Origin of the sequence: Paraburkholderia ginsengisoli NBRC 100965 (genome assembly GCF_000739735.1) — a bacterium.
In the GTDB taxonomy this organism is placed as follows: domain Bacteria; phylum Pseudomonadota; class Gammaproteobacteria; order Burkholderiales; family Burkholderiaceae; genus Paraburkholderia; species Paraburkholderia ginsengisoli.
Genome location: NZ_BBJF01000010.1, coordinates 1 through 57,671, shown reverse-complemented (window position 1 = coordinate 57,671; position 57,671 = coordinate 1). Strand labels below are relative to the sequence as shown.

The 57,671-nt window shown below is 61.3% G+C and carries 43 protein-coding genes and 1 tRNA gene (1 of these 44 running past the window's edge); 21 read left to right on the top strand and 23 right to left on the bottom strand.

Features of this window, described 5'->3' with window-relative positions; translation table 11 throughout:
* Positions 1-351 carry the 3' portion of an Lrp/AsnC family transcriptional regulator gene (locus BGI01S_RS18500; protein ID WP_042327429.1) on the top strand. It extends 123 nt beyond the left edge of the window, so only the last 351 of its 474 coding nucleotides appear in the window; its start codon lies off the left edge, out of view; it ends in the stop codon at positions 349-351.
* Between the two features lie 62 nt (positions 352-413).
* Here BGI01S_RS18500 and BGI01S_RS18495 read toward each other — a convergent pair whose 3' ends face one another.
* Complete coding sequence (locus BGI01S_RS18495) at positions 414-1,304, bottom strand: alpha/beta fold hydrolase (protein ID WP_042327428.1); 891 nt, start codon at positions 1,302-1,304, stop codon at positions 414-416.
* Between the two features lie 326 nt (positions 1,305-1,630).
* Between BGI01S_RS18495 and BGI01S_RS18490 the strand changes: the two genes are divergently transcribed.
* On the top strand, positions 1,631-2,590 hold the full coding sequence (locus BGI01S_RS18490; protein WP_042327427.1) for an NAD(P)H-dependent flavin oxidoreductase: 960 nt from the start codon (positions 1,631-1,633) through the stop codon (positions 2,588-2,590).
* A gap of 112 nt (positions 2,591-2,702) precedes the next feature.
* Here BGI01S_RS18490 and BGI01S_RS18485 read toward each other — a convergent pair whose 3' ends face one another.
* The 4 genes from BGI01S_RS18485 to BGI01S_RS31150 all read right to left on the bottom strand — a co-directional run bounded on the left by BGI01S_RS18485 (position 2,703) and on the right by BGI01S_RS31150 (position 9,905).
* Entirely contained in the window at positions 2,703-6,368 is a 3,666-nt protein-coding gene (locus BGI01S_RS18485) for a methylmalonyl-CoA mutase family protein (protein ID WP_042327426.1), read from the bottom strand.
* A gap of 122 nt (positions 6,369-6,490) precedes the next feature.
* The gene (locus tag BGI01S_RS18480) at positions 6,491-7,423 is read right to left on the bottom strand and encodes a LysR family transcriptional regulator (RefSeq protein WP_042327425.1); all 933 of its coding nucleotides are present in this window, start codon (positions 7,421-7,423) and stop codon (positions 6,491-6,493) included.
* Positions 7,424-7,722: 299 nt separating this feature from the next.
* Complete coding sequence (locus BGI01S_RS18475) at positions 7,723-8,808, bottom strand: porin (protein ID WP_042327424.1); 1,086 nt, start codon at positions 8,806-8,808, stop codon at positions 7,723-7,725.
* Between the two features lie 680 nt (positions 8,809-9,488).
* A complete protein-coding gene (locus tag BGI01S_RS31150) occupies positions 9,489-9,905 on the bottom strand; it encodes a hypothetical protein (protein WP_232624318.1) in 417 nt (138 codons plus the stop codon).
* Between the two features lie 696 nt (positions 9,906-10,601).
* Here BGI01S_RS31150 and BGI01S_RS18465 point away from each other — a divergent pair.
* From BGI01S_RS18465 to BGI01S_RS18430, 8 genes are all read left to right on the top strand, one after another.
* Positions 10,602-11,630: a bile acid:sodium symporter family protein gene (locus BGI01S_RS18465; protein WP_042327421.1), complete on the top strand. Its 1,029-nt coding sequence runs from the start codon at positions 10,602-10,604 to the stop codon at positions 11,628-11,630.
* Between the two features lie 488 nt (positions 11,631-12,118).
* Positions 12,119-13,105 carry a LacI family DNA-binding transcriptional regulator gene (locus BGI01S_RS18460; protein WP_042327420.1) on the top strand — a complete coding sequence of 329 codons (987 nt, stop codon included), beginning with the start codon at positions 12,119-12,121 and terminating at the stop codon, positions 13,103-13,105.
* Positions 13,102-14,403, top strand: coding sequence for an AGE family epimerase/isomerase (locus BGI01S_RS18455; protein ID WP_042327419.1), 1,302 nt, complete (start codon positions 13,102-13,104; stop codon positions 14,401-14,403). Before BGI01S_RS18460 ends, BGI01S_RS18455 begins: the two co-directional genes overlap by 4 nt.
* The gene (locus BGI01S_RS18450; RefSeq protein ID WP_042327418.1) at positions 14,400-15,317 is read left to right on the top strand and encodes a carbohydrate kinase family protein; all 918 of its coding nucleotides are present in this window, start codon (positions 14,400-14,402) and stop codon (positions 15,315-15,317) included. Before BGI01S_RS18455 ends, BGI01S_RS18450 begins: the two co-directional genes overlap by 4 nt.
* Positions 15,318-15,442: 125 nt before the next feature.
* Positions 15,443-15,673, top strand: a complete 231-nt coding sequence (locus BGI01S_RS18445) for a hypothetical protein (protein ID WP_042327417.1) — start codon at positions 15,443-15,445, stop codon at positions 15,671-15,673.
* A 59-nt stretch (positions 15,674-15,732) separates the two neighbouring features.
* Positions 15,733-15,978 carry a hypothetical protein gene (locus BGI01S_RS18440; protein WP_042327416.1) on the top strand — a complete coding sequence of 82 codons (246 nt, stop codon included), beginning with the start codon at positions 15,733-15,735 and terminating at the stop codon, positions 15,976-15,978.
* Between the two features lie 344 nt (positions 15,979-16,322).
* On the top strand, positions 16,323-17,249 hold the full coding sequence (locus BGI01S_RS18435) for an ion channel (protein WP_042327415.1): 927 nt from the start codon (positions 16,323-16,325) through the stop codon (positions 17,247-17,249).
* Positions 17,250-17,574: 325 nt separating this feature from the next.
* Complete coding sequence (locus BGI01S_RS18430; RefSeq protein ID WP_042327414.1) at positions 17,575-21,162, top strand: indolepyruvate ferredoxin oxidoreductase family protein; 3,588 nt, start codon at positions 17,575-17,577, stop codon at positions 21,160-21,162.
* 152 nt (positions 21,163-21,314) lie between these two features.
* Here BGI01S_RS18430 and BGI01S_RS18425 read toward each other — a convergent pair whose 3' ends face one another.
* A complete protein-coding gene (locus tag BGI01S_RS18425) occupies positions 21,315-22,046 on the bottom strand; it encodes a copper homeostasis protein CutC (RefSeq protein ID WP_042327413.1) in 732 nt (243 codons plus the stop codon).
* A 33-nt stretch (positions 22,047-22,079) separates the two neighbouring features.
* The gene (locus BGI01S_RS18420) at positions 22,080-23,357 is read right to left on the bottom strand and encodes an EAL domain-containing protein (RefSeq protein WP_042327411.1); all 1,278 of its coding nucleotides are present in this window, start codon (positions 23,355-23,357) and stop codon (positions 22,080-22,082) included.
* Positions 23,358-23,722: 365 nt separating this feature from the next.
* On the opposite strand from BGI01S_RS18420, the gene BGI01S_RS18415 reads away from it, so the two are divergent.
* Positions 23,723-25,378: a Na+/H+ antiporter gene (locus tag BGI01S_RS18415; protein WP_042327409.1), complete on the top strand. Its 1,656-nt coding sequence runs from the start codon at positions 23,723-23,725 to the stop codon at positions 25,376-25,378.
* A 114-nt stretch (positions 25,379-25,492) separates the two neighbouring features.
* Here BGI01S_RS18415 and BGI01S_RS18410 read toward each other — a convergent pair whose 3' ends face one another.
* A complete protein-coding gene (locus BGI01S_RS18410) occupies positions 25,493-26,800 on the bottom strand; it encodes a solute carrier family 23 protein (protein ID WP_042327408.1) in 1,308 nt (435 codons plus the stop codon).
* A gap of 463 nt (positions 26,801-27,263) precedes the next feature.
* Entirely contained in the window at positions 27,264-27,965 is a 702-nt protein-coding gene (locus BGI01S_RS18405; RefSeq protein ID WP_042327407.1) for an NAD(P)H-binding protein, read from the bottom strand.
* Positions 27,966-28,416: 451 nt separating this feature from the next.
* Between BGI01S_RS18405 and BGI01S_RS18400 the strand changes: the two genes are divergently transcribed.
* Complete coding sequence (locus tag BGI01S_RS18400) at positions 28,417-30,150, top strand: methyl-accepting chemotaxis protein (protein WP_232624319.1); 1,734 nt, start codon at positions 28,417-28,419, stop codon at positions 30,148-30,150.
* A 450-nt stretch (positions 30,151-30,600) separates the two neighbouring features.
* Here BGI01S_RS18400 and BGI01S_RS31410 read toward each other — a convergent pair whose 3' ends face one another.
* The 4 genes from BGI01S_RS31410 to BGI01S_RS30290 all read right to left on the bottom strand — a co-directional run bounded on the left by BGI01S_RS31410 (position 30,601) and on the right by BGI01S_RS30290 (position 35,410).
* Positions 30,601-31,134 (bottom strand): AlpA family phage regulatory protein, encoded by a 534-nt coding sequence (locus BGI01S_RS31410; RefSeq protein ID WP_157004227.1) that lies wholly within the window; start codon positions 31,132-31,134, stop codon positions 30,601-30,603.
* A 204-nt stretch (positions 31,135-31,338) separates the two neighbouring features.
* Positions 31,339-32,463: an NYN domain-containing protein gene (locus tag BGI01S_RS18390; RefSeq protein WP_042327405.1), complete on the bottom strand. Its 1,125-nt coding sequence runs from the start codon at positions 32,461-32,463 to the stop codon at positions 31,339-31,341.
* Positions 32,464-33,614: 1,151 nt separating this feature from the next.
* A complete protein-coding gene (locus BGI01S_RS31140; RefSeq protein WP_052400496.1) occupies positions 33,615-34,883 on the bottom strand; it encodes an HNH endonuclease in 1,269 nt (422 codons plus the stop codon).
* 155 nt (positions 34,884-35,038) lie between these two features.
* A complete protein-coding gene (locus BGI01S_RS30290; protein WP_167335663.1) occupies positions 35,039-35,410 on the bottom strand; it encodes a GIY-YIG nuclease family protein in 372 nt (123 codons plus the stop codon).
* Positions 35,411-35,642: 232 nt separating this feature from the next.
* Here BGI01S_RS30290 and BGI01S_RS18365 point away from each other — a divergent pair, with 232 nt between their 5' ends.
* The 7 genes from BGI01S_RS18365 to BGI01S_RS18335 all read left to right on the top strand — a co-directional run bounded on the left by BGI01S_RS18365 (position 35,643) and on the right by BGI01S_RS18335 (position 46,699).
* A complete protein-coding gene (locus BGI01S_RS18365; RefSeq protein ID WP_042327401.1) occupies positions 35,643-36,482 on the top strand; it encodes a hypothetical protein in 840 nt (279 codons plus the stop codon).
* A 12-nt stretch (positions 36,483-36,494) separates the two neighbouring features.
* The gene (locus BGI01S_RS18360; RefSeq protein WP_042327400.1) at positions 36,495-37,289 is read left to right on the top strand and encodes a hypothetical protein; all 795 of its coding nucleotides are present in this window, start codon (positions 36,495-36,497) and stop codon (positions 37,287-37,289) included.
* 307 nt (positions 37,290-37,596) lie between these two features.
* Positions 37,597-39,615, top strand: a complete 2,019-nt coding sequence (locus BGI01S_RS18355) for a site-specific DNA-methyltransferase (RefSeq protein WP_042327399.1) — start codon at positions 37,597-37,599, stop codon at positions 39,613-39,615.
* Positions 39,608-41,977, top strand: coding sequence for a DEAD/DEAH box helicase family protein (locus tag BGI01S_RS18350; protein ID WP_042327398.1), 2,370 nt, complete (start codon positions 39,608-39,610; stop codon positions 41,975-41,977). The genes BGI01S_RS18355 and BGI01S_RS18350 overlap by 8 nt, the downstream gene beginning before the upstream one ends.
* Positions 41,978-43,013: 1,036 nt before the next feature.
* Positions 43,014-43,607 carry a hypothetical protein gene (locus BGI01S_RS30285; protein ID WP_157004225.1) on the top strand — a complete coding sequence of 198 codons (594 nt, stop codon included), beginning with the start codon at positions 43,014-43,016 and terminating at the stop codon, positions 43,605-43,607.
* Positions 43,608-45,072: 1,465 nt separating this feature from the next.
* A complete protein-coding gene (locus BGI01S_RS18340; RefSeq protein WP_232624320.1) occupies positions 45,073-45,549 on the top strand; it encodes a hypothetical protein in 477 nt (158 codons plus the stop codon).
* Positions 45,550-45,679: 130 nt separating this feature from the next.
* Positions 45,680-46,699, top strand: coding sequence for a hypothetical protein (locus BGI01S_RS18335; RefSeq protein ID WP_157004224.1), 1,020 nt, complete (start codon positions 45,680-45,682; stop codon positions 46,697-46,699).
* A 453-nt stretch (positions 46,700-47,152) separates the two neighbouring features.
* Here BGI01S_RS18335 and BGI01S_RS18330 read toward each other — a convergent pair whose 3' ends face one another.
* Together BGI01S_RS18330 and BGI01S_RS18325 are read right to left on the bottom strand one after the other, a co-directional pair.
* Positions 47,153-47,803: a hypothetical protein gene (locus tag BGI01S_RS18330; protein ID WP_157004223.1), complete on the bottom strand. Its 651-nt coding sequence runs from the start codon at positions 47,801-47,803 to the stop codon at positions 47,153-47,155.
* A gap of 19 nt (positions 47,804-47,822) precedes the next feature.
* Entirely contained in the window at positions 47,823-48,062 is a 240-nt protein-coding gene (locus BGI01S_RS18325; RefSeq protein WP_042327394.1) for a hypothetical protein, read from the bottom strand.
* An 843-nt stretch (positions 48,063-48,905) separates the two neighbouring features.
* Here BGI01S_RS18325 and BGI01S_RS18320 point away from each other — a divergent pair.
* Positions 48,906-49,175, top strand: a complete 270-nt coding sequence (locus BGI01S_RS18320; protein WP_157004222.1) for an AbrB/MazE/SpoVT family DNA-binding domain-containing protein — start codon at positions 48,906-48,908, stop codon at positions 49,173-49,175.
* Positions 49,176-49,447: 272 nt separating this feature from the next.
* Here BGI01S_RS18320 and BGI01S_RS18310 read toward each other — a convergent pair whose 3' ends face one another.
* From BGI01S_RS18310 to BGI01S_RS18280, 7 genes are all read right to left on the bottom strand, one after another.
* Positions 49,448-51,559, bottom strand: coding sequence for a P-loop ATPase, Sll1717 family (locus BGI01S_RS18310; protein ID WP_042327391.1), 2,112 nt, complete (start codon positions 51,557-51,559; stop codon positions 49,448-49,450).
* A 318-nt stretch (positions 51,560-51,877) separates the two neighbouring features.
* Complete coding sequence (locus BGI01S_RS29010; RefSeq protein ID WP_052400495.1) at positions 51,878-53,356, bottom strand: site-specific integrase; 1,479 nt, start codon at positions 53,354-53,356, stop codon at positions 51,878-51,880.
* Between the two features lie 98 nt (positions 53,357-53,454).
* A tRNA-Ala gene (locus BGI01S_RS18300) sits at positions 53,455-53,530 on the bottom strand.
* 84 nt (positions 53,531-53,614) lie between these two features.
* Positions 53,615-53,974: a c-type cytochrome gene (locus tag BGI01S_RS18295; protein ID WP_042327390.1), complete on the bottom strand. Its 360-nt coding sequence runs from the start codon at positions 53,972-53,974 to the stop codon at positions 53,615-53,617.
* Positions 53,971-54,762, bottom strand: coding sequence for a BON domain-containing protein (locus tag BGI01S_RS18290; RefSeq protein ID WP_042327389.1), 792 nt, complete (start codon positions 54,760-54,762; stop codon positions 53,971-53,973). Before BGI01S_RS18290 ends, BGI01S_RS18295 begins: the two co-directional genes overlap by 4 nt.
* A gap of 26 nt (positions 54,763-54,788) precedes the next feature.
* Positions 54,789-55,376 carry a phosphoheptose isomerase gene (locus BGI01S_RS18285; RefSeq protein ID WP_042327388.1) on the bottom strand — a complete coding sequence of 196 codons (588 nt, stop codon included), beginning with the start codon at positions 55,374-55,376 and terminating at the stop codon, positions 54,789-54,791.
* Between the two features lie 218 nt (positions 55,377-55,594).
* Positions 55,595-56,146, bottom strand: a complete 552-nt coding sequence (locus tag BGI01S_RS18280) for a YraN family protein (protein WP_408638592.1) — start codon at positions 56,144-56,146, stop codon at positions 55,595-55,597.
* Positions 56,147-56,183: 37 nt separating this feature from the next.
* On the opposite strand from BGI01S_RS18280, the gene rsmI reads away from it, so the two are divergent.
* Positions 56,184-57,062, top strand: a complete 879-nt coding sequence (gene rsmI / locus BGI01S_RS18275; RefSeq protein WP_042327387.1) for a 16S rRNA (cytidine(1402)-2'-O)-methyltransferase — start codon at positions 56,184-56,186, stop codon at positions 57,060-57,062.
* A gap of 142 nt (positions 57,063-57,204) precedes the next feature.
* On the opposite strand, the gene BGI01S_RS18270 is transcribed toward rsmI, so the two are convergent.
* A partial coding sequence (locus tag BGI01S_RS18270) for a septal ring lytic transglycosylase RlpA family protein (protein WP_042327449.1) occupies positions 57,205-57,671 on the bottom strand: 467 nt, incomplete at its 5' end.

The window sequence follows — 57,671 nt, the reverse complement described above, 5'->3', positions numbered from 1 at the left end:
CTGTCGGCGCCGAGCACCGCGGAGCGCATCCGGCGGCTCGAAGCGCAAGGCGTGATCGAGCGCTTCACGGTGCAGATCGATCCGCGCGCGCTCGGCTTTACGCTGCAGGCGATCGTGCGCGTGAAGCCCTTGCCGGGTCAGTTGCATCTGGTGGAGGACGTGATCCGGCGCATTCCGGAGTTCGTCGAATGCGACAAGGTGACGGGCGACGATTGCTTCATCTGCCGCCTCGTGCTGCATTCGATCGAGCAGCTCGACGAGATTCTGTCGAAGGTCACCGAGCGCGCGGAGACCAGCACCGCAATCGTCAAGTCGACACCGGTCGCGCGCCGCCTGCCGCCGCTCGGTTAGGCATCAATGCGCGCGGCCGGGCTCGCCACGACGCCGGCGCCAGCTTCCTTTGATGCTGGCGACTACCGTTCAACGGCTTCGAAGAACGACAGCATCTCGGCGACCAGTTCGTCCGGCGCCTCTTCGGGGATGTAATGCCCGCACGACAGCGTGCGGCCGCTCACGTCGCGCGCCACGTGACGCCATTCGGCGAGCGCGTCGAAGCACTTCTCGATCACGCCCTTGTCGCCCCACAACACGCGCAGCGGACAGCCGATCTTGTTGCCCCGCTCGATGTCCGCACGATCATGTTCGAGGTCGATGCTCGCCGACGCGCGATAGTCCTCGCACATCGCGTGCACCGCGCCCGGTTGCGCGAGCGCCGCGCGGTACGCATCGAGCGCGGCGGGCTCGAACGGCGCAAGACCCGCGTGACGGCCACCCATCACCGCATCGACATAGGCGGCCGGGTTCGCGCCGATCAGCGTCTCCGGCAACGGCTCCGGCTGGATCAGGAAGAACCAGTGGAAGTAGTGCGTCGCGAACGTGCGGTCGGTGGCTTCGTACATCGCGAGCGTCGGCGCGATGTCGAGGAGCATCAGACGCTCGACCGCATCGGGATGATCGAGCGCCATCCGATGAGCGACGCGCGCGCCGCGATCGTGTGCGCACACGAGGAATTTTTCGAAGCCGAAGTGACGCATTACTGCGACCTGGTCGGCGGCCATCGTGCGTTTGGAATACGGCGTGTGCGTCGCGTCGCTCGGCGGTTTGCCCGACGCGCCGTAACCCCGCAGATCGGTCGCGATGACGGTGAAGTGTTCGGCGAGTTGCGTGGCGCAGCGCTGCCAGATCAGATGTGACTGCGGATGGCCGTGAAGCAGCAGCAGAGGCGGACCTGCTCCGCCCTTCACTCCGAAAATATCGACATCGCCCACGGCGACGCGAAAGGGCGTGAAACTCTCGAAGGCCATGGCGTCTCTCTCTTTTATCATTTGTGAGTGACTGCATTGTAGAAGGCCAATGTGTCCGCGAGGGGTGGGATAAACCACGCAAACATAAAACCTGAATACTCCTTCCAACCGTTCCAAACGAAGCACCGGCCGTGCGTAACCTGCTTCGCCTATAATCGAACGACCGTTCTTAAATAGTCGTACGGCCTGGGCCGATGGAGGTCGTCATCGGCACTGCGGCATGACGTGAGCCTGCTTCGATGCGCCGCCCGCCATGTGCCGCTAAACTCATCAAACGCCGGGCGCTTCACGCTGCACCGGTCCGTCCAAATCAGGAGACTCGCACTATGGCATTGCCCGCCGTCCTGCAAAACCTTGCTCTGCCCGTCGTCGCTTCGCCGATGTTCATCGTCAGCTATCCCGAACTCGTGCTGGCCCAATGCAAGGCCGGCATCGTCGGCTCGTTCCCGGCGCTCAACGCGCGGCCCGCCGAATTGCTCGACGAATGGCTCACGCAGATTCAGGCGCAACTCGCCGAACACAAGGCGGCCAACCCCGATGCGATCATCGGGCCGATCGCCGTCAATCAGATCGTCCATCAATCGAATACGCGGCTCGAACACGACGTGCGCGTGTGCGTCGAACACAAGGTGCCGATCTTCATCACGAGCCTGCGTGCGCCCGCGCGTGAGATCGTCGACGCCGTGCACAGCTATGGCGGCATCGTGCTGCACGACGTGATCAATCTGCGCCACGCGCAGAAGGCGCTGGAAGCGGGCGTCGACGGCCTGATCCTGGTGGCATCGGGCGCGGGCGGCCATGCAGGCACGACCTCGCCGTTCGCGCTGGTCGGCGAAGTGCGGCGCATCTTCGACGGCCCGATCGTGCTGTCGGGTTCGATCGCCAACGGCGGCTCGATTCTCGCGGCCCAGGCGATGGGTGCGGACCTCGCCTACATGGGCACGCGCTTCATCGCGACCAAAGAGGCGCACGCGGTCGACAGCTACAAGCAGGCGATCGTCAACTCCACGGCCTCGGACATCATCTACACGAACCTGTTTACTGGCGTGCACGGCAATTACATCCGCGAAAGCATCCAGAACGCGGGGCTCGACCCGGACGCGCTGCCGGAATCGGACAAAACGAAGATGAACTTCGGCAGCGACAAGGCGAAGGCGTGGAAAGACATCTGGGGTGCGGGCCAGGGCGTCGGCCTGATGGACGATGTGCCAAGCGTCGGTGAACTGGTGCAGCGTTTGTCGCGGGAATATGACGACGCGAAGGCACGCCTGGGGATCGGGCGATGAGTTTCGCGGTAACGCATTCGCTTCAGCCGTTGGACTGAAGCGCCGCGTAAGAAGGTTGTGCTGCGGCTCGCTTCAAGCGGAGCCGCAGCCCGCGCGTCGCCTGCGTACTCGCCTACATATTCCTCCGATACTGCCCACCCACCTCGAACAGCGCGTGCGTGATCTGCCCGAGCGAACACACACGCACCACGTCCATCAGCACCGCGAACACATTTTCATCATCGATCACCGCGCGCTTCAGACGTTCGAGCGCCGCCGGTGCCGCTTCGCGATGGCGCGCCTGGAATGCGCGCAGACGCGTTAGCTGACTCTGCTTTTCGTCGTCGGTGGAACGGGCCAGCACGATCGGCTGCGGCGCTTCATGCGGATGCGCGCTCAGGAACGTGTTCACGCCGACGATCGGATACGAGCCGTCATGCTTGCGATGCTCGTACAGCATCGACTCGTCCTGAATGCGCCCGCGCTGATAGCCCGTTTCCATCGCGCCGAGCACCCCACCGCGCTCGGTCAGCCGGTCGAATTCGGCGAGCACCGCCGCCTCCACGAGATCGGTCAGTTCCTCGATCACGAAGCTGCCTTGATTCGGATTCTGATTCTTCGCGAGCCCCCATTCACGGTTGATGATCAATTGGATCGCCACGGCGCGGCGCACCGAATCCTCGGTCGGCGTGGTGATCGCTTCGTCGAAAGCGTTCGTGTGCAGCGAGTTGCAGTTGTCATAGATCGCGATCAGCGCCTGCAGCGTGGTGCGGATATCGTTGAAGTCGATCTCCTGCGCGTGCAGGCTGCGGCCCGACGTCTGCACGTGATACTTGAGTTTCTGGCTGCGTTCGTTCGCGCCGTAGCGCTCGCGCATCGCGATCGCCCAGATGCGCCGCGCGACGCGGCCCAGCACCGTGTACTCGGGGTCCATCCCATTCGAAAAGAAGAACGACAGATTCGGCGCGAAGTCGTCGATCGACATGCCGCGCGCCAGATAGGCCTCGACGTAGGTGAAGCCGTTCGCCAGCGTGTAGGCAAGTTGCGAAATCGGATTCGCGCCGGCCTCGGCGATATGGTAGCCGGAGATCGACACCGAGTAGAAATTGCGCACGCCGTGCTCGACGAAATACGCCTGAATATCGCCCATCACCTTCAGGCTGAACTCGGTCGAGAAGATGCAGGTGTTCTGGCCTTGGTCTTCCTTCAGGATGTCGGCCTGCACGGTACCGCGCACATTTTCCAACGCCGTGCAGCGCGTGGCGGCGAGTTCGTCGTCGGTCAGCGGGCGGCCTCGTTGCTGTTCGACGCGCGCGATCTGCTGATCGATCGCGACGTTGAAGAACATCGCGAGGATAGTCGGCGCGGGGCCGTTGATCGTCATCGACACCGACGTTTGCGGCGCGCACAGATCGAAGCCGTCGTACAGCGTTTTCATGTCGTCGAGCGTCGCGACCGACACGCCCGAATTACCTACCTTGCCGTAAATGTCCGGGCGTTCGTGCGGTTCTTCGCCGTATAGCGTGACCGAATCGAACGCGGTCGACAGACGCTTGGCCGGCATGCCCTCGGAGAGCAGTTTGAAGCGACGGTTGGTGCGCTGCGGATCGCCTTCGCCCGCGAACATGCGGGTCGGGTCCTCGTTCTCGCGGCGGAACGGAAACACGCCGGCGGTGAACGGGAAGTAGCCGGGCAAGTTGTCGAGCATCAGCCAGCGGAGAATTTCGCCGTGGTCGACGAATTTCGGCAGCGCAACTTTGCGGACCTCGGAGCCGGAGAGCGTCGTCACGGTGAGCGCGGTGCGGATCTCGCGCTCGCGAATGCGGACGATGTGCTCGGCGCCGGCATAAGCGGCGACGGTTTGCGGCCATGTGTCGAGGAGGTGGCGTTCGCGTTCGCCGAGGGCGGCGGTGCGTTGGCTGATCAGGCTGTCGAGGGCGGTGGGCGTGGAGTTGTTTGGGGTCGTGCGCGGCCTGGTTTCTTGTGCGCCAGTGTTGGTAGCCCTGCTCGCAAATGCGCCAGCGGTGGTGTGTGCGGAGGCGTTTGTATCGACTTGTGCGGCCGCGCTAGAGGCTATGCCATAGCCTGCAGCCGCATCTGCTTCCGCTTGGGCATCCGCGCCTGAACTTGTTCCCACTCCCTCACTCGACTCACCCAGCAACCGACGCGCTTCGATCAGTTGCCAACGTTCACGCGCGATTCGCGCCTGCTCGTCGGCTCGCGCGCGGTACGCGTGGACCGTCTGCGCAATCTCGGCGAGATAGCGCACTCGCGCCGGCGGCACGATCGCATTGCGGCCGCTCGAAAAGCGCAGACCGTCGGGCGTCACGAGGCGCCCCCCGCCCGGGCGCAAACCATGCCCGCGCAGCGCAGCGGCGACATCGCGGTACAACGCGGTCACGCCGTCGTCGTTGAAGCGCGAGGCGATCGTGCCGAACACCGGCATCGCGTCGGGCGCCTTCGCGAAGTCGGCGCGATTGCGCTGCACCTGCTTCGCGACGTCGCGCAACGCGTCGGCCGAGCCTTTGCGGTCGAACTTGTTGATCGCGACGAAGCCGGCGAAGTCGAGCATGTCGATCTTCTCCAACTGGCTCGCCGCGCCGAACTCCGGCGTCATCACGTACAGCGATTCGTCGACGAACGGCACGATCGCTGCGTCACCCTGCCCGATCCCGGACGTCTCGACGACGATCAGATCGAAGCCTGCCGCCTTGCACAGCATCAGCGCGTCGGGCAACGCGTCGGAGATTTCGCTCGATGCTTCACGCGTCGCCATCGAGCGCATGTAGACGCGCGCGCCGCCGCCCCAATCGCCGATCGCATTCATGCGGATTCGGTCACCGAGGAGCGCGCCGCCGGACTTGCGGCGCGACGGATCGATGGCGAGCACGGCGATGGTGATTGCGTCGCCGTAGTCGAGCCGGAAGCGGCGGATCAACTCGTCGGTGAGCGATGACTTGCCGGCGCCGCCCGTGCCGGTGATGCCGAGTACGGGGACCGTGGCCGCTTTCGCGCGGGCCGAGAGTTGTCCGCGCGTCGTGGCGTCGATGTTGCCGGTTTCGAAGGCGCTGATCAGTTGCGCGAGCCGGCGGAAGATGAGGGAGTCGGGATTGGCGGTGTTGGCCGCATGCGCTGCGCGCGCGCCATGGCTCGTATCAGCCACCGCCTCTACCTGAGTCGCATTGCCGGATGAATCGCGCGCACCGTCTGCATGAGCATGACCGGCGTTGCTGCGAGCATCGGCTCGCTGCAAACCCCAACCCGATAGCGCCCGCGCCGACAGATCGGCGACCCATTCGCCAATCGGTGGCTGCCCTGCCGCCATCGCCACGCGCGCCCCTTCGGCACAACGCGCGATCATGTCGTCGATCATCCCTTGCAGGCCGAGCCGTTGCCCGTCCTGCGGCGAATAGATTTTCTCGACGCCGTAGCGTTCGAGCTCGACGATCTCTTCAGGGACGATCACGCCGCCGCCACCGCCGAACACCTTGATGCGCTCGCCGCCGCGAGCGCGCAGCAGATCGACCAGATAGCGGAAGTATTCGTTGTGGCCGCCCTGGTAGCTGGACACGGCGACGCCGTCGGCGTCTTCGTGCAGCGCGGCGGTGGCGACTTCATCGACGGAACGGTTGTGGCCGAGGTGGATCACCTCGACGCCGCTCGCCTGCAGAATGCGTCGCATGATGTTGATCGACGCATCGTGGCCGTCGAACAACGCAGCAGCGGTGACGAAGCGCAGGCGCCGGCCCGCGGGCAGCTTGTGGCTGCTGCCGCGCTGCGGCGTGGACAGATCGGTCATGTCTCCCCCAGATCGTTACGCGTATGGGTGCTGGCAACCAGTATAGCGAAATGGGTTCGGGCGGCTGGGCCGCTGCGGCGGCGTTCTGGGACGCGGTGGAGTCACCCGACGCGCAAGGTCCGCTACCGCACCGCCAGCGCCTTGATCTGTTCAAGCGACGGCCACAGCGACTCGTTCGCGAACCGCTCCGCCAGAAAATCGACGAACGAGCGCACCTTCGCCGACAAATGCCGGCGGCTCGCATAGACCACGTTGATAGGCAGCTCACGCGGCGGCACATCGTCGACGAGCAGGGGCACGAGGCGGCCCGCCGCCAGGTCGTCGCCGATCACTTCCGTGCCGAGCATCGCGATGCCCGCGCCTTGCAGGACGATCACGCGCTGCGCTTCCAGATGATTGACGATCAGGTTGCCCGACAGACGCACGCGGGGCGACGCATCGCCGGTCGCGAGTTCGAGCGCCGACACGCCCGCGTACTGCAGGTAGTTGTGGTTCGCGAGTTCGGCGATGGTCTTCGGCGCGCCATGCCGCCGCAAATACGCAGGCGATGCGCACAGCACCAGATGAGCGGTCGCGATCTGCCGCGCGATCAGCGACGACGACTTCATGCCGCCCGGCGAAGCGCGGATCGCGACGTCGAAACCTTCGTCGATCAATTCGACCACGCGGTCGGACAAGGTGATGTCGACGGTGACCTGCGGATACTGCGCAGCATAGTCCGCGACTGCGGCCATCACGTGGCTCAAGCCGAACGCCGACAGCGACGACACCCGCAAGCGCCCCTGCGGCACGACGCTCGCCGCGCCAACGACCTGCTCGGCTTCCTCCAGCTCCGTCAGCACCTGGCTCAGGCGCTCGTAGTATTCGCGCCCCGCCTCGGTCGGCGCCACGCGTCGCGTGGTGCGGTTCAACAGGCGTGCGCCGAGCTGCTGCTCGAGATGCATCACATGCTTGCTCGCCATCGCCGCCGACATCTCCATCCGCTCGGCCGCGCCGACGAAACTGCCGACTTCGACCACGTGGCGGAACACTTTCATGCTGACGAGGGTATCCATCTCAATCGCTCGCTGGAGGAATCAATCGACGCCATTCTGCCGGGTTTATCAAAAGATGGTCGGCAAAGCCGCGCGATGCCAATCGGCGGAGCGTCGCGTGACGAACGGCGGGCGGCGCCGAAGCTTTATACGGGCAAGGGGCGAACGCCAGATGCGACAAAGCCCGCCTTCCGATGGAAGGCGGGCTTTGCTATTTCTGCCTGTTTCTGCCTGTGGCTGTCTTGGAACGGCGGCAACGACGCGGCAACCACGCCACTGCTCTGTACGAGCCGGAGCGTCTCGCCGGCCCCCTCCGGCGCTTAGAACTTCGCGCGCAGGCCCGCGCCGTAGGTGTTGCCGCTCGACTGGCCAGTGATATGGTCGTACAGGTACGCCGCGTAAACGTCCGTACGCTTGGACAACGGATAGTCGTAGCCGACCGCCGCCGTTTGACGGGTCTGGTTCGAGCCACCGCCGTTGCGCGAATACGCGTACGACGCCATCACCGAGCCCGGACCGAACGGCACCGTGACGCCCCCTTGTCCCGTGTTCACGTGCCAGCTCGTGACCTGCTGGTTGTTGTACGTGTACATGTACTGGCCGTAGAGCTTGACGAACTTCAGGTCGTACGAGACGCCGGCTTGCGCGACGCTCTGGCTGCGCAGGCCCGGAACCCCCGAGGTCTCGAAGCTGCCGAGGTCACCGGGGACATTGTTGAAGTTCACGTACTGGTACACGGCCGTCGCCGCGAACGGACCGTGGAAGTACAGCACCTGGCCGCTCCACTTCTTCGCGCCGGTCTGCGTCGTGTTGCCGAGCGCGTACATCGCCGTCGCCGACAGGCCGTTGAAGTTCGGCGACGAGTACGACACCGCGTTGCTCCAGCCCGAATCGCCGGTCACGCCCTGATCGGTGTCGTAGGTCGGGAACGTGCCGAGGCCGAGGTACGTGTGGTACACCATCGGCGAGAACACGTACGAGTCGACGAACGGGTTGAACAGAATGGTCGACACGAACAGCGGCGTTGTCAGGCGGCCAGCCGTCACCGTACCGTACGGCGATTCGATACCGACGTAGGCGTTACGCGAGAACATCGTGTCGCCCGTGAAGCGGCCGTACTGCCCGTTCTGCGCGAGGAAGAAGCCTTCCAGCGCGAAGATCGCCTTGTAGCCGTTGCCCAGATCCTCAGCCCCCTTCATGCCCCAGTACGACGTCGACATACCGCCGCCGGACACCACTACCGCGGTCTTGCCCCCCGGGAATTTCTGCGAGCCGACCCATTCGTCGACCTGGCCGTAAAGCTGCACGCTCGATTGCGCAAAAGCAGACGATGCACTGGCCAGCAGAGCGGCACACGCGGTTGCCTTGAGGGTGGTCTTCAGCGCACTGCTGATGCTTGTTTTCATGAGTTCTCCAAGTCTTTGTCAAAAGGGGTGGCCGTGCGAAAGGGGGCGCTCGCGCGAACCATTGTTGTTGTCCGTTCGATCATCGAGCCAATCTGGGCGGAGATCATCTTTGCGGACCATTTTTATGAACAAAAATATCGCTGGTTATTGCGGGTATATCGGTCTGATTAGTTTTGTCGCTTATCGGCCTGATACGGCCCGGCTAAGACGGCGTCGCCGGACCGCCGCATGCATCGGCTCATCACGCGAAGCGGCCCGGGCAGAGCACCGGACCCGCCAATAACGCCTCAAATAGCGGCGGATGACGCGGCGCAGTGGAATCGTCCCGAATTTGACGACGAGAGCGGGTTGCCTGCCGAGTGTTTTCAAAAAAAGTGTGGCGTCGAAACGTCAGATTGAGAGGCGGCGCAGGGGATGAGGCGGAGGGCGGGGTGGACGCGCGTGCGTGGGTAGGACGGCAAACCGCGGATGGAAGATACGGGTGTGCTGCGGATGCGGGTGCGGGTGCGGGTGCGGGTGCGGGTGCGGGTGCGGGTGCGGGTGCGGCGGGACGATATCAGCCAGGAAAGATCGGGGCGGCGTTGCACCATCTTCGGCCCGAGCGCGATGCCCGCACTGCGACTCTCATGACTGTCCGCTGCTTTCGGAAAACCTATCCGGAAGCGGGCAATCGCCAGTCCTCAATTGCGATACGGCGAACCTTCCTGCTGACGCGGATCGTCGGACTGACGCTGCATCGCGCGCGCGGACCCGCGCTCCTCGTTGTAGCGGGCGACGTCGGCGCGAATCGAACCGCTGCGCACCGGCCCGTTGGGCGGCGGCCGCGGCCCCGAGCGCGACTCGGCGCTTACCGGCGTAATGGCACCGGCGTACTGCATGCGCCCACGGCCGTCGCCGGCATAGCCCGACGGACCGGTCACGCGGCGCATATCAGGGCGATAGACGCCGAAGCTGTCCGGGTAATTGCCGTCCGCGAAATTCGAGTTACGTTGGGGCATGCGCGGGTTGCGGTAGCTCGCCGAGGCCATCGAGTTACGGCCGGCACCCGCTGCGGCGACACCGTGGTAGCGGCTGCTGTTGCGTGCATCTCCACGCATGGCGTGATCTACGCCGGCATGCGAGTGAAAAGAGCCGCCCCCGTGCGGCATGGCCGGCGCTTTCGCGTAGACGAACGAACACAGCGCAGCGATGACCGCGCCCAACGCCCAGTGCCTCGTTCTCGACAACCCGTCCACCTTGGTGACTCACATGCCCGAAGACTTGCCTGAAGACCACCGTTCGAGCTGCGATGGACTTGTTCTGGGACTGGCGAAAACGCCGCGATGCCGTCGCGGCGTCGGGCATCCCGACGGCCTTTGAACCGTAATTTATGGGTGTGTGCAAAGGGTGTCGAGCCAAAAAGTGTTAGGCCTGATCGGTGGATGTAACACCTTGTTACTGCGACGTTTTTCTACGACATTCGCCTTGCGCGAAAGTGTTGAAACCGCTTGCTCCCATCGTTTGCACGGCTCAACGAACGCGCTTTCCGATGACGAATTGTCGCCTCGTTGTCGGCTTATCTTTCACGACCGGATGGACCAATCACTCGTCCTCGCCAATACTGGTGACCAGGCGCCTGCACTGACCCACCACATAGCGAACCCTTTTGATGCGCAACGATCATTAATCGATTCGGTAAATGAATTTGCTTTTTCAATCGATTTTCAACAACAATAGCCGTTTCCCATAGCCGGAGGCGGCGCCTTCACGCGCATGTTCCGTGCTATTCCGCACCACCGAATCGAGATTCCGACATGGCTCGCCCGAAACTGCTTCCCGACAACTTCACTCTGTGCCTCGTCGGCACCGTGATTCTTGCCAGCCTCCTGCCGGTTCACGGTCAGGCCGCCGTCGGGTTCAACTGGGTGACGAACGTGGCGGTCGGCCTGTTGTTCTTCCTGCACGGCGCCAAGCTGTCACGCGAAGCGATCATTGCGGGCGCGACGCATTGGCGTCTTCATCTGGTAGTACTTCTCAGCACGTTCGCGCTCTTCCCGCTCCTCGGCCTCGCGCTTAAGCCGATCCTTTCGCCACTTGTCACGCCGGCGCTCTATGCGGGGGTCCTCTTCCTCTGCACGTTGCCATCGACGGTTCAGTCGTCGATCGCATTCACGTCCATCGCCAAAGGCAATGTACCGGCTGCGGTGTGCAGCGCGTCGGCCTCGAGCCTGCTCGGCATCTTCATCACCCCGGCGCTCGTCAGTCTCGTCGTCACAAATCAGGCGGCGGGCAGTGGCGCGTCGCCGTGGCATACGGTAGGCAACATCGTGCTGCAGCTGCTCGTGCCGTTCGTCGCCGGGCAGTTGCTGCGCCCGCTGATCGGCAAGTGGATCGAACGCAATCGCGGCGTGCTGAAGTTCGTCGACCAGGGCTCGATCCTGCTGGTGGTGTATGGCGCGTTCAGCGAAGCGGTCACCGAAGGACTGTGGCACCAGATCCCGTTGTCCGCGCTCGGCGGCCTGCTGCTCGTGAGTGTCGTGTTGCTCGCGCTCGCGCTGGCCGTGACGATCTTCGTCAGTAAGCGGCTCGGCTTTAACCGCGCGGACCAGATCACGATCATCTTCTGCGGGTCGAAGAAAAGCCTCGCGGCCGGCGTGCCGATGGCCAAGGTCATTTTCGCCTCGCATGCGGTGGGCGCCGTGGTCTTGCCGCTGATGCTGTTCCACCAGATCCAGTTGATGGTGTGCGCCGCCCTCGCGCAACGCTGGGGCGCGCGCGACACCAGCGGCGAGACCCCGGCCGCCTTGCGCGAGCGGCCCGCTGCCGCCGTCGCGCGCCGGTGAAACCGCGCGCAATGCAAACTGGACATTCATAAGCGCCCTCCCTGAGCGTCGTTCTGAAAAAGCCGCCTCGTGCGGCTTTTTTGTTATTTCACGCTCAAATGCGGACGCTGTCGCCTCGGCCTGATGGCATAGGAAGATTCCTGGGGAGCGGCGCGGGCCGGGAGCCGGTGACGAGATGCACGCGCGCCACGCGTCGCCGAAATCCGGTTAGTTCGCAGGCTCATGCGCCGAAGCGTCGACATCAATCTCTGCGCCTACCGCCGTAACGGTCCACACCGGCCAAAGCCAGCGCTTTGCCGCGCGACGCCCGCACAAATCAGGGACTGTTTAGCTAATTTTACTAAACAGCACATTCCGGGCCAACATCAAGACCTACGGGTATCCCCCGGTTTCGACCAGGCGCACACCTGCCATTTTTTGCGGCGTTTTACTATACAATCGCCCGAACCCAAACACCGTGCGGCCGCCGCCCGCGACCGCCTGATTCGATGGCCACAACCATCCGCGATATCGCCCGCGCGGCGAGCGTGTCGATCGGCACCGTCTCGCGCGCATTGAAGAACCAGCCGGGTCTGTCCGAGGCCACCCGCGAGCGCGTCGTCGCGGCGGCGCGGCAGCTCGGTTATGACGCCGCCCAGTTGCGTCCGCGCATCCGTCGCCTGACCTTCCTGCTGCATCGCCAGCACAACAACTTCGCTGTCAGCCCGTTCTTTTCGCACGTGCTGCACGGCGTCGAAGACGCGTGCCGCGAACGCGGCATCGTGCCGTCCGTGCTGACCGCCGGTCCCACCGAAGACGTGATCCAGCAGATGCGGCTGCACGCGCCGGACGCCGTCGCGGTGGCCGGCTTCGTCGAGCCGGAAACGCTCAGCACGCTGGTGGCGATGCAACGCCCGCTCGTGCTGATCGATCTGTGGTCGCCCGGTCTGCGCTCGGTGAATCTCGACAACGTCGCCGGCGCCACGTTAGCGATGCGGCATCTGTTCAGGCAGGGACGCAAGCGTGTCGCGTTCATCGGCGGCTCGCTCGCGCACTTCAGCATCGCGCAGCGCGCGCTCGGCTACCGGCAGGCGTTTTTCGAAGCGGGGCTGCTGTTCGACCCGTCGCTGGAAGCGACCATCGACGCCGGCCTCGACCCCGACCGCGGCGCCGCGCTCGCGATGCAGCGGCTGCTCGACGCGCCGGGCCCGCGCCCCGACGCCGTCTTCGCCTACAACGACGCCGCCGCGCTCGCCGCGCTGCGCGCGTGCCTCGCGCGCGGCCTGCGCGTGCCCGAGGACATCGCGATCATCGGTTTCGACGACATCCCCGCCGCCGCTCACGCCACGCCGCCGCTGTCGACCATTTCGGTCGACAAGGAGGCGCTCGGCCGGCGCGGCGTCGAGCTGCTGCTTGAAGACACACCTGCCGAGCTGGAAGTCCGCTTGCCCGTTCAACTCATTGCCCGCGCCAGTACTCTGGTGAAAACGCCATGACGCAATCCGACCCGCTTCACCCCGCCAACGACGCCGCCGCCGTCCCGCCCGTCGAGAGTTTCCGCAGCCGCGAGTTCCTGCTCGCGCACGTCGAGGACACGCTGCGCTTTTATGCGCCGAACGTGTTCGATCCGAGCGGCGGCTTCTTTCACTTCTTCCGCGACGACGGTTCCGTCTACGACACGACCACGCGGCATCTGGTGAGCAGTTGCCGCTACGTCTTCAACTACGCGATGGCGTATCGCCAGTTCGGCGATCCCAAGCATCTGGAATACGCACGCCACGGTCTGCGTTTTCTGCGCGAAGCGCATTGGGACGCGCAGCACGAAGGCTACGACTGGGAGCTCGAATGGAGCGACGGCCGCAAGCGCACGCTCGATGCGACGCGCCACTGCTACGGTCTCGCGTTCGTGCTGCTCGCGTATTCGCACGCGGCGATGGCCGGCATCGAAGAAGCGAAGCCGATGATCGGTGCGACCTTCGAACTGATGGAGCACCGCTTCTGGGACGCCGCCGCGGGTCTCTACGCCGACGAGGCGTCGCCCGACTGGCGGGTGAGTTCGTATCGCGGGCAGAACGCGAACATGCACACCACCGAGGCGCTGCTGGCCGCGCATGAAGCGACCGGCCACCTCGTCTACCTGGATCGCGCCGAGCGCGTCGCGTCCAACATCACGCTGCGCCAGGCGAAGCTGTCGCAAGGCCTCGTGTGGGAGCACTTTCACGCGGACTGGTCGGTCGACTGGCATTACAACGAGGAAGACAGCTCGAACATCTTCCGTCCGTGGGGCTTCCAGCCGGGGCATCAGACCGAGTGGGCGAAGCTGCTGCTGATTCTGGAGCGCTTCCGTCCGCTGCCGTGGCTGCTGCCACGCGCGATCGAACTGTTCGACGCCGCGATGACGCACGCCTGGGACGAGGACCACGGCGGCCTCTACTACGGCTTCGGCCCGGACGGCACCGTCTGCGATCACGACAAGTATTTCTGGGTCCAGGCCGAAACCTTCGCGACTGCCGCGTTGCTCGGCAAGCGCACCGGCAACGAGCGTTTCTGGGACTGGTACGACGAGATCTGGCGCTATAGCTGGGCGCATTTCGTCGATCACAAATACGGCGCGTGGTATCGCATCCTCACCTGCGACAACCGCAAGTACAGCGACGAGAAAAGCCCGGCCGGCAAGACCGACTATCACACGATGGGCGCGTGCTACGAAGTGCTGGCGCATGCGCTGCCCAACGGCGCCGATGCTACGCACACCACGAGCGCCGCGTCCGATTCAGCGGAGAAAGCACAATGAGCCATTCGAACCCAGGCGCCGACTTACCTCTCTTCGTGTCGGCCGGCGACATCCTCACCGATCTCGTGCGCACCGGCGCGTCGCAATGGCTGTCGCGTCCCGGCGGCGCCGGCTGGAACGTAGCACGCTGCGTCGCGCGGCTCGGCTTGCCGACCGCGTGCGCCGGCTCGCTCGGCGTCGACAACTTCTCCGACGAACTGTGGAACGCGAGTGTCGCCGCGGGTCTCGACATGCGCTTCATGCAGCGCGTCGAGCGTCCGCCCTTACTCGCGATCGTGCATCAGACGCATCCGCCCGCGTACTTCTTCATGGGCGAGAACGGCGCCGACCTCGCGTTCGATCCGGCGCGTTTGCCGGCGGGCTGGATCGGTCAGGTGAAGTGGGCGCACTTCGGCTGCATCAGCCTCGTGCGGCAACCGCTCGGCGACACGCTTGCTGCATTGGCCGCCGAGCTGCGTTCGCATGGCGTGAAGATCAGTTTCGACCCGAACTACCGCAACCTGATGGAGCACGGCTACGAGCCGACGCTGCGCAAAATGGCGGCGCTCGCCGATCTGATCAAGGTATCCGACGAAGACTTGCGCCTGCTCTTCAAGACCGACGACGAAGCCGGCGCGCTCGCGCAACTGCGCGCGATGAATCCGGCCGCCACCGTGCTGGTGACGCGCGGACCGGAGTCGGCGATGCTGATCGACGGCGCGTCGGTGGTCGAGGCGCGGCCGCCACGGGTTGAAGTGGTCGACACCGTCGGTGCGGGCGACGCGTCGATCGGCGGTCTGCTGTTCAGCCTGATGACCGCGCCGCAGCGCGGTTGGCCCGAGCATCTGGCGTTTGCGCTGGCGGCCGGCGCGGCCGCTTGCCGGCACGCGGGCGCGCATGCGCCGTCGCTGGATGAGGTGGTCGCGCTGCTGTAATCCGCCTGCCTTGCGCGGCGCGCATTGTCACGTTGACACGACAGGGCGCGCCGCCTCGGCGGGAAACCGAAGCTCCGTCATCGTGCTAGGATGAAAAATCCGAAACCGTTGGAAGGAGCGGCGCCGTGGAAGACATCACCTACACCAAGGGCATCTATACCGCGACGGCTTCGGTCAAACAAGTCGGCTCGGATACGTGGCAGGGCTTCGTCACGCTCGCGCGTGACGAAGGCGACGAGAGCGTCGGTCAGGAAACCACGCTCTACGAAGTGGAAGCGACGTCGTCGACGCCCGAGGAGGCGCTCGAAGAAGCCAAGGCGCTCGCTCACCGCATCCTCGGCGAAATCGAACTCTAGGCGACCGGCGCCGCGCGCATCGCGCCGCGCCTCGACGAATCAACCGGACGGAGGCGTTCATGACTGAACAGCTCTTCCTCTACGGCGTGTATTCGATACACGTCCGCCCTCTCGAACTCAACGGCGCGCGCTGGGACGCGGAGTACGAAATCCGCCATCGCGAGAAAGCCGTCAAGACGTGGACCACGGTCGGCGGCGACAACGGTTACGCCGACGAAGCCGAAGCGGTCGCGTCCGCGCATCGGCAAGCGGTCGACGATATCGAGCATGGTGCCGGTATTCCGAAGCCGCGGGCTTTTCCGTAGGCCGTCGTTGGGCAAGCAGCCTTCTGTTTTGGCGGCACACCGATGATGTCGCGTCGCTTCACGCGAATGTGGAGCGTCACTGCGTGCGCTGCATCAAACGCGAGCCCGAATGCCAGCACGATTGCCGACCGCGCGAACACGCCGCTGCGATTGCTCTTACACGCTGCGCGAACGCAACCGCTAGTGCCGCTGCGTGTGTCGGAGGACCGCGACCCCGGCACCGCCCCGCCCCGCCCCGATCCAACATAACAACACCCTTTCACCTCACTCAAGCCCCCGAAATTCCCCTTCCCCGGCCGAATCACCGTGCTACGCTTTGCCCGTTTTCATCCCGCGAGCCTGCGATGGCCACTGAACCGTCAGACCGTTTTCCCGGCATCGGCGACGCGGACGCAAGCGCGCTGAAGCGTCGTGCGCGCGGCAGCCGCGAATTGCGTCTGGACGATCGCGTGGTGATCGCGCACGGCATGCCGACGCCGTTCTGGCAGGACCTCTATCATCGCGCGCTAGTGGTGCGCTGGCCGACCTTCTTCGTTTCGCTCGCGGTGCTGTTCGTGTTGCTCAACACGACGTTCGCCGCGCTCTACATGCTCGGCGGCGCGTCGATCGCCAATCAGTATCCGGCGGGGTTCGGCGGCGCGTTCTTTTTCAGCGTCGAAACGCTTGCGACTGTCGGCTACGGTGACATGCACCCGCAAACCGTCTACGCGCACTGGATCGCGACGCTGGAAATCTTCGTCGGCATGTCGGGCATCGCGTTGGCGACGGGGCTGATCTTCGCGCGCTTCTCCCGTCCGCACGCGAAGATCATATTCGCCCGCCATGCGGTGGTCCGGCCGATCGACGGCCGCATGACGCTGATGGTCCGCTCCGCCAACGCGCGTCGGAACGTGATCGCCGAGGCCCACGCGCGGCTGCGCATCATGCGTCTGGAAACCTCCCCCGAAGGCTTCACGCTGCGCAAGCTCTACGACCTCACGCTGGTGCGCGACCAGCATCCGGTTTTCAAACTCGGCTGGGTACTGATGCACGTCATCGACGAGAACAGTCCGCTGTTCGGCGAAACCGCCGAGACGCTCAGAGCGCGAGACACATCGCTGCTGCTCACGCTCGAAGGCGTCGACGAATCGACTTCGCAAACCATGCAGGCGCGCCACATGTGGAGCTGCGAGCAGATCTTCTGGCAGCATCGTTTCGTCGACATCATGAGTGAGCGGGACGGCGTGAGCTATATCGACTACTCGCACTTCGACGAGATCGTGCCGCTCTGAGCGGATTCGCCTCATGCGAACGCGACGGCTTCGATTGCACTCGATAAGCGACTCGCCAAGCAGTTCCTCGAGCGCCCAGCAAGCCGTGCAATCAGCCACGACAACCGCACCTCAAAACCCAGGGCATACCCGAACCGCGCCGCCGCGTGGTAGATCCGCCTCAAAGACCCGCGAAAAGGTGCGCCTCGTCGCGCCCATTCGCTACCGGCTCATCAAAGTAGCAAAAATCCTCTCTAATCGGCGCTAAAAAATAGAGTCTCTTCCGCAGCGTGTTTTTCGTGGTCCCCACCCCGCGCGCGCGGATGCAGAAAATGGAGACTCACCCATGACCGCTCGCCTGCCCATCGACGGCACGCCCGCTCTCGCCGACTACAAGCTGTCCGACAATCTCACCGCGACGCGCGGCCGGATCTTTCTGACCGGCACCCAGGCGCTCGTGCGCCTCGCGCTGATGCAGCGCGCGCTCGACAAGACGCGCGGCATGAACACCGCCGGCTTCATCAGCGGCTATCGCGGCTCGCCGCTCGGCATGGTCGACCAGCAGTTGTGGAAAGCGAAGAAGCTGCTCGAAGCGAGCGATATCCGCTTCCTGCCCGCGATCAACGAAGAACTCGGCGGCACCGCCGTGCTCGGCACGCAGCGTGTGGAAGCGGACCCGGAGCGCACCGTCGAAGGCGTGTTCGCGATGTGGTACGGCAAGGGCCCGGGCGTCGACCGCGCGGGCGACGCCCTCAAGCACGGCAATGCGTACGGCTCGTCGCAGCACGGCGGCGTGCTGGTGGTGGCAGGCGACGACCACGGCTGCGTGTCGTCGTCGATGCCGCATCAGAGCGACTTCGCGATGATGGCGTGGCACATGCCGGTGGTGAATCCGTCGAACATCGCCGACATGCTCGAATTCGGCCTGTACGGCTGGGCGCTGTCGCGCTTCTCGGGCGCGTGGGTCGGCTACAAGGCGATCTCCGAAACGGTCGAGTCAGGCTCGACGGTCGATCTCGACGCGCTGCAAACAGACTGGGCCACGCCGCAGGATTTCACGGTGCCCGCAGGCGGCCTGCACAACCGCTGGCCCGATCTGCCGAGTCTGACGATCGAGTCGCGCATGCACGCGAAGCTCGACGCGGTGCGCCACTTCGCGCGCGTGAACAGCATCGACAAATGGGTCGCGCCGAGCCCGCATGCGAACGTGGGGATCGTCACGTGCGGCAAGGCGCATCTGGATCTGATGGAAACGTTGCGCCGGCTCGATCTGACGGTCGCGGATCTCGACGCGGCCGGCGTGCGCATCTACAAGGTCGGCCTGTCGTTCCCGCTGGAGATGACGCGCATCGACGCGTTCGTCGGCGGCTTGTCCGAAGTGCTGGTGATCGAGGAGAAGGGCCCGGTCATCGAGCAGCAGATCAAGGACTATCTGTACAACCGCACGCAAGGCGCGCGGCCGGTGGTGATCGGTAAGCAGGCTGAAGACGGCACGTTGCTGTTGTCGTCGCTCGGTGAATTGCGGCCGTCGCGGATTCTGCCGGTGTTCGCGAACTGGCTCGCGAAGCACAAGCCCGCGCTCGACCGTCGCGAACGCGTGGTCGATCTGGTCGCACCGCAAATCCTCTCGAACGCGGCGGACAGCGTGAAGCGCACGCCGTACTTCTGCTCGGGCTGCCCGCACAACACGTCGACGAAAGTGCCGGAAGGTTCGATCGCGCAGGCAGGCATCGGCTGTCACTTCATGGCGTCGTGGATGGAGCGCGACACCACCGGCCTGATCCAGATGGGCGGCGAAGGCGTCGACTGGGCCTCGCATTCGATGTTCACGAAAACGCGTCACGTGTTCCAGAATCTCGGCGATGGCACCTACTTTCACTCCGGCATTCTCGCGATTCGCCAGGCGGTCGCCGCAAAAGCCACCATCACGTACAAGATTCTCTATAACGACGCGGTCGCGATGACGGGCGGCCAACCGGTCGACGGCAGCATCTCGGTGCCGCAGATCGCGCGTCAGGTGGAAGCCGAAGGCGTGTCGCGCTTCGTCGTGGTCAGCGACGAGCCGGAGAAATACGACGGCCACCACGATCTCTTTCCAAAAGGCACCACGTTCCACCGTCGCAGCGAAATGGATGCCGTGCAGCGCGAGCTGCGTGACACCGACGGTGTGACCGTGCTGATCTACGACCAGACCTGCGCGGCGGAAAAACGCCGGCGCCGGAAAAAAGGCGAGTTCCCCGATCCGGACAAGCGTCTGTTCATCAATGAGGAAGTCTGCGAAGGCTGCGGCGATTGCGGCGTGCAGTCGAATTGTCTGTCAGTGGAACCGGTTGAAACGGCCTTGGGACGCAAGCGCCGCATCGATCAATCGTCGTGCAACAAGGACTACTCGTGCGTGAACGGCTTCTGCCCGAGCTTCGTCACGGTGGAAGGCGGCAAGCTGAAGAAAGCCGCAGGCGCCGCGTTCGATCCGCAAGCGCTCGCCGCGCGCGTCGATGCATTGCCGATTCCCGCCACGCAACTCGACGCCGCGCCGTACGACATTCTGGTGACGGGCGTCGGCGGCACGGGCGTCGTGACGGTCGGCGCGTTGATCAGCATGGCCGCGCATCTCGAAGGCAAGAGCGCGTCGGTGCTGGACTTCATGGGCTTCGCGCAGAAGGGCGGCTCGGTGCTGTCGTTCGTGCGCTTCGCCGCGCGCGACGAATGGCTCAACCAGGTCCGCATCGACACGCAGCAGGCCGATGTGCTACTTGCTTGCGACATGGTGGTCGGCGCGAGTGCCGATGCGTTGCAGACGGTGCGTCATGGCCGCACTCGCATCGTCGTGAACACGCACGCGATTCCGAACGCGACCTTCGTGCAGAATCCGGACGCGACGCTGCATGCCGATGCGCTGATCGACAAAATGCGTCACGCGGCCGGTGCCGAGCGCATGTCGACATGCGATGCCCAGGCGCTCGCGACGCGTTTTCTCGGCGACACGATCGGCGCGAACATTCTGATGCTTGGTTATGCCTGGCAACTCGGTCTGGTGCCGGTGTCGTTCGGCGCGATGATGCGCGCGATCGAACTGAACAACGTCGCGGTGCCGATGAATCAGTTGGCGTTTTCGATCGGGCGGCTCGCCGCCGACGACCCGGCCGCGCTCGACGCATTGTGGCAAGCGCGGCACGCGGTGAAGCAAACGGTGCGTGTCGATACGCTCGATGAACTGATCGCGCATCGCGAAGGACGCCTGCAAACGTACGGCGGTGCGGCGTATGTGAAGCGCTATCGTGCGCTGGTCGATGCGGCGCGCCGCGCGGAAAGCGCGGTGGACGCGACGAGCGAACGCCTGACGCGCGCGGTGGCCACGACGTTCGATCGTCTGCTCGCGGTGAAGGACGAATATGAAGTCGCGCGTCTGCATACGGACGCCGCGTTCCGTGAAGCGCTCGAAGCGCAATTCGAAGGCGTGGCGGGCAAGGACTTCGGCATCAAGTTCAACCTCGCGCCGCCGACGCTCACGCGCGCGCAACCCGGCGTCAATCCGACCAAGAAGACTTTCGGTCAATGGATGTGGCCGGTGCTCGGCATGCTCGCGAAATGGCGCGGCCTACGCGGCACGCCACTCGATCCGTTCGGCCGCACGCTCGAACGCAGGATGGAACGCGAACTCGCGAATGACTACGAAACCACATTGCAGCGTGCGCTCGCGAAGCTCGACGCGAACAATCTGGAAGAGGTCGCGAAGCTCGCCGATCTGCATGCGCGGGTGCGCGGTTATGGTCACGTGAAGCTGGCGAATCTGGCGGGCGTGAAGCGTGGGGAACGCGAGCTGGCGACACGCCTGGGGATCGACCCGGCGACGGGTGAAGCGGTGAAGAAGTCGCTCGAAGAGATGAAGGGTGCGGGACAGTTGCGCGGGATTCCAGTGGTAGTGGCGAAGTAGTTGAAGTCATATTGGCTGGCGTAAAAACGCGCGACGCTCAACGCGCCCCGCTCAGCGCGGCGTGAATAGAAAAAGCCGCTTCGAGTGTGAACCCGAAGCGGCTTTTCTTTGCCTGCTACTTTGGCTACGCAACAATGTCGGTCGCGCTGCACTCACCTCACTCGCGCGGCAATCCCACTCACATTCAGCAACGCCTTGACCTGTGCGACCTTTTCCGCATCGACCGGCGCGAGCCCAGTGCCACCCACGCGCACGCCCGAACCGAAATGCACCGCTTCGACTTGCGTTGCGCTCACGAAGCCGGCGATCGCATCGACCGTCAAACCCGCACCCGCCAGCACTGTGCAATGCGACCCGGCGGCTTGCTTCACGAGTTCTTGAATTGTCGGTTGCGCGTTCAGCACCGACGCTTTTCCGCCTGATGTCAGCACGTTCGTCACCGCGTCGAAGCCGAGCAGCACGTCGAGCGCTGCGCGCAGATCGCGTGTTTCGTCGAACGCATGATGGAACGTGACTGCCATGCCGTCGGCCGCGTCGATCGCTCGCGAGAGTCCGTCGCGGTCGATCTCTCCGTTAGCGTTCAGCATGCCGATCACGATACCGTTCGCGCCCGCCTCCTTGACCGCGCGCACGTCGCGCAGCATCACCGCGTAGTCGTCGGCGTCGTACACGAACGAGCGGCTGTGCGGCCGCACGATCACGTTCACCGGCACGCCGGCTGCCGGAATCGACACCGCCGCGACCACCGCTTCAATCAGCCCGACGCTCGGCGTCAAGCCGCCCTCGCCCATCGCGGTAACGAGTTCGATACGGTCGGCGCCCTCTTGCGCGGCGATGCGCGCATCGGCAACCGTGGTGGCAATGACTTCGAGCAGAACGGACATGGGCGGCCAGGTGTCGTTGAAAACGACATCATCTCAGAACCGCTCTTCGTCCACCCAATCGATGTCGCCGCACAACACGCAGGTCTGCTCACCGACGCGCGTCGCCACCGACAGCGTCACGCACGGCAATGCCTCGTTGATCGACAGATACGGTCGCGTCACATGCACACGTTCCGGCGCATTGATCGCGTCGCGGAAGTACGGACGACGCAGCCAGTTCGCCCCTTGCGCGTCCGCGAGCGGCAGGAAGCGCGTTTCGTGCGCCGCGCGATCCGCGCGCAGCACGACGTTGCGGCCCGCTTGCCGGCCCTTCCCGTCGAGCAGGAAGCAGCGCGCGGCATGGTCGAGTGCGAGGAAATTCCAGCACACTTCTTCGAGCGGTTCGCCGGCGGCAAGCCGTTCCGCGGCGCGCTCGAAGGCCCGCAAATACGGCGCGAGCCGGCTCGCGTTGCGGCGCTCGCGCGCTTCGGCCTGATCGCGATAACGCTCGGTCAGTTCGCCGATACACGACACCGCGTGCACCGGGTCGACCGCGCCGGGGTTCGGCCGGCCGAAGAAAAAGCCTTGCACGAAGTCCGCGTTGCACGCGAGCGCCATCTGCGCTTCGTGCTCGGTCTCGACGCCTTCGATCAACACCAGCTTGCCCGCTTCGTGCAGCAACGCGACGAGGCCCGGCAGGATCGTCGCCATATCGGCGCGATGCGCGGCGTGCGACAGCATGATGCGGTCGAGCTTCACGATGTCGGGATTCAATTGCCAGATCCGTTCGACATTCGAGTGCCCCGCGCCGAAATCGTCGAGCGCGATCAGGAAGCCGCGCTCGCGGAACTGGCGCACCGCATCGGCGAGGCGCTCCAGGTCTTCGGCGCTCTGTTCGAGCACTTCGAGCACGATGCGCCGCGGCGGCAGGTCGAGCCGGCGCAGATTGGCGAGCAACGCCGCGGCGTGATACGGATCCGTGAGCGCGCCGGGATGCACGTTCAGAAACAGCCACTCGCGCTCGGCGCCGAGCACCTTGAAATTTTCCAGATGCAACGTCTGCGCGAGCCGGTCCACTTGCAGCACGTCGCCCAGACGCGCGGCCTCGCCGAATACGTCGAGCGGCGACACCGCGCGGTCGAGCACGTCGTGCGCGCGCAGCAGCCCCTCGTAACCGACCGCCCGCATATGCGACAGGCTGAAGATCGGCTGGAACACGCTGGTCAGGGTCAGCTCGCCGTGCTGCACCGAAAATCGTTGAAGGCCCGACGTCACTTCGACATCGAAACCATGCGGCGCGCTGGCCGTCCTATCCTGTTGCGCAATCGTCATGCAGTCCTCTCACGCAATGGCCGGCCCGATCCGATTTCGGAAGCGAATACCTCGGCGCCGTTTTTCAAATGTGCGTCATCGTTACCGCTTAAGCAAGCTCCATGCGCACGCTGGCGCACATTCGGCTGAACTTTGTTCGCACGATTGCACCGGCGCAAGAGTCCATGCGCCGAGCGTGGGCGTGGCGCGCACCGTCGAGGTGCGTGAGCGGCTTTAACGTCCGCGCCAGGCACGGCCCGCCGTGTGGCGCTCGCGATGCCGCCGCGCGCGGTCGGGCTACACTCTGGCCTTGCGCGTCGTAATCCGCACGGCGCCGCGTCGAAAATCTCCGAGGAACCTCCCGTTATATCCGCCCAAATAGACCGATGGAAATAGTCTTTACCGTATTGATTCTTCTGCTTGCCGTCGCCGCTTCCGGCGTCCTCACGCGCACGTTGCCGTTCAAGTTGCCGCTGCCGCTCGTGCAGATCACGATCGGCGCACTGCTTGCGTGGCCGCGCCTCGGATTGCACGTCACCTTCAATCCGGAAATTTTCATGGTGCTGTTCATTCCTCCGCTGCTGTTCGCGGACGGCTGGCGCATTCCGAAGCGCGAATTCTTCATGGCGCGCCGCGCAATCCTGATGCTCGCGCTCGGCCTCGTGTTCATGACGGTGCTGGCGGTCGGCTACTTCGTGCATGCGCTCGTGCCGTCGATCTCGCTGCCGGTCGCGTTCGCGCTCGCCGCCGTGTTGTCGCCGACCGATGCGGTGGCGCTCTCCGGCATCGTCGGCAAGGACAAGATTCCTGGCCGGCTGATGCATATCCTCGAAGGCGAGGCGTTGATGAACGACGCGTCAGGCCTGGTCGCGCTGAAGTTCGCGATCGCCGCCGCGCTGACCGGCGTGTTTTCGCTACGCGACGCGTCGATCAGTTTCGTCGTCATCGCGCTGGGCGGCCTCGCGGTCGGTGCGGCGGTGAGCGCGCTGTTCAGCTTCGTGTCGACGCGCTTTCTGAACCTCGCCGAAGATGGCGACCCCGCGCCCGGCGTCGTGATGACGCTGCTGATTCCGTTCGCCGCTTATCTGACCGCCGAGCGTTTCGAGTGGTCGGGCATTCTCGCGGCGGTTGCGGCCGGCATGATGATGAACTACACGACGGTGGCGAACGCGGGCTCGGTAGCCTCGCGGATCCGGGCCGCCAGCACGTGGACGATGATCGAGTTCGTCTTCAACGGCATGGTGTTCATTCTGCTGGGGCTGCAGTTTCCGCACATTCTCGGCCGCGCGCTGCTCGACGCGCACGAGACCAGCAACGCGCAGGTGGGACTGCTGATCGGCTACATCGCCGCCGTGGGGGCCGCGCTGTACGCGATGCGCTTCGTGTGGGTGTGGCTGCTGCGCTGGTTCGCGAGCCGCGGCGCGGCGAAGCACGGCGTCGCGAACGCGGTGCCCGGTTTGCGCATGGCCTCGGTGACGACGGTGGCCGGCGTGCGCGGCGCGGTCACGCTGGCGGGCGTGTTGTCGCTGCCGGTGTCGTTGCCGGACGGCGCGCCGTTGCCGGGCCGCGATCTGGCGGTTTTCATCGCGTCGGGTGTGATTCTGCTGTCGCTGGTGGTGGCGGTGGTCGGGTTGCCGGTGCTGTTGCGCGGCTGGCGGCGCGGCAAGGACCCGCATGCCGCCGAGGAAGCGCTGGCCCGCACGATGGCCGCGCAAGCCGCGATTCGCGCGGTCGACGAAATGCACGACAAGGAGTGCGCGGATCTGGACGAATCGGCGTCGGCGTATGCGGCCGACGTGACCGCGCGCGTGATGGACCTCTATCGACGCCGCCTCGCCACGCTCGACGACGAGAAGGAGTCGCGCGAACTGGCGCGCCGCGCCGATGCGCTGGAGTTCAGGATGAAGCTCGCGGCGATGCGCGCCGAGCGCAAGACGCTGCTCGCGCTGCGCAGCACTCAGGAGATCAACGACGAGACGTTGAACAAGCTGATGCGCGAAGTGGATTTGTCGGAGACGGCGCTCACGGCGCGGAGAAAATAGAGCGGGGGTTGCGGTGCGTGCGGCGCCGGCATCTTCCGTTCATGATGGAAAAGAAGAAGCGCGCCGCCGACGCTCAGTCAGGTCAGGTCAGGTCCGGTCGGCGCGCAATCGCCGTCAGGCGACCGGCCCTTGCGTCGGCTTCCTGCGCAGCAGCGCGTACAGAATGATCGCGCCGAACGTCGCGGTGCCGATGCCACCGAGGCCAAAGCCGCCGAGCTTCAACGAGAAATCCCCCGCACCGAGCACGAGCGTCACGGCGGCGACGATCAGATTGCGGTTGTCGGAGAAATCCACTTTGTTGACGACCCAGATGCGCGCGCCGGTCACAGCGATCAGCCCGAACACGACGATCGACACGCCGCCCAGCACCGGGCCCGGAATGGTCTGGATCACCGCACCGAATTTCGGCGAGAAGCCCAGCACCAGCGCGATCACCGCCGCGATCACGAACACCAGCGTCGAATAAATCTTGGTCACGGCCATCACGCCGATGTTCTCGGCGTACGTCGTCACGCCGGTGCCACCGGCAAAGCCGGAGACGATGGTCGCGAGGCCGTCGCCGAGAAACGCGCGGCCAATGTAGCGGTCCAGGTTCTGGCCGGTCATCGCGCTCACCGCCTTGATGTGGCCGAGATTCTCCGCGACGAGGATCACCGCGATCGGCGCGAGCAGCGCCATCGCGTGCGGGTCGAATACCGGCGACGTGAAGTGCGGCATGCCGAACCACGCGGCGTTCGCGACGATCGAGAAGTCGATCGGCTTACCCATGCCGAGGCCGTTCGTGACGATCGCGTAGATCACATAGGCCATCAGCAGGCCGATCAGAATCAGCAGACGTTGCAGCATGCCGCGCGCAAAGACCGCGACCGCGCCCACGCACAGCACGGTGACGAGCGCCATCCACGAATCGAAGTTGCTGCCGCTCACGCCGCGCACCGCGATCGGCGCGAGGTTCAGACCGATCACGCAGACGATCGCGCCCGTCACGACCGGCGGCATCAGCGACTCGATCCAGCGCGTGCCGACAGCGGACACGATCAGCCCGATGATCGCGTACACCACCCCGCATGCGATGATCCCGCCCAGCGCCACCGGTATGTTCAGGTTCGGCCCGTGACCGCCGTAGCCCGTCACCGCGATCACGAGACCGATGAACGCGAAGCTCGAACCGAGATAGCTCGGCACGCGGCCCCCGACGAGCACGAAGAACAGCAGCGTGCCGATCCCCGACATGAAGATGCACAGGTTCGGGTCGAAGCCCATCAGTAACGGCGCGAGCACCGTCGACCCGAACATCGCGACGACGTGTTGAATGCCCATCGCGAACATCTGCGGCCACGCGAGACGCTCGTCGGTGCCGACGACGCTACCCTCGGCGGCGGCGGACTGGCGGCGCCAGCGGGGAAAATAGGAATCGGCCATGGCGGGGGTTCTCCTCTGTTCGGCGTGATGATCCGGCGTGGTGAGTGCCGGGCGACGCGACGATGAGGCGCGGCCCGGGAATTACGCGCGAGTGTACGGAGTGCCATTGGGCCTGGCAAGCGTGGGGGGAAGCGCGGGTGGCACGGGATGTCGGCGGATCGCATGCGCCGTTCGCGCGGTTCGTGCCCAGTCGCAGAGGCTTCCCGTTTCAGAATCATCCGATACTTTTGCTTATGCCCCACGCTTAGACTGGCTTCGCTGCGCTGTCCCCATAGGCGCATGCGATGTTGTTATAACTATCCGACTTTCGCTCACGCCCCCCGGTGTGAGCGTTTTTTTTGGCCTTTTTTTCTTTAGATCGCCGCGCGTTGTGTGCGCACGAATTGCTGCGCGAATGCACTCCCGTGCGCGAGGCCACGGCCACATCCGGCGTCGGATTCGCCCGGTTGCCGATGCCGATGCTTCAACCCGCGTGCAAGTCGAGCGCAGGCGTGGAGCCCGCACGACTCAGCGCGCGAATGTCCGCGGTTTCGAGCACCGCTTTTGGCGCGCCATCGCGGGCGACTGCCAGCATCGCAAGACCAATGTCCTCGGTGCTCAGAATCTGGTTGGGCAACAACGCACGCAGTGTCGACAGGAACGGCTTCGTCAGCGCGTAAAACAGCCGGTACGAGCGCGTCTTCGATCGGGCGCCGTTCAACGGCTGGATCACGCCAGGACGAAACAGATAGACGGCCTTGAACGGCAGCCGTTGCAATGCGTTCTCCGTGCGTCCCTTGACGCGCGCCCACATGCTGCGGCCGCGCTCGGTGCTGTCGGTATTCGCGCCGGACACGTAGACGAAGGTCATCTGCGGATTGAGCCGGGCGAGCGTTTGCGCGGCCGCCATCGTGAGGTCGTAGGTGAGGCGCGTGTACTCCGCCTCGCGCATCCCCGCCGACGAAACACCCAGGCAGAAGAAGCATGCGTCGAATCCTTCGAGCGACGCCTCCACCGCGCGATAGTCCATCATGTCCGGCTGAATCACTTCGACGAGGCGCGGATCGACCTGACCGCAGCGCGTGCGGCCAACGGTCTGCACCACCTCGACGTCCCGCGCGCGCAAGCATTCGCGCAGTACGCCCTGCCCGACCATGCCGGTCGCGCCAAAAATAAGAACCTTCATGATGGGTACTCCCGCGTCGCGCTTGATCTGCGCAGGTTAGTCGATAGTCGCTGCCGCGTCCCCGTCCACGATGAAATGCAATCGAAAGGCAATGTTTTCATCGCGTGCCTACATACCGCGAATCAGCAATAAGCTCCGCTTTCTTCGTTCATCTTGTGCAAGGTTATAGAGAAATACACGGTCCAGCTTAAGTCCGGGTGTCTTCAATCCGTTATCCGGTAGATGGGATACCCGTTTTGACTGACAGAGATGCGCCGTGATTTGCGGCGCGTGCAATCAGCGACACGGGATAGGCCGCGCGGGGCCGCCTTCATGTTTGGCGGCCAATAGACGTTCCCATGCCCGGACCTGAGAGTCCATGCGAACGTTTTCACGTTTCGTTATTGGAGAAAATAAAATCGTGGCACTCAAGCACCTCACAATCAAAAGTAAGCTCATTGCCGGTTTCGGCATGTTGTCGCTCGTCGTCGTCGCGGTGTCCGGGCTGTCTCTGAAAGCGCTGAGCGATTCGACCGACGGGTTTTCCAGCTTCGTGCACGGCATCAACGCGCGTGCGGAAATGGCGATGCAGGTGCGATCCGCCGTCGACCGCCGCGCAATCGCCGCACGCAATCTGGTACTCGTGACCAAACCTCAGGATTTCGAAATAGAGAAAGCCGACGTGTTGCGCGCGCACGAAGACGTACAGGCCAACCTGAAAAGACTCAACGAGATGATCGCGACCGCGTCCGACACGTCGGATAAAGCGCGCAGCCTCGTCGCCGACATCAATCGCGTGGAGGCCGCGTACGGGCCGGTGGCCACCGACATCGTCGGTCTCGCGCTGAACAACCGGCGCGACGAGGCGATCGTCAAGATGGACGACCAGTGCCGGCCGCTGCTCGCGGCGCTCGTGCGCGCGACCGACGCGTACGCCAACTACACGCATGGCCGGCAGGAACAGTTGATCGAAGGTTACGCCGCGCACTACCAGAACCAGCGCAATCTGCTGATCGCGATCAGCGTGATCGCAATTGCGCTCGCGATCGGTGCCTGTGTGCTGATCACGCGCGCGGTGACCGGGCCGCTGCGCTTTGCGATCGGCGTCGCGCGCACCGTTGCGCAAGGCGATCTACGCACGCGCATCACCGTCGATGGCAACGACGAGACCAGCAAACTGCTCGGCGCGTTGCATGAGATGAACGAGCGCTTGACGGCGATCGTCGGACGCGTGCGCGACAGCAGCACCAGCATCGCAGGCGCGGCACGTCAGATCGCGGCGGGCAACATGGATCTCAGTCAGCGTACCGAGCAGCAGGCGGCCTCGCTACAGGAGACGGCGTCGAGCATGGAGCAACTCACGTCGACGGTGAAGCAGAACGCGGACAACGCGCAGCAAGGCAGCACGCTTGCAGCGAGTGCTTCGTCGGTTGCGCAGAAAGGCAGCGCGGTGGTCGGCCAGGTGGTCAGCACGATGCAGGACATCAGCGATAGCTCGACGAAGATCGCGGACATCACGGGGATCATCGAAGGCATTGCGTTCCAGACGAACATCCTGGCGCTGAACGCGGCGGTCGAAGCGGCGCGCGCGGGCGAACAGGGACGCGGGTTTGCGGTGGTCGCGAGCGAGGTCAGAAGCCTGGCACAGCGCTCGTCGAGCGCGGCGAAGGAGATCAAGGATCTGATTTCGAACTCGGTCGACAAGATCCGCGATGGGTCGGCGCTGGCCGGTGAGGCGGGTAAGACGATGAGCGAAGTCACGCAGGCCGTTGCGCGGGTGACGGACATTATGTCGGAGATCGCGGCGGCGTCGAGCGAGCAAAGCCGTGGAATCGAGCAGGTGAACGTGGCGATCACGCAGATGGATAACGTGACGCAGCAGAATGCTGCGTTGGTCGAGGAAGCGGCGGCGGCTTCGCGGTCGATGGAGGATCAGGGGGAGCAGTTGAATGAGGCGGTGGCGTTTTTTCAGGTTTTGGGTGGAGGGAGTGGTAGTGGGGTGGGGGGTGGTTCTGTTGGATTGGGTTCTGGTTCTGCTTCCAGTACTGCTGCGCGCAAGGAGATGCCGCGGAGGGAAGCGAAGGTTGCTGTGTCTGCTCGTAAGGTCGTACGGAAGACCGCTGCGCCGGTTGGTGCGGCTGGGGTTGGGGGTGGCGCCGCGGGCGGTGCGGGAACAAGCGCGGATGATGGGTGGGATCAGTTTTGAGGTGGGCGTTTTTTGGTGAGTGTGGGGCTTCGGGGAGACGGCGCTGGCGGATGTGAACGAACGCGATAACCATAGGACCGGCCGCCCTCATTTTCCTGGGCTAGAAATGCAAAAACCGGCTAAGAGCCGGTTTTTTGCGTTTGATCGAATTTTATTGGGAGGAGGAGGATCGAACTCCCGACCTTCGCATTGCGAACGCGACGCTCTCCCAGCTTGTAACTCATTGAATTCAAACGATCGACGATTCTGCTTGGACGTTGCTTCAAAAAATGAAACGTGACACTTAAGCGTGACAGGTAAGTCTCAAGTTTCATTTGCACTTGAATATAAACAATAACACCAAGTTATGCAGTATCAGTTGAAAAGCGAAACTGTGTGCCGCCGCATGAATGACGGTTTGGGTCATCCTCAGAAGCCAAGCCGCTCGATCGACAAATTCCCCCTTACACTCTACGAAGGCCTGCGCGAAGCTCTGTAGTCTGCGGGTGACTCTAGAAAAGCCTCGATGTCGGAGACGCGCCATCCGACCGATCGCGCGCCGAGCCTCACCGGCTCCGGGAAAGTGCCGGCCTTTACCCGGCTATAAATGGTCGTCCGGGACAGACCAATCGCGCGCTGGACCTCTTGGCGACGCATGATCGCTTTCGGGGCTCGTTGAAGTGAATCAATCTTCGTCGCAGCGGCCTGCAAAGGGGTTTGAGCAGCGCCCGTTTGAGCTTCCATACGCCGGCCAGATTTGATCCCGAAATCGATCAACATTCTGGCCACCTGCTCTCCCGCTGTGCACCACCGCGCGAAGGCCTCGCAGTAAGAGGCTAACAAACAAGCGTCAATAGTATCGAGCACATCAGCGTCGCGCAATTGCCTGACCACAATAGGCCAGTGTGCGACGGCTGCCGGAGACAGTTGCTCAAGGAGCGCCGCTTGAGATCGCCTGCTTGTCGCGCCCCCTCCCTTTCTGACTTGAGCCTTTCGCGCGTGCATGTCAACCTCCAATCAAGTTCGTTGGATAAACTCGCCCATGTTATGAGGCCCAACGGTGCTTCATCTGCAATATAGGCAATCGGTGACTCAATACGTAACCGTCGCGATATTTCTCGGTGACCGGGTCGGGCGGCAGTGAAGAAGATCTAGGCCTTGAAAAGTCGTGGATCGGCGGGTGCTCTGGGAGGCCGGCCGAAGATGCCTTCAGAGCTTCGCCATTTTGAGACGGCCGTCACATTCAACGCTCAGCTGGAACTTCAGGTCATTCATCGAGTTGTGCAGATCGCACAGCGCGCGCAACTCCGATTCGCTGAGTCGATATTGCGAAGGAAGATCAGATTTTGTGTCCGACATCGCCTCCGCTAAAATTGCGAGCGGCCATTCGAGATCGATGCGACCCTGGATGAACCTCCCCTGCATTTGCTTGAGTTTTTTCCCGATTCTGCCTCCCTTCACAAAGTTCTTTAGATCCGCCTGGAAGGTCAGGATGCCAAACTCGGACGCGCGGTCGTGAAGCGGCAAAAAATCTTGGTCCGCAGAGACAATGCAGATGGAATCCGCTTCTTTCTTGTAGAAGGCATCCATCGTTCGCATAACAATTCTTGTGTCGACTTCTTTTTCGTCCAAAGTTTTGAGACCAGTATTTTCAACATACACGGTGAAAAAACCCTTTTCCGTCCGCGCGTGCTCGACGTTTTTCGCCAGGCAATCCACGAAATCGTCGTAAGCGGAGTAGTCGCGCACGAAGACGCCCTTTTTTTCTACGATGCCTTTTTTGAGCTGCTCGAGCTGGCGCGCAGCTTCGCGGCCGCCTAATTGGGCCCGCTGCTTCAAACTGAGCTCGATGTATTCGAACGGCGCCGGCGCGTGAAACAGCTCGAAGTTCGGCTCGACGTCAAGGTAGGTCACGGATTTCTGGACGTTCAGTTGCTCACCCAGACGCCACCGTCCGTCGGCAAAGTCGACCTTAATCGCGTCCACCAGCTCGTTGAAGTCTTTGGTCGGCATGGGTCTCGACCGAGCAATGCGCTTCGTGATTTCCGCAACGGCGTCCCTTATCTGGAGATAAGCGAATCGACTGAGGATCATGCCGTCGTCGATGGGAAATCCTTGCTCCGAAAGCCACTCGTGGAGCGCAAGATACATCCCTTGCAGGTCCACGAGGATCAGCAATTTGTGAGTCTCAACATTAGATTCAGACGCTTCGATAGCCAGATTCGCGGCGGTGAGTTGCGCGTTATAGCGCTCCTTCCAATGTTGGCCCGTGGCTTCTTTGTCCGCTTTGAAATGCTGATTGCTGGGTTCCCGACCTGCTGATGTCTTTCGCATTCCGTTCTCGTCTTTTTTCGTAGGCACAAAGTTAGACCGCTTGCGGTGTCTCGCTGTGATTCATTTATATTCTAGGGCTCGGCTGGTCGCCTGATGCGGGGAGAGCAATGCGCCATTGCGCCGACTTGAAACGCTTCCGGGTCAGCAGCAGTCGCCTCGGAGGCGCGTGGCGCAGGGCGTGCTCGGCGGCGTCGTTGCGGTCCACCGCCTCAAACAAATCGCCGGGTGAAGGCTGTTGCGCACTTGGGGCGACCGCGACTACCTGCTTCGCTTGGATAAGCTCCGAACGAAGAGTTTCGGGCCTGGCGTCATGCGCGATTTCCGCGTCGGATGGCTGCGGTTTCCTTGCTCGCGTCCGGCCCCTCGTCGTGATTCTGTTGTTCTCGCGAATCGCTCGGCTAATTCTAGGCTGCGCGCGCAGGTGATGTGCGGCGCGTGGTCGACCCGGGCTTCGACGGACTCTCCATTGTCCACCGCGCGGGGGATCTCGCGGCCGCGATGATCAAACGACCCATTGTCCGCGCTGTGCGCGGAGCACAAGAAAACGCCTGCCTGCCGCTCCAGGCGGCCCGTCGACAGCGCGGCGAGCAAGCGAATGGTTGCACGCTCGCGCGGTTTTGCCCGCTTCTGTCGCTGCGCTCGCTCAAGCCGCAGCGCACGACTTTGTAGTCCGAGGTCCACGGCACAGGAATGCACAGCGATTTGTTGAAGCACAAGTCTTCCCGCGCCCCCAGGGCCAGACGCGGCTCGCGTTCTTGAACGCCATACTTCGCGCTCCGCCACCCGCCGAGTTTGCTGCTCGCCCGCTTTCTGGGCCTGTCGCGCGCGGTCAACGTCCATGTCCGCGGCAAGCGCCAAGGAATACGCGTGATGGTTTTGCTCCATCAACTCGACCTCGCGCCCCTCAAGCTCACCCGCTGTAGTCGCAAGCGTTTCGCCGCAGACGTTAGGGCGGAAGGAGGGCAAACGGCGGATCGGAGAACTTGAGCCCGCACAAGGCCAGCTCATTGTGTCTAAACCTGTCTCCGAGCGCGAGCAATGTCCAACGCTGCGGCGCCCGCTCGACGGCTCGACCGTTCCCTCGGTCCTCGTCGGCGTCTGCGAAGGGGTCGAAACCGCGGTCGCGGGTCGCCTGCGCGCCGGCCCAATCGCTACGCCTCCGGCTGCTCATTCTCGATGAGCTCGAGATGTTTGGCTAGGTGCTCGTTCATGTATTTCTCGAAGCGCCTCTCATCCGACAACCCGAGTTGCTCCACAGAAAGCTTCGCGCCGTCGGCGATGCCAGCGCGTTTGGCCTCCAACCGCAGCCGCGGATGAACGACGCAAACATACTCGCCGTTCGTCTTTTTAAAGCTCATCAGATAGCGATCAAACAAGCGATCCGCATGGGCCGCGAGCAGCAAGCCGTTCATTGGGTCCAACCGCTCGTGGTTCTCCGAATCGCGCCAGGGCTTGATATGGGATGCGACAAGCATCTCGGAGATGGCGATGCCGGTGAGCGCGCAAACCTCCCCGCGCCCCCACTTCGTGGTCACGTCCGCGCGAAAGCGCCCTTGCCCGACCCGCGCTTTCGCCAATTGCTCGCGCTCCGTGATGTCCGGCACCTCGCGCTCGATCTCTGCGAGATCCTCAATCAAAACGGCGGCCGCGACTTCGGCGGGCGCCTTAGCCCTTTCGCTGCTCTTCGTTTTGCCGAGCTCGTCCGGCGTGTAATCTCGGTCTCCGATCCAAATGAAGGTCTGCACGTCGACCATGTCGCGTGGCCGAAGTCCGCGATCGGTGAGCGCGGCGCGCAGGGAAGCTAGAAAGTCGAGCAACCATCCGTAGTCCTCGCCGGTCAAGGGCTGAGGCGGCTGCTTTACGACCGCCAACGACTCCAGGGCTCGCTTGAATTCCTCGCTTTTGACAATGCAGTGTCGCTGAGGATCCGACAGCATCAGCAGGAAGCTGGGCAAGATGCGCGACTTGGCCGGCCACGCCTTAAGATCGTCGCCGCCCAAGGCGAGCAAATCGCGAAGCGTCGGCACAAAGGCGTCAATACGCGCTTCAATGGCGCTGGGACCATACAAAAGAGCCGCCACCGCGACGGCAAAATCGCTTTGCCCGTCGCCGTCAAGATGCGTGAGCGCGGTCCAATATCGCCAGTTAACCAAATTTTGAGCTGCGCCGTCACTCAGCCGACGCGTGAAAAAAGCGGCGATTTGCGCGCCGATTTCTCGCCGCTCGGCGGTCTCGGCCGGCAGCGTGCGCAAACGCTCGGCGAGCTCCGTTTGGAAGAGCTGCACCAGCTCGATCTTGTAATTGCGCTCCGCGGCGTCGACGGCACCGCCGCCGCGGCCAAAGGCGCGGAAGGTGGGGAAGTTGACGCGAATGCGTTGGAGGTATGCGGAGATGCCTTCGTCTGCGATGTCGACGGTCATGGGAAGTCCACAAGATTCGGGTTGTCGAGAATGCGATCGCGCGAGGTGCTCGTCCGCACTGTCCTCCGACTCGCACGGGGCGTTTATTCGCTAACGCACAGATCGATAGCGAGGCGCCCCTGACGGCTCCGCCCTTTAAGCAGCGCAGCCGCAATTCAGCCTGGTTGATTCGACGACTTGACGATAGAACACGATCGGTGGTCGTAGCGAAAGCCCGAAATCAAGCCGTCGACGATGAAGGGAACCGCCTGCTCGACGATCGAAAGCTGCAGGAGAAACCATTCGCGTGGCTTGACGGCTTTGCCGAATCGATCCATCACGTCTATGTCCCAGCGCGTCGCGGCGAAGACATGATGCACCAGCCGCTCGAACGCGTTAAAGTTCAAATGATCGAACTCAAGCGGCCCGCTAAAAAATAGCTGTCTTGCGCACGAGAGTGCACAGTTTTCCTTAACTCGGCCACCGTGCAAGAAGTGGGCAGCATTTGAAGCCTGCATGAGCGCCGCTTGCGGGAAGCTGCCCGGCATGGTATAAAGGCAGCGATTCCGCATCAGCCAGGCTATTTCTGTGCTAATCCGGAAGGATCGCCAACTGGCGCGGCGCGACTTAGCGGTTCCTCCACGGTGACCCTAACATCCTCGTCGCTTCAACTTGTTTATAAGTCTTCGGTCTTGTCAAACAGGCTAGTTGTTCGCGTGCGTGATACTTTCTCCGAAAAAGGGCGCCTTGGTGTGCCCTTTTTTCATTTCAAATTGGATTATGGCTAATCCTTGGCTGGAAATATTACAAGAAGCGCTTACGAGCGAGATCGAACGAACGAAGACCGCCGTCCCCGGCGCCAAGCTCCGAGCCGCCGTCGCCAAGATCGCATCGTCCCGCGGACTCGAATTTCCTCCGCCTGGCGTAAAGCGGTTTTCAGCGTTCATTGAATCATTCCCATCGCAGATTCTGCTCCACAGGCAACCGGGGAGCGACATCCTCGTCGCGCCAGTCGACCGGCCGGACCTAATCACGATTTCCAGTTCGCATGCACCACCACCGAACTCGCGGATCCGCGAGGACCTGTTCAAAGCGCTAACGAAACTCCCCTCGGCGGAAGCCGGCAAGCCGCATTACCTTCCCAGCAGCAATTCGGTGTTGTGGGTGAAGGCTGGCGAGCCTGCCCCAGCTGAGGCAATTGCGCTGCCGGAGTCCTCGCTCGAAAACGAGCTCGCAGTGAGAAAGCGATTCGCCGATGAAGTGGACGTGCCAGAGACCGCCAAGGAAGCCCTGCTGGGGGCTCTCACGCAAAACTCGCCCCTCCAGGCTTTCAGCCAAGCGATACATAGCTTCGGCCTCATCAAGCATTGGCACACGTTCCGCCTCGGCGCGCTTAATTCGTTGCTGCGGACGTGGGCAACAGACAAAGCCGTCCCTTGGCAACCAGACTGGGTCCAACTTTCAGAGCCACGCTCGCTCCCGCTGATGGCTACGGCCGCTCCGGTTAGCGTAGAAGGCAAATCGGGCTTGGCGGAAATTGCCGCGCAACTCACCCAGGAAGATCTCGCGAGAATTCACATCCCTCTCGACATCGTTCTTCGATTGCTGGGCAAAGCATAGGAGGGGCCGCCAGTGGGCGTGTTCATTCTTGCCGGCTATCAGCAAAGCTTGTCGGCGCACATAAAAAAGGCGCTTCAAGAGGGTCAAGACCGGTTCAATGGATGGTCTTGGGAGCTTTTTCCCAGCGAAAAGCGCGGCGAGGCAACGATTCTTGCTAAGCAGGTGGATGGCTTGTGCCGACTTGCGGAAGCGCATAGGGGGGCTCATATCTTCGCCGTTTCCTCAGACCGTCAACGGAAGCAAATCGAGGACGAAATTCGCAGGCATTTTCGTTTCCGCTGGCTTGACTCCAAAGCCGTTGGCGAGACCGGGCGAGGCGAATTTGCGCCGCTTATCGAAGCCTTATCCGCTGCGACGTTGGAGGAAACATTCTGGGCGGAGCATGTCCAACCGGCAGACTCTGCGTCTCCTTTGGTCCTTCCGGAGATTTTCCTGGCAAAGCGCGAGTTGAGCGAGATTTGGCGCTTGTCTGAAAGCTATAACAATCAGGGTCATCTGTCGGCAGCGGCGGAGCTTATCGAACGCTTCGTCCGCGAGCACCGGCGCCGCATAGACAGGTTCCTCAATACGCCGTGGCTCGACGACAATTCGTGGATTTGGAATGACGACGGCCCTCGACATGGTAACCCGGAGTTCCCCGGCGATTGGCGCTACTCCTATCGGTTGCCCGATGGCTTTCACTTCGACGTTGAACCACAAGGCAAGAAAAACAAAACCACCTTCCTCGACGCAACCGGCCGACGCCATCCCCTGCCGCCCAAGGGCTACCTGAATGTGACCGCGCACGGACAAATCCGCGGAGCATAAGCGTCCGACAGCGCCGTCCTCCCTCCGATCTCCGAACGGCGGCGCGGACGAGCTGGGCGCAAATCCCAACCACCTGTTTATTTATACAGTATATACTCGCGGAAAAATCAGCCGCCCACGCCAATTGCGGGATCCGGCTCGCCTTGGAGAAACCCCTCGCAAGAGAGGCAAAGCCGCCCCATCAGCGAGCTTGGGCGCCCGCCATCGGGCAGCTACAATGCGATGCTTGCCGGATCCACCGGCCCAATACTTTCCTAGCATATGGGCGGTCGCGAAAGCGCGGCTGCCGTTCCGACTCAGGTTGCCGATGGACTTCGAAGAACTGCCCCGCGCCACCCTTATTCGCCTGCTCCAAGAGCAGGAAGCGGCGTCGCGAGACGCCGGCAAAAACGGGATTGTGATGAGCTACACCGGGCGAACTGCCCCCTGGCAAATCATCCGTCTCGTCAAACCAAAACTAAACAAAATCGTAAAAAAATATTCCGCCGGCGATGAAGCGCGCCAAGCGGAAAACGAAATTTGGGACGGCGAGAATTTGTCCACGATGGTGACGCTCTACAAGCATCGCGGACAAGTCGACCTGATCGTTACGGACCCGCCTTACAACACCGGCGAAGACTTCCGATACAACGACAAGTGGGACAAGGATCCGAACGATCCTGACCTTGGCGAACTGGTCGCCAAAGATGACGGCTCGCGCCATAGCAAGTGGCTCAAATTCATGACACCGCGTCTTTGGATGATGCGAGAAATGCTTAAGCCTGGCGGCGTGATTGCCATTTGCATTGACCACCGGGAGCTTTATCGCCTAGGCATGTTGATGGACGAAATCTTCAAAGAAGAAAATCGAATCGGCATTATCAACTGGCAGAAAGCCTACTCGCCCAAAAGCGATACGGGCGGGAAGAAAGGCGGCGTGTCGACTGCGACCGAATACGTTCTCGTCTACGCCAAACAGCTGGACCGAGCGAAAACTGGCCTGCTCGATCGAACCGAAGAAATGAACGCCCGCTATGTCAACGAGGATGAAGACCCCGAAGGCGAGTGGGCGTCAGACAATCCGTCCGGGCCTGGCGCCGACACGCACCGGAAAATGGTCTACGCAATCCAGAGCCCTTTCACCGGCGCGCTGTTCTACCCTCCCGAGGGCGCTTGCTGGCGAAGCGATAAAAAGGACATGAAGGCGTGGCTGGAAGGCTGGGGATCTGCCTACGAGGAAAAATGGATTGATGACGGCAACGAGTTCACCGATGAAAAAAACGGGAAGGTCGTAAAGGTCAAGGCACTCGTTTTGAAGGGCGCAAAGTTCACCGCCGGCGAATCAGTGGGACCGGCAAGCGTGCTGTCCGAAGCCCAAAAATTGGCCGAGAGAATCCTGTCGAAAGGGCCTTGGCCTCGCCTTATTTTCACGTCCAAAGGCAAGGGCGGCCCGCGCTTGAAGCGCTACCTTAAAGACATCCGCAAAGGCAAAGTCCCTATGTCCTATTGGGCGGACGAGGACTACGAGCTGCCGCTGGATATTGAGACGCAGTCATGGGACCACGAAGAGTCTGGACACAGCCAAGCGGGCATCACCGAGCTTGACGCCGTCGTTGGCAAGGGGCACAACTTCAAAACAGTGAAGCCGCTGCGATTGATCAAGAAAATTGTTCAAATCTGGTGCCGCCCAGAGGGCGTTGTGTTGGATCCGTTCGCGGGCTCGGGCACGACGGGTCAAGCCGTGTTGGAACTCAATGCTGAAACCGCCGCCAAGCGCCGGTTCATCCTCATCGAACAAGGCAATACGGAAAAAGGCGACCACTACGCGAAAAGTCTAACGGCCGACCGTATCAAACGAGTCATTACGGGAGATTGGGCCAGCGGAAAGCGAGCCCCCGTGCAATCGGGTTTTCGTTTCGTTGAGTTGCAGCGAAGCAAAATCGACGCTGACGCGGTGAATGCTCTCGCGCGTGAGGAAATGATTGATTTGCTGCTGACCAGCTATTGGAATAAAGCGGAGAAGGCGAAGTCGTATCTTCAACGTTTGCCCGGTGGCTCGCATCGCCATTTGTTCGCGGTGAATCCGAAAAACGAAGGCTTCTTTTTGATTTGGGATGCTCCCGACGCAGACTCGGTGCTGAATCGCGACGCATTCAAACGCATCGTTGCGGAAGCCAAGGAAGCGAGCTTGACGGCTCGCTACCATATCTACGCATCTATCGCGACCTACACCGGAACCGGAATCGAGTTCTACAAGATACCCGACGCCGTTTTGGAGCAGATTGGCTTTGATCCGCGCTCCGACTCCTACAATAACGAAGACACCGAGGACGCGGTAGATGCTTGACCTTAAAGTATTTCAAACACATGCTGCGCAACTGATCGCCGAGCGCTACGCCTTTTTCGCCAACCACCCCGACCGGCCTTGGAAGGGAGGAAAAACGCCGCGGCCGTTCTTTCAGGCTCTTTCCGCGATAACGGGCGCCGGAAAAACCCCAATGCTCGCTCAGGCCGTGGCGCTCATGCGCGCCCATTTTTCTGCCGAGCCGATCGTTTTCTGGATCTCTAAGGCGAAATCAGTAGTCGCTCAAACGTTCACAAATTTCTCCGGCGGGAAATATAGCGAAATCGTTGACGGCTTCACGGTGATCAATGTCGGGCAGTTGACCCCCGGGCTCATCTCCGACGGATCGACGCCATTGCTTGTGCTCGCCACCACTGGCCTGTTCAATAACAAAGATCAAGCCGAAGGCGCGCTGAACATCTACAAACAGGACGCGGACTTGTTCGGCAATCAGTCACCGTGGGAGCGGCTCATCGAGCGCTTGGACAAGGGAAAACGCCGCCCCCTGCTGATTGTCTACGACGAAGGACATAATCTCTCGCCGCAGCAAACCGAGCTGCTTGCTGAGTTGGAGCCTGACGCTTACTTACTGGCGTCGGCGACACTGAAGCTCCCGGACGCCTTCAACAAATCGGTGATCCAGCACATCAAGCTTTGGGTGGACGACGCCGCGGGCGACGTGGCCGCGTTTGAAGAACTGCATGCGCTGAACGAGCACGGCGAGCCTGACATCGGACGATTCGTCACCACGACCGTAAGAAGCGAAGACGTCGTGGACGCGCAGCTTATCAAGCGCGCCATCCAATTCGATGGCACGACCGCCGCCATGGAGCATTGCCTTGACGAGCTGACGGCACGCCTGGGCGTGTTGCAAGAGGAGATTGATCTTCGTGGCTTGGGCTTCAGGCCGAAGGCCATCTACGTCTCCAAAACGAACATCGGTGACGATGGGCAAAAAGACGACCACGCCCTCCCCTTCCAACAGCGCCAAGCGCCACCGATTCGTATTTGGCGTTATCTGGTTGAGAAGAAGGGCGTCGATCCGAAGTCGATCGCGATTTATGCAAACCTTGCTTTTGCAGACGGAACAAAGCCCGACGAACTCAACCTCTTCTCGAAAGGCGACAGCGATTTCGACGACTTCACGACGGGCGACTATCAGCACATTATCTTTAACCTCGCGCTCCAAGAGGGTTGGGACGATCCGGCTTGCTATCTAGCCTACATCGACAAGAGCATGGGCTCTTCGGTCCAAGTCGAGCAAATCATTGGGCGTGCCCTGCGCCAATACAACGCGACGCACTACGATAACGCGCTGCTGAATTCTGCACACTTCTTCCTTCGCGTGGACAAGCAAAGCGTGTTCGTTGAGGCCATCGACGCAGTCAAGAAGAAACTGCAAAAGGAAGGCGCACCGATCGAAATCATCAGCAACTTCAGTGGCAGCAGCTCGGGCGCAATGGACATTAAGCCTAAGGATGACGTGTCCGTTTCGCTAAGCCCCGTCCGCGTCGAAGCGGACGCCGCAGCGAGTAAAATTGCGGAGCTCGTATCCCAGTTCACCACGTTCAGCGAGGGAACCGTCGACACTATCGCCCAAGCTCACGCGGCAAAAAAACTTGTCGACCTCAAGAAGTTGGATGGCGAAGACGAGCCGCCCTCATGGATTGCGCATGGCCAAACCAATCCCGTTCGGCTTCGCTGGTTGGTCAACAATGCCTTGCGCAGCCGCTCGAATCGCGCCCTAGCCGCCACCAACCTCAAAGGGGCGAAGTTCGACGTTCGAGTGCAAGCGCAAAGCAACGCGCACAAGCAGGCCGAATCCATGGCGGCGAACATCGTCAAAGCCTATTTCCAGCATTCGGAGCTTGTCTACGCCAGCGAAAACGAATTTCCGTTCGGAACCATGCGCGTTCCCAAAGCGGGGACTTCGTTCACGAACGGGCTTTATGAACGCTATCACGGGTTCAACAAATTTGAGCTGGCGTTCGCCCAGGCAATCGACGCAAGCAACTTCACGTGGCATCGCAACCCGAGCGCTGGTGGTTTTTCGATCCCGCTGCTCTCGGAAGGCGACACTGCTTCGTTCTACCCAGACTTCATCGTATGGAAGAAGGACTTGATCTATTGCTTGGACACCAAGGGCGGGCATCTTCTCTCGGACGCCGTGGCGCGAAAACTTTTCGACATTCAAGACAGCGGAAAGACAAAGATTCAAGTGCGTTTTATCAGTGAAGGCACACAATCCGAGTTGCGCGGCAAAGCGGTAAAAGGTGGCTACACGGTGTGGAAAATGAAATCGGGCAACCCGACGCCCATCCATGTGGACGACCTGAAAGACGCGCTGAGAGAGTGCTTAAAATAACGCTGGCATCGTGGATCAAATAGATAAATGGGCCCGCTGGCGAACAATTTCTCGATTGGCGCAGTAGCGCTGCCTAGCGACGGCAGTAGTGCCAAAATGGGGTTATCAGAAACGCGCCTGTTTCGCCGAGAAGCGGCGTCAGTCGTCGACCTAGCCTGTTCTGCGCGCATTTGTGCACGGGTCAATGGTGCGTTCGACTACCGCACCGACAATTTAATGAGATGCCCCGTAACTCCAACGCCTTTAAGCCCTGCTTACGCCTACCCGCCACCTCTCGCTGCTAGGTGGCCCTCACCGGAACGGGAGCTGCCGCCGACACATCTTAAAATTTTACGTCGGCGAACCGCGTGCCACACGCATCTTGGCGCTGCGGCCGCGAACAGACGCGCAAGGGCTGAGCCCTAGGAAATTCGGCTTATGCGGGTGCCCTTCCCTTCCTCGTTCCAGACCGCCAAATACCCCTCCTTATAGAGCCTGGCCAGCTCCGGCACTGCATCCTTATACTTTCCACCCCCGCAACGGCGTAGTCCTGCCTATAGTTGATGCTCGGCAACGCCAGCTGGAACATGAAGGCGTAAAGGAGGTCGCGATGGACCCCGTATTGGTAGTTTTCTTTACAATCGTGGCACTCCTCATCCTTTGGCCCGTAATTTCCCTTGCCAAGCGCGCACAACGAAGTTACGGGCTTCGCCGCTTCATCGAGCGGCTCGAGTGCGGCTCGGGACTCCGTCTGTTGTCTGCGGTCATCTGCGAAGGAGAACTCCTAGAAAATTAGTGTGATGCAGGTGGCCTTGTCTCTCTCGTTCTAGACCGCCAACCGCGCTTCCTTATAGAGACAAGGCCGCGCGAGTCGGTTGCTCCTTATTCAGCCGCCCTAGGCCAAGTAGGACCGTCTATAGTTGCTCCATGATGATTGCGATTCGGGTGGGCTATGGCTCCGGAAAAGACGACGTCCGCAACTTGGTTGCCCCTCGTAATATCAATCCTCGGTTTTTTCTTATCGTGTGCGTCGTTCTACGTTGCATATCGCGCTGAGATGCGCAAAGAGGACAAATTGTTGGCGGAAGTCGCGCGAGCGCCTACTTGCGAGGTGGACGCTTATGCTGGCAACACGTTTACGCTGTGCTGGGTGGTAAAGGTCACAAACCTGAGCGAAGATAAAACCGTAATTGTTCGCAGCGTTGTGTCCCAAGAGGACGGCCCGACTCGATATCAAAGCAGCGACTTTCAAGTCATTCCCCCAGATTTTGAAGCCAATACAGTCTTGTTTAATTATAAGAAGACAAGTCCCTTGACACTGGATACCGGACAAACGGCGACATTAGTCGTTCATTTACCGTTAGAGATGTCAGAGAAATTGAGGACGTTGTATTACGCTGTGAGTGATGAAAACCCGGACCACGTCGTTACCCTGGCAAGAATGTTTGGCTATCAGGGCAAGAACAACAGACCTTCTGGCGCACCGTCACAATTATGTCCAATGATCGGAGGGAAGCCTGCACCAGGGAACGTGCACGACTCTTACTCCTTGTCGCGCTGGTTGGCGAGCTGCGATGCCAAATATCGGCTCACCGTCACGACCGCTGGCGATGCCAATTTCGGTGCAGCATTGCCGGTCGGCTTTTTCTGAGTAATGAGCCGATCGCCCCGTAAGCGGCCGGCACGTCCCCACCACCGCCTATAGCGTCTTGACAGGCCAGTCCTCGGGTGGCGCTGCCCTTGGTCAATGATCAGAAGGGCTCTAGGTTTCACGAGTGGGCGAACAGAGCGGGCGCGTTACTTGCGTTCGCTGCTGCCGACTTTTCGGCCTACATTGCTCGACAGGCTAATCAATACAAGGATGGGCACGTAGACTTGTTGAGCACCTCGACTTGGCTGTGTATAAAAAGCCAGATTGCCCGATGAGCGATGAAAAAGGGAAGTCCGAGGGCGACGTTGTTGGGCGGTTGAGCGTATGTGGCTTGTGATCGTCACCAACTTTAGCGAAGACCGGCCACTGCTCGCTTCGATCACACCAACCGACAACGTATCGGAGTCGCAGCACGAGGGACTGAACGAACTCAGTGCGTCTGAAACGCGTGAAACGGCTTGTAACCGCTCCTGCGGCTAATGAGCGGGGATTGGGCGCCGCTAGCGCTTTGGGACGGCCAAAACGCGTTCTAGGCGTCCGTGTGCAAGGGTTGCAGGATGGTGGCTGGACAGACTGTAGTAACGTTGCGAATATCGTTGCCGTCCCACTCGGTGGGACGGTCGTCATCGCGACATTCGCCGGTATGCTGTCAGGCGGCAGGCGCGCATTTCTCCGGTGTCTTGATGAAAATTGTCGCCGAGAGGGCCGGGGAACTCTGGCGGAGTCGGCGGCGATTGATACGAAGGTAGCCAGCGTATCCGTGCTTGCGGAAATTTGGGTGAAGCGACACCGCGCAAACGTTGACGCAGCGAGAAACAGGGTGAGCATTCTAATAACTACATACAACACCTACACATCCAGATACACCGACTTATCTACAGGCATAGCCGTCTCCTCTACCCACATATCTAACACTGCCTCTACATGATCCGAGGGCCGTCACGTGGTGAAGGTTGTTCGCGCGCTTGTAACTGACGTCCAAGTCTGCTGACCATTCCTGCTCAACGCGGGTGTTTGTATCGTTAAGGCGACGATCGGTATGGCGTTTTGCGCGGCGTCGGTGTGCGGCATATATCAGATCCGTATCAGATCCGTAGCCTTGGCATTCTTCGCTTCTGCGGCCCTCGAGTTCAAGCGGATGTCTATTCGGTCTGGATACAATGCGCCTCGCCGACGCCCTACTCGCACTTCTGATCGCCATCGTCCGGTTCCCTACCCATCAATGCTCTCCTAGATCCGGAAGTCGTATATGCGCTGGATCTTCGGAACCGAGTTCGACTGCTAATCGGCTTGGTTCCGCAATGTCATCGATCAACCACGGTTTCGGCAATCGCTACGTCGCTGACCCAAACGACCGCCTTGATTTCGCCAACCGAACGGAGGCCAATATCGTCACCATCAAGTCAATCTTGACTAGATTTTGACTAGCATATATCCTGGTGCTTTCGAACAACGGTGCTATCAGATGGACGAGCTATACAGCACTCAAGCCGCAGCGGAATTTCTGTCTCGCGCACTGCCTGACGAGAGCGATAGCGCCTACTGGTCTAGCGTTCTCATCAACAACCGTCGGACCGATCGAGCGCCTGTCCATCGAATCCCGTTCTCCCGGATCGGGAAGGGTGCCTTTTACGCGCCTGAAGACCTGGCTCGGTTTGTCGAATTCGAGAAAGGCCGTCGCGTCGGAAACATTAAGCTGAGCGGGCCTGCCGCAGAGGCGCTACAGGCGTTCGGCATCGGCGAGAAAGGTGGCAGCGGCACAGGCCGCCGATTTGAAGTCGCCGGCGTCACGCTCCAGGTGGACGAGGCGACAGGAACGCCTTTCGTGCGACTCATCACGAATGCTCCGCTGATGGTCTATCGACTGGAACTGCATGAAGCAAGGGCGATCGCAAAAGCGCTTTCAGACGCCGCGAAAGCGGGAGAAAAGCTTGCGAGCTAATGGTGCTCCGAATACGGCCGCGTCCAATTCAGGGCACTCCGGCGGCGCTCGTTGTCTGACCGCATCCGCCGGTCTAGTCGATCAGCAACAAAATGCATACGGCAGCGCGCCGACAAAACGATGTTTGCTCTTGCGAAACGAAACAGTCAGTTTTGACTGGCGCAGTAACCAGGTAAGCCCGCTGAACGGAACAGCGCAGACAGCAATCAATACAAGTAACGAAATGGACTATAGCCATCTCCGCTTCAGAGCTGAAGTTGACTGGATTGAGGTCGAAATCTCGACAGTGACGCGGACGAACTTCCAGACAGTCAAGCGCGCGCTCAAAGCGACGCTGTCCATGCTCGACGATAGAAAGACGTTTGTTGAAGCTCAAGACGAAGGGCCGGGGGGAGCTGCATCTGTCTTCCGATTCCGACTGCATGACCCTGAAGCATGGAGCTTTGTCGCCTCGACACTGGAACAACTCGAGCGAAAATTCCATTTCGCTAATCCGGCGAAGGTGACAGCTATCGAAGTGGCTTTCGATGCCTACAGTAGGACAGAGAGCGCAGTCGAACTGGCCGAACAAGCCATGCGCTATTACAAGTTCTGCACACTCGTAGTTGCCAATAACGACAACTGCCGAATCTACCGAGACTTCAGAGGAAGCGGCGCAAGTATTCCGTTCCATCGCGGCGCGCTGGTGCGGCGTTTATCAGCCGGTTGGCAAATTGCGATTGGGAACAAAACGGACGATCGCTATCAGCACATTTACGTCAAGACCACCGACGAAAATGGGACGGCATTGCCGCAAGCGGACCACCGCGCACGAATAGAGATCACCTTGCGAGGCGACGCGCTGCCCTATCGCCACGTAGCCGAATGGGCAGATGCAGACTTCGCAAACGATTTGAGCATGTCTGCCAAGTTTCGCATGATGAGGCCAAATCTGAGCCTCCTGCAGAAATTGATGCTAGAAGACACAACGATACAAGTTGGCGAGCGCAAGCAGCGCTGGCGCGTTGCGAAAGACCGAAGTGGCTACAGCGGAGAGCGGCAATACCGCACGTCCACGAAGGCCGACAACATATTGAATGGAAAGGCGCGCGACGCATTCCGCGACCTGTCGAGACGCTGGCGCCAGAGAGCGGTGAGGCCGGTCAGTTGAGAAAATCTGGGGACGCCAAACACCCAAGTCCGCGCCATTTCAAAGAACGCGGTGGAACTCTAATAACTACCTATCCGTCACGACAGCCACCTCCGACATGGTGATGAAGCCCAGAGCGGACGGTGTGCCCGTTCTCGCGCAGGGGAGTGGCTTCGAGCGTTACATGGGCAACTTGATAAATGGGCGAAAGCCATTTTCGGGCGAGCTGATCCGGCGGCACCGTGGTTGCGGACCGTTCCCGCGGACCCGTCGCTATCATACGTCCCACATACGCACCGGTTAGCCTGATTTCCATCCGGCCGCGCTCTGAAGGCGTGCGCGTCGGCTAAAAGGGCGCCATGGACGTATCGAGCAGCAGGCAGCCGTAACTTGTGCGTAGAACCCATGGTGACATGTCGATGGGTATCGTCACAGTCGCTCTCTCGTCGCTATGGCGCGCGCTGTTGGCCGCGGCTACGCGCTATTGTTAGGCCTATCGGTCCACACCAGTTTATACGGACAGTCCAAAGCAACCAGATCGCCCCACCCGTGAAGCGAGATCGACTGATTCCTGCCCTTCAGTTTGTGATAGGCGAACAGCTCGGGCAGCAAAAGCTTTTCCAATTTCGAGCGTGCCCGGAAGCCATCCGCTTCGGCACGTGCCCGCGCATCGTGGAGCGCAGATTCGAAGTCATCACCTAGCATCTTTTTCACATCCACGGCCACATCTAGGTCGCCCAACGACGGTGCTTCTGTCAGGAAGCTGCCGAACACGGCGAGTTTCGTCAGGCGTATAGGCCAATCAGGAAACGAATGCTCGAACGCGTTGGCTCGTTCAATAACCGCAGCCAACAATTCATTCGCGCGCCGGTGCGAGATGGGACGTGCGGCCGAGGCGGCCAAAAACTGCATGCCTTCGCCGTATATCTCCCAGGTATCGCTATGTCCGGTGTGGCGACACCAACCGCGGCGCGCCAGTTCTGCCATAAGCACGGCAGCTCGTTCGCTACTTGTATTCAGTGCTTTCGCTATATCGCCCTCGTTAAAAAACGGCATGCGTCGCAGGGCGTCTCTTACGCTAAGGACGGGAAAGCCAGCGAGTGACTCGATCGAATTGAGGCGCATCAGTAAAGGTCTCCCTGGGTTAGGTTGTGATGATCGCGAGCACCGCGTCGCGGTCGATGATGACAGGCACACCGTCAGAGCCTTCAGCGATAAAGCAGAATGACTCAATCAGCTTCTTCTCTGCATGACTAAGCATTGTCCCGCCAATGAGCGGTTCCACCAAATCTAGTAGACCCGGGTGATACTCGTTCAGCGCGACGCGCATGAGATAGGCTACGTCAAGATCGGCGATAACAGCAAATGTTGGAACGAATTGCATGGGTAGCTTCGCCGCACCGCGTCGAATTGCTTTAACGAATCCAGCGCTACGACATTTGTCTCGCGTGCAATTTGCTCGTCGGATTTGCACGCATCGCAAAATGCACGATCGAGGATTTCGTGCAAACGCAAAACGCACGCTTTTCTGTCCGTCATGTTCTCACTCTCTCTAAATGATGATGAATCGATTGTAGAGAGCCGAGTGCTAACGTAATACTGGCATTCGACGTCGCGAACCCAACTCTAACTAGACCTTAACTCAACGGAAGAAGGCACGTCCTTGGTATAGTTGAACGAGCCGATGGCAATCTGTTCCCCGCCCGCACACCGAGACATCGGCACTCTGTAGAGGGAGTGGTGTCGAATAAAAGACTTCGCCTCGATAGAGAGGCGATGAAACGCCGTCATGCTATGCGGTGTTGCTGTGTTTGCGACATCGGCCAACCAGCTTGGATCCACCTTGGACGTTAAAGCATCGGCCAGATGCATCCTTGCTGGTGCAATCAAGTTTGCACCGCGCCTACCGTCGCGGGCACTAGCAGATTGAACGCAGCCGTCGTAGCTAGGAGCTATCTCAAAGCGAGTGAGAGTGGAGGTCCTAGGGTTGCCGGTGGACTTTGATGGGGATGGTCTCCTCGCCGGCGAAGGAATATCTCGGCTCCTTATATGTCCAGCACACGAGAGGACGATGTATTGGCTGCCCGACGATGACCTTCACGCACCGACTTCAGGCATCCATCGTCGTTCGCGGCGCCACTTCTCATGCCGCGCTTGAGTCTTGCGCACGCGCAGTTACACTGCAAGTATTAATGATCGTGACTTCGGGTGTCCAATGAAAACGACTGTGAAACGAATAGACGGATCGATCGCGGTGATTCTCCCGCAAGAGATCGCCGACGCGGCCGGGATAGATGAGCAATCCCAGATCGCGGTGACGCTTCTCAACGGCGTCATCGTGATGCGACGGTTGCCACAACCGTTTTCTCGCGAACGCTTTATCAGACAGGCGAAGGCGCGTGATCCATCGGAGCAACATCCGTTGATTGATTTTGGTCCGCCGCAAGGCAGTGAACTCGGCGGACCCGATGATCCGACGGCCGATGATAAGCCGTAGGAATGGCACAATTTAACTCAATAGTCCTAACAGGTTCCCTTCGTCGACGTCGCCCTCGACACAAAAACTCAGGTCGCTCCGCTTGCTGGGTCGATGCGTCACGCTCAAGTCAAGGATCGGTTGATCGAGCCAGTCTATCGTTTCAATCGATATCGGCATCGCATCATATGAAAAATTACCGAAAAAACCGGCGTCGCGAACGTCGTGCGAGACTTGGCGGAGCAACGGGCAAGACACGCTAATCATTTAGAAACTAGCATAAGAAGTGAAGGTCATTTTTTCTTTCGCGCGCTGGTTGTTTGCAAACTCAGGTAGCGTCGCTCATAGTTGTCGAGCAAGGCTGACAACGCGCTATCAACTGCGTCGTGCTTTTCTGGGTTGCGTAGCTTGCCGAGCAGGCGCTGAAAGAACTTATAGGAAAGGCGCACAATCAGCTTCTTTTCATTAGTGAAAATCTCGCGGACCCAGTCGAGTTCGGCGCCAGAGTGCAGATTTTCGTCGTCGTCTCGCGTCACCAAGAAGCCAAGACGCCCGTAGGCGCCATGGAGATACGTTGACATCTGTCGATATTCGTCACGCCCAACAGATCTGTAATTTTTGGCATCAAATACGACCTGACGGACCCCATAGTCCTTTTCGATACGCGACCAAGCTGATGATTTCGCCAGATTCGTTCCTACAATATCGCGGCGTTGGACCGCGTTCCCGTTCGCTTTTCTTTCCACATTGCTTAGGTGGCCTGCGAACACAGTCTGCACGGCGGTAAGGGTCCAAACCTCAAATTCATCGGCGTCCTGCCTCCCTTCTTGAATTTGCCCCAGCTCTGCGATAAGAGACCCGATGCGCTGAGCCCTGATTTCCGGTGAAGTTGACGTGACCTTGATCTCATATTCATCGTTGATCTGTTCGGCCTCATCTGGAGCTAAAGCGTTACGCGAAAGGTTAAGAGCTATCCAATAGCATGGATGCACAAGAATTCGATCGTTTGATGTAAATCCTCGATCTGGCTGACGACCGTCATGACAGAAAGTGAATGTATTTGAGTTCTCGTCGTGCGTGCCAACAAACCCAACACTGTATAGCGAACGAATTACGCCATCGCTTTTTAGAATAACGTAATCTTGCTCAACCGCCTCGCCGCCGCCTGCGGCTTTGATTGCGCTGGGCATGCCGTCGATAATTGAAAGCGCGTCGCGGTATGTCATCTCCGGTGCGCCATGCTCGAACATTGATACGGCCACAGTTAGAGACGGGATGATCGAGCTATATTCCTTGCGAAGATCATCAAGGCGGTTACCGGAGATAGCCTTGGCGGTCTTTTCAAGATCTCGCAAAACAATCGTGGCGCGGTCCTCGCGCGCGGCACTAAAGAACGCTTGATTCAATAAGGAGAGAAGATCGCGTGGGCGATAGAGAGTGAACTGGAGGCATTTTTTGAAACCTTCAATGCCTTGGAGTTCCCGACCGAGCCCCTCGTTCGCCGTGCACCGATCCCAAATTTTTTGGGCGTTTTCAATCTGCATCCCGAACGCAGTGTTCAATCTCTTAGCAACAAGATGCTGAAGTTGGTATGTATCCCAGTGAATTGATACAACTTCGCCCTCAATGTTTCGGGTATAGTCGGGATCAAATTTTTGCACCGCACGCAAAATATTGTCGCGCTGGAAGATGACGGGGCGCACACGGTCGTATCGCTTGTTTACTTCTGCAACCACAGCGATAGCGCCAGACACGATCGCGGCCCCGGTTTCATCGTTCTCGTAGCCTTCGTCAAGCTTGTCAATCAGAATGAAGAATCGCACAGAAGAGGCGTCGAGCAGGGTCGAAAATGCGCGCTCTAGTTCATTAATCTCGAGCGTCTGGTGAAGACTGCCGATGAGCCCCTCAGGATCGGCACCCGCGGCACGCACGAGCGGCGCAATGCGCGAGGATAGCGCGGTAAAAAAATCACTCGGGACCGATTGCCAGCGCTTGATGTGTTCCTGCGCAATCCGATAATCAGCGATGCGCTCACGCGTCTTAAAATGCTTTGCGAGGTGGCAAAGCATTTCCATCAGAAAGCCATATTTCCAAACAATGCGGGCGACCGATCGCACGTAAGAATACCTTCCCTCAAAAGGCTTGAAGATCGAACGGAAGCTGATCGTTTGAAAGTCTTCAGGCGCGATCGCGATTACGTTTGCGGCCTTTTGAGTGCCCCAAAATTCCTGAAGCTTCGCAAACATTGCGCTTTTGCCTGTTCCTCGACGCCCGACAACGACCGTGCTGTCCTTTGCTTCCAGGATAGAGCGATATTCCGGTGTTTCGATGAAGTTTGCGAGCAGGAGCCTTGCGTCATTTTCAGCTGTCTGCTCGCCGAGTAAGCTGGCACGTAGCGGTTTCATTACTGATCCTCTTCGCTCGGATTCTTTGTTGGATGTGAGACTTCCGCGCCAGGATTTGACTTTGAACTGGGCGCCTGCAAATTAAACCACAGTAGCGACGTTGGTCGATCAGAATGAGTGCCTGCACGGTAGTTGAGGATCTTATCGGGAGCCGCTTATGCTGTGAAGCAATGTGTTTTTACCTAACCGACGATGAATTCAGTATGCTGAGGCGCGGGATTGGTTTCAGTTAGCCTTTTGAATCCGGACCGCTTAGCAGTGTGGAGGCTTTTTGGGCTGCCCGCTGCAACGCCCTGTCGGCAACTCGACCGACCTAAATCACGCCCCGCACACATCGCAGGCGAAGGTGACCTGCTCAACCGACGGCACTAGCGCTCGCACGGCAGGCGCGAGCTGAAACATCTCGACGATGGGCTTACGCTTGTTCGCGTCCTTCTTGTTCCAATAGACCTTGCCGGTAATCAGCTTTGCCTCGTGCCCGACGATTGGCGCTATCTGGTGCTCCGAGATGCCGCGCTCGTCGTCCAGCAGGCAGGTAATGAATCCATGTCGGAAAGAGTGAAAGACGGTCTCCTGTTTCGCTGTCACGCCAGCACGGCGACGAAACTTGCCGAACCACTTCGACGCCTCGTGACTCGTCGTCGGCATCAAGCTCAACTCCGGAAACAGTCGGGTTTCGCCCCGCGCTCTGAGCCGATCGACGTAGCGAAGCAGGCCGAGGGCAACAAGTTCGCTGTGAATGGGAACCAGGCGTCGGGCGTTATCGTTCTTGAGCTTTTGTTCGGGCTGCTCGTCGTTGATCGCTATACAGTGAATTCCGTCGATTTCCACGAAGTCTGACAGGCTGATCTGGCAGAGCTCTCCCAATCGAGCACCAGTGAAGATGCCAAGGGGCATGAGCCAATATTCGGAAGGAAAGCGGAACCGGCGAGCTGCGAATTCGGCCGAAGAGAACAGCATCGCAAGTTCGTCGTTCGTGAAAGGACGGCGCTCATAAGTCGCCTGCTTTTTGCCCGCAGCAAACTCTGCGGCAGGGTTAAACGTGATGGAAAACCTTTCGCTCTTGCAACACCACCTGAACAGGCTGCTGATGCGAGACATGTATTCGCCGGCAGTGCGTGGTGCCATGGGTGGCAAGCCCATTTCTACGACATCCGCGAGACTCTTTCCCGCCTTCGCTCGCAACTTGGTCAGGTTCGCAGGCAGCCGCTTTAACAGATTGACGAACTCGATCATGTCGTCGGTCTCGAATCGATCGATCGGGCGATCGCCGAAGTGCTCGCGCAGCAGCCCGAAAGCAGCGCGATTAGCCCTCTCGGTGTGCGGGGTCCAAGAGTCCTTTGCGTTCTTCGCCCGGATGTAGGCTTCGACGGCTTCTGACAGGCGTGGTGCGACGCTTGGCGAGGTGCCTCGAGGGGCGGCAACGACACCTGCCGATCTCACCGGAGTCGGCAAACTCTCAATGGGTTCTGCCAAAGATGGCGACTCAGCGGATCCCGATAGTGTTGATCCAACGCGCCCGCTGGCCAGCGAAGCCGTCTCGAGCATTGTGGGTAAGCTTCGAACAAGATCCGGTAGCCGAGCAGGGTCGGCGCCACGCAGTTCGCAGAAGAGCTGTTGAAGCGACGCCTTGAGCGTCTGTGCAGTAAGGCTCGCGTCGCGGACGCTGGAGGTTCCGAGACTACGCCAGCATTCCCGGACTCCGAAGATGGGTCTTAAGTCTTCCGGAATCGCGAGTCGGAAATACAACACGCCGTAGCGGTTGCGGTGCAGATGTGCGGGGAGCTTAAATGCCATCGCCGGTTTGCCTTGTGTGACACTGTTGCGTGACACCAAGCCAGAACCGGCGACGTTTGGAGCAAAATTCCTTTGCCCTTCAATGAGATACGTATTCTTGGTGGAGAGGAGGAGGATCGAACTCCCGACCTTCGCATTGCGAACGCGACGCTCTCCCAGCTGAGCTACCCCCCCAACGTGCGAACAATTCTAGCACAGGCATTTTCTCTTTTGCCAAGCCAAAGACGTGGCAAAAAACCACCACTACGCATCACCACATCACTTCGACGGCGCGCCCGCCAGCACCCAATCCACCACTGCTCGAATGTCCGCATCGCTCATTGATTGATGGGCCGGCATCGGAATCATGCCCCACACCCCGGAGCCGCCCTCCTTCACCTTGCGCGCCAGTTTCGCTTGCGCCTGAGCATCGCCCTTGTACTTCGCGGCGATCTGCTGAAACGAGGGGCCGACCAGTTTGCGATCCACCGCATGACATCCCATGCACGCATTCGCATTGGCGACAATCCGACCGCGCTGCGCACCGGCATCGGAGGCAGCGAACGCCGTCGTCGCAACAAAACTCGCCGCCGCGCCGAGCATCAGCGCGGCGACAACAGCAACGACGCCATGCCTCATGGCGTCGCCTTCGGATTACCCGGACGCACCGAGTTCGAATTGCTGACCGGTGCAGGCGCCTGCTGCTCAAGCGGCCGAGCGCTCACTGACGAATCCGGAATCGCGCCGACCGTCGGCTCGCCCGCATCCGGCTGCGAAGCCGCCACCGGCGCGGTCGCCGCCGCAGTGGCTGCCGCCGCGGCTTCCTGCGGCTGGATGTACTGGAACACCTTCACGACCTGGACTACGCCCGGCACGCGGCTCGCGACGTCGGCGCCGCGGTTGCCTTCGTCCATCGTGACGAGGCCCATCAGATACACCGAACCCCGCTCCGCCACCACCTTGAAGTTGTTCGCCGAAATGTTCTTCTCGGCGATCAACGCGGTCTTCACACGCGTCTCGAGATAGGTGTCATTAGTGCGCGACGAGAACGAGCTGGCCGGCATGATCGCCAGTTCGTTGACGATCGTATTGACGTTGTTCAAGCCGCGTACGATGCTCTCGGCGCGCTGCTTCGACGCGTCGCCCGCCACCTCGCCGGTCAGCAACACGCGGCGATTGAACACCGCCACGTTCACGTGCGCGCTATCGGGCAAATTCTGGCTGATCTGCGACAGCGCCTTCACTTGCAACTCGCGATCCTCCGTCTGCGCGCCTAGCGTGCGACGGTCGGTCGCCACCAGCGCGCCGCCGCCCGCCGCACCGGCCACGGCCAGGAAGCAACCCTGCAACGTTGCGGACAGCCCCGCCGCGAACCCAACCACCAGCACGGTTCTCACCAGTGTCTTCTTGATGCGGAATACGCTCATCAACTAGCTCTCCTTCGGAATCAGTCTCAGTCTTCGCCCAGCAACATGGCATCGATGCCGTCGCATAGACAATGGATGGTCAGCAAGTGCACTTCCTGAATGCGCGCGGTGCGATCCGACGGCACGCACACGTGGATGTCGGTATCGCTCAATACTTCCTGCATGCGTCCGCCGCCCTTGCCGGTCAGCGCGACCACGATCATTTCGCGCTCGTGCGCGGCTTCGATCGCGGCAAGCACGTTCGCGGAATTGCCGGACGTGGTGATTGCGAGCAGCACGTCGCCCGGTTGACCGAGCGCCCACACCTGCTTCGAGTAAATCTGTTCGAACGAATAGTCGTTGGCGATGGCGGTGAGCACGGAGGTGTCGGTGGTCAGCGCGATAGCCGGCAAGCCCGGCCGCTCGCGTTCGAAGCGGCCGATCAGCTCCGCGGCGAAATGCTGCGCGTCGGCCGCCGAGCCGCCGTTGCCGCACGCGAGAATGCGATTGCCGTTGGCGAGCGCGGCGAACATCGTGTCGATCGCAGCGGCGATCGGCATCGACAGGGTTTCGAGGGCTTCGAGTTTGACTGCCGCGCTGTCGCGGAAGTGTTGTTGAATGCGTTCGACTGACATCGAGTCTCTATCTTCTACCGCGAATGGACCGCACCGCGCGGCCGTGTTGTGAAGTCGTATTGCGAAGTCGCGTGACGCCGATGAGGCTCGCCGGCGGACACGATACGTAAGCGCAAAAAGCGTCGCGGAATGCGCGTTTACCGTGTCGCTGACGTTGCCTCGCGGCCCGCACGCGAGCGCAAGTTTATCGCACTCACACGCGTTCTCCGCGCACGGCGTCAGACTTCGTCGGCGCGAAACGCATCGCGCAGCCAGACGAGCCGGCCGCTGTCGAACGCAACCACGTCGAAACGGCACGCGGGCTGATCGCGCGAACCGTGACTGCGCGTCGCCAGGTAGTGCTGCGCCGCGCGCACGATGCGCTGCTTCTTCTGCCAGCCGATACTCGCTGCCGCACCGCCATAGCGACGCTGCGCGCGGGCACGGACTTCGACGAACACCAGCGCGCCGTCGCGATCGCGCATCACGAGATCGATCTCGCCGCCCCGGCACGACACATTGTGCGCGACAAAGCGTAAACGCTGACGCTGCAGGAATTCGCGCGCGCGTGCTTCGAAGGCCGCGCCGACGAGCTTGGACTCGTTGGGTCTGGAAAAGTTGTGCGTGGCGGCCAGTGCTGCGGTGGGCGAACGTTTTATCGTCGTGATCTTTCCAGGCATCGGCGCCAGACTCGGCGTCGATGTCGACTTGCTCAACGTCGGGACCGGCGCGATCGTCGTCGCCGCCCGTCCACGCTCGCCGCCCAGCCCGCTCGACCCCGCGTGGCACAATGGCGGCCTCCTTTCGTCTGTTTGCGTCTTCTGCCTCATGACTCCTCTCTCCGAACTCGCGCAAGGGCAGCAGTACCCCGCCGCCGCGCTGTATGTGGTGGCCACGCCGATCGGCAACATCGCCGACGTCACGCTGCGCGCGCTGCATGTGCTCGGACTGGTGGACCGCATCGCTGCCGAAGACACCCGCAACACCGGCCAACTGCTCGCGCGCTACGGCATCTCGAAGCCGCTCGTCGCCGTGCACCAGCACAACGAACGGGCCGCTGCGCTGCGCCTGATCGAGCATCTGCAAGCGGGCGAACGCGTGGCCTACGTCTCCGATGCGGGCACACCCGGCATCTCGGACCCCGGGGCGAAACTCGTCGATGCCGTTCGGGAAGCCGGCTTTCCAGTCATCCCGCTGCCCGGCGCCAGCGCGCTCGCGACCGCGTTGAGCGCGGCCGGCGATTGGGTCGCGACGTTCTCCTTCCTTGGCTTCTTGCCGCCGAAACCCAAAGCCCGCGCGACGACGTTGCAATCGCTGGCGCAACATCCTCATGCGATGGTGTTCTACGAAGCGCCGCACCGGATCGTCGAAACGGTGCAGGCGCTGGCCGACGCGTTTGGCGGCGAACGCAAGCTGCTGATCGCGCGGGAACTGACGAAGTTACATGAAGCGCTGCACCGTGGCACCCTGGCCGAAGGGCCAACGTGGCTCGCCGCAGACCCGAACCGGCAACGTGGCGAATTCGTGCTGGTAGTCGAGGGCGCGTCGCCAGAGGCGGTCGGAGAGCACGATCACGACGCGTTGCTGCGCATCCTGCTGGAAGAGTTGACGGTGAGCAGCGCGGCGAAGGTCGCGGCGGCCATCACCGGCGCGTCGCGCAACGCGCTGTACACGCGCGCGCTGGCGCTGAAGGCGGACGAAGAATAAAGCCGGCGGACAAAAGAAAAGGGCCGCGCAGTTTGGAACTGCGCGGCCCTTCGTTTTTTCTGCGGAGAGCGGAGACGGCATGCATGGCCGCCGTGCTGCGCGACGCTCCGGGTGCGTCAACGCGCCGGTCGTCGCGCCTACATCATTTATCGGCGCTCGAACCCGAGGTCGACGCCAGCGTTTCGTTCAGCTCGGCGCGAGCTTCCTGCTGCGTCAGACCTTCGATCCGCACGCTCGCCGTCCCACTATGACGCATGTCGAGCGCAGTCGCTGCCGCCGCCGACAGGTCGATCACTCGACCGCGCGCGTACGGACCACGGTCGTTGATACGCACGACGACCGAGCGCGAGGTAGCCGGATTGGTCACGCGCACATACGAGCCAAGGGGCAGCGTACGATGCGCGGCCGTCAGCGCGTGCATGTCATAACGTTCGCCGTTGGCGGTACGACGGCCATGAAAGAAGCGGCCGTACCACGAAGCGCGACCCGTCTGACGGAAGTCGGACGCGTCCGCACCGTCGTCGGTCAGAGGCTTGGCGTCGGCCAATGGCGTGCCTTGGGCAACCGGGCCGGACGCAGGCGCGCTGCCGTAGGATTGCGGTCCAAAAG

Bases quoted from the DNA above. Each gene is read 5' to 3' on its own strand.
- BGI01S_RS18495 (WP_042327428.1), bottom strand. From the start codon at position 1,304: ATGGCCTTCGAGAGTTTCACGCCCTTTCGCGTCGCCGTGGGCGATGTC.
- BGI01S_RS18490 (WP_042327427.1), top strand. From the start codon at position 1,631: ATGGCATTGCCCGCCGTCCTGCAAAACCTTGCTCTGCCCGTCGTCGCT.
- BGI01S_RS18485 (WP_042327426.1), bottom strand. From the start codon at position 6,368: ATGACCGATCTGTCCACGCCGCAGCGCGGCAGCAGCCACAAGCTGCCC.
- BGI01S_RS18480 (WP_042327425.1), bottom strand. From the start codon at position 7,423: ATGGATACCCTCGTCAGCATGAAAGTGTTCCGCCACGTGGTCGAAGTC.
- BGI01S_RS18475 (WP_042327424.1), bottom strand. From the start codon at position 8,808: ATGAAAACAAGCATCAGCAGTGCGCTGAAGACCACCCTCAAGGCAACC.
- BGI01S_RS31150 (WP_232624318.1), bottom strand. From the start codon at position 9,905: ATGCGTGGAGATGCACGCAACAGCAGCCGCTACCACGGTGTCGCCGCA.
- BGI01S_RS18465 (WP_042327421.1), top strand. From the start codon at position 10,602: ATGGCTCGCCCGAAACTGCTTCCCGACAACTTCACTCTGTGCCTCGTC.
- BGI01S_RS18460 (WP_042327420.1), top strand. From the start codon at position 12,119: ATGGCCACAACCATCCGCGATATCGCCCGCGCGGCGAGCGTGTCGATC.
- BGI01S_RS18455 (WP_042327419.1), top strand. From the start codon at position 13,102: ATGACGCAATCCGACCCGCTTCACCCCGCCAACGACGCCGCCGCCGTC.
- BGI01S_RS18450 (WP_042327418.1), top strand. From the start codon at position 14,400: ATGAGCCATTCGAACCCAGGCGCCGACTTACCTCTCTTCGTGTCGGCC.
- BGI01S_RS18440 (WP_042327416.1), top strand. From the start codon at position 15,733: ATGACTGAACAGCTCTTCCTCTACGGCGTGTATTCGATACACGTCCGC.
- BGI01S_RS18435 (WP_042327415.1), top strand. From the start codon at position 16,323: ATGGCCACTGAACCGTCAGACCGTTTTCCCGGCATCGGCGACGCGGAC.
- BGI01S_RS18430 (WP_042327414.1), top strand. From the start codon at position 17,575: ATGACCGCTCGCCTGCCCATCGACGGCACGCCCGCTCTCGCCGACTAC.
- BGI01S_RS18425 (WP_042327413.1), bottom strand. From the start codon at position 22,046: ATGTCCGTTCTGCTCGAAGTCATTGCCACCACGGTTGCCGATGCGCGC.
- BGI01S_RS18420 (WP_042327411.1), bottom strand. From the start codon at position 23,357: ATGACGATTGCGCAACAGGATAGGACGGCCAGCGCGCCGCATGGTTTC.
- BGI01S_RS18415 (WP_042327409.1), top strand. From the start codon at position 23,723: ATGGAAATAGTCTTTACCGTATTGATTCTTCTGCTTGCCGTCGCCGCT.
- BGI01S_RS18410 (WP_042327408.1), bottom strand. From the start codon at position 26,800: ATGGCCGATTCCTATTTTCCCCGCTGGCGCCGCCAGTCCGCCGCCGCC.
- BGI01S_RS18405 (WP_042327407.1), bottom strand. From the start codon at position 27,965: ATGAAGGTTCTTATTTTTGGCGCGACCGGCATGGTCGGGCAGGGCGTA.
- BGI01S_RS18400 (WP_232624319.1), top strand. From the start codon at position 28,417: ATGTTGTCGCTCGTCGTCGTCGCGGTGTCCGGGCTGTCTCTGAAAGCG.
- BGI01S_RS31410 (WP_157004227.1), bottom strand. From the start codon at position 31,134: ATGCACGCGCGAAAGGCTCAAGTCAGAAAGGGAGGGGGCGCGACAAGC.
- BGI01S_RS18390 (WP_042327405.1), bottom strand. From the start codon at position 32,463: ATGCGAAAGACATCAGCAGGTCGGGAACCCAGCAATCAGCATTTCAAA.
- BGI01S_RS31140 (WP_052400496.1), bottom strand. From the start codon at position 34,883: ATGACCGTCGACATCGCAGACGAAGGCATCTCCGCATACCTCCAACGC.
- BGI01S_RS30290 (WP_167335663.1), bottom strand. From the start codon at position 35,410: ATGCCGGGCAGCTTCCCGCAAGCGGCGCTCATGCAGGCTTCAAATGCT.
- BGI01S_RS18365 (WP_042327401.1), top strand. From the start codon at position 35,643: ATGGCTAATCCTTGGCTGGAAATATTACAAGAAGCGCTTACGAGCGAG.
- BGI01S_RS18355 (WP_042327399.1), top strand. From the start codon at position 37,597: ATGGACTTCGAAGAACTGCCCCGCGCCACCCTTATTCGCCTGCTCCAA.
- BGI01S_RS18350 (WP_042327398.1), top strand. From the start codon at position 39,608: ATGCTTGACCTTAAAGTATTTCAAACACATGCTGCGCAACTGATCGCC.
- BGI01S_RS30285 (WP_157004225.1), top strand. From the start codon at position 43,014: ATGCGCAAAGAGGACAAATTGTTGGCGGAAGTCGCGCGAGCGCCTACT.
- BGI01S_RS18340 (WP_232624320.1), top strand. From the start codon at position 45,073: ATGGACGAGCTATACAGCACTCAAGCCGCAGCGGAATTTCTGTCTCGC.
- BGI01S_RS18330 (WP_157004223.1), bottom strand. From the start codon at position 47,803: ATGCGCCTCAATTCGATCGAGTCACTCGCTGGCTTTCCCGTCCTTAGC.
- BGI01S_RS18325 (WP_042327394.1), bottom strand. From the start codon at position 48,062: ATGCAATTCGTTCCAACATTTGCTGTTATCGCCGATCTTGACGTAGCC.
- BGI01S_RS18310 (WP_042327391.1), bottom strand. From the start codon at position 51,559: ATGAAACCGCTACGTGCCAGCTTACTCGGCGAGCAGACAGCTGAAAAT.
- BGI01S_RS29010 (WP_052400495.1), bottom strand. From the start codon at position 53,356: ATGGCATTTAAGCTCCCCGCACATCTGCACCGCAACCGCTACGGCGTG.
- BGI01S_RS18295 (WP_042327390.1), bottom strand. From the start codon at position 53,974: ATGAGGCATGGCGTCGTTGCTGTTGTCGCCGCGCTGATGCTCGGCGCG.
- BGI01S_RS18290 (WP_042327389.1), bottom strand. From the start codon at position 54,762: ATGAGCGTATTCCGCATCAAGAAGACACTGGTGAGAACCGTGCTGGTG.
- BGI01S_RS18285 (WP_042327388.1), bottom strand. From the start codon at position 55,376: ATGTCAGTCGAACGCATTCAACAACACTTCCGCGACAGCGCGGCAGTC.
- rsmI (WP_042327387.1), top strand. From the start codon at position 56,184: ATGACTCCTCTCTCCGAACTCGCGCAAGGGCAGCAGTACCCCGCCGCC.